The 57,671-nt window shown below is 67.6% G+C and carries 47 protein-coding genes, 1 pseudogene and 2 riboswitches (2 of these 50 running past the window's edge); of the genes and pseudogenes, 11 read left to right on the forward strand and 37 right to left on the reverse strand.

The features are described from left to right. The 13 genes in view from QQK25_RS03400 to QQK25_RS03460 are tightly spaced (at most 15 nt apart) and all read right to left on the reverse strand, a layout consistent with a single transcriptional unit that may run on beyond the window. Positions 1-967: the 5' end (the start) of a heparinase II/III family protein gene (locus QQK25_RS03400; protein ID WP_284186675.1), read on the reverse strand. Its footprint begins 1,013 nt before the window's first position; the window shows 967 of its 1,980 coding nt (coding positions 1-967); its start codon is at positions 965-967; the stop codon falls past the left edge of the window. Continuing rightward, positions 960-2,354 carry a phenylacetate--CoA ligase family protein gene (locus QQK25_RS03405; protein ID WP_284186676.1) on the reverse strand — a complete coding sequence of 465 codons (1,395 nt, stop codon included), beginning with the start codon at positions 2,352-2,354 and terminating at the stop codon, positions 960-962. Before QQK25_RS03405 ends, QQK25_RS03400 begins: the two co-directional genes overlap by 8 nt. Positions 2,355-2,362: 8 nt before the next feature. Next, the gene (locus tag QQK25_RS03410) at positions 2,363-3,451 is read right to left on the reverse strand and encodes a glycosyltransferase family 4 protein (RefSeq protein ID WP_284186677.1); all 1,089 of its coding nucleotides are present in this window, start codon (positions 3,449-3,451) and stop codon (positions 2,363-2,365) included. Beyond that, positions 3,444-4,871, reverse strand: a complete 1,428-nt coding sequence (locus QQK25_RS03415; protein ID WP_284186678.1) for a phenylacetate--CoA ligase family protein — start codon at positions 4,869-4,871, stop codon at positions 3,444-3,446. Before QQK25_RS03415 ends, QQK25_RS03410 begins: the two co-directional genes overlap by 8 nt. 4 nt (positions 4,872-4,875) lie before the next feature. After that, positions 4,876-6,312 (reverse strand): phenylacetate--CoA ligase family protein, encoded by a 1,437-nt coding sequence (locus tag QQK25_RS03420; RefSeq protein ID WP_284186679.1) that lies wholly within the window; start codon positions 6,310-6,312, stop codon positions 4,876-4,878. Between the two features lie 15 nt (positions 6,313-6,327). Then, positions 6,328-7,044 carry a WecB/TagA/CpsF family glycosyltransferase gene (locus QQK25_RS03425; protein WP_284186680.1) on the reverse strand — a complete coding sequence of 239 codons (717 nt, stop codon included), beginning with the start codon at positions 7,042-7,044 and terminating at the stop codon, positions 6,328-6,330. Positions 7,045-7,055: 11 nt separating this feature from the next. Further along, entirely contained in the window at positions 7,056-8,687 is a 1,632-nt protein-coding gene (locus QQK25_RS03430) for a glucosamine inositolphosphorylceramide transferase family protein (RefSeq protein WP_284186681.1), read from the reverse strand. Then, positions 8,684-9,919, reverse strand: coding sequence for a hypothetical protein (locus QQK25_RS03435; RefSeq protein WP_284186682.1), 1,236 nt, complete (start codon positions 9,917-9,919; stop codon positions 8,684-8,686). The genes QQK25_RS03430 and QQK25_RS03435 overlap by 4 nt, the downstream gene beginning before the upstream one ends. Next, a complete protein-coding gene (locus QQK25_RS03440) occupies positions 9,916-11,148 on the reverse strand; it encodes an O-antigen ligase family protein (protein WP_284186683.1) in 1,233 nt (410 codons plus the stop codon). The genes QQK25_RS03435 and QQK25_RS03440 overlap by 4 nt, the downstream gene beginning before the upstream one ends. Next, complete coding sequence (locus QQK25_RS03445) at positions 11,148-12,035, reverse strand: chain length determinant protein tyrosine kinase EpsG (protein ID WP_284186684.1); 888 nt, start codon at positions 12,033-12,035, stop codon at positions 11,148-11,150. Before QQK25_RS03445 ends, QQK25_RS03440 begins: the two co-directional genes overlap by 1 nt. 15 nt (positions 12,036-12,050) lie before the next feature. Then, complete coding sequence (gene epsF, locus QQK25_RS03450; protein WP_284186685.1) at positions 12,051-13,430, reverse strand: chain length determinant protein EpsF; 1,380 nt, start codon at positions 13,428-13,430, stop codon at positions 12,051-12,053. 12 nt (positions 13,431-13,442) lie between these two features. Next, entirely contained in the window at positions 13,443-14,297 is an 855-nt protein-coding gene (epsE, locus tag QQK25_RS03455; RefSeq protein WP_284186686.1) for a polysaccharide export protein EpsE, read from the reverse strand. After that, on the reverse strand, positions 14,285-15,589 hold the full coding sequence (locus tag QQK25_RS03460; RefSeq protein WP_284186687.1) for a porin family protein: 1,305 nt from the start codon (positions 15,587-15,589) through the stop codon (positions 14,285-14,287). The genes epsE and QQK25_RS03460 overlap by 13 nt, the downstream gene beginning before the upstream one ends. A gap of 284 nt (positions 15,590-15,873) precedes the next feature. Here QQK25_RS03460 and QQK25_RS03465 point away from each other — a divergent pair, with 284 nt between their 5' ends. Then, positions 15,874-17,265, forward strand: a complete 1,392-nt coding sequence (locus QQK25_RS03465) for an undecaprenyl-phosphate glucose phosphotransferase (RefSeq protein ID WP_284186688.1) — start codon at positions 15,874-15,876, stop codon at positions 17,263-17,265. Positions 17,266-17,442: 177 nt separating this feature from the next. Here QQK25_RS03465 and QQK25_RS03470 read toward each other — a convergent pair whose 3' ends face one another. After that, complete coding sequence (locus QQK25_RS03470; RefSeq protein ID WP_284186689.1) at positions 17,443-18,855, reverse strand: MBL fold metallo-hydrolase RNA specificity domain-containing protein; 1,413 nt, start codon at positions 18,853-18,855, stop codon at positions 17,443-17,445. A 184-nt stretch (positions 18,856-19,039) separates the two neighbouring features. Then, positions 19,040-19,239, forward strand: a riboswitch (cobalamin riboswitch). A gap of 146 nt (positions 19,240-19,385) precedes the next feature. Between QQK25_RS03470 and QQK25_RS03475 the strand changes: the two genes are divergently transcribed. The 6 genes from QQK25_RS03475 (at position 19,386) to QQK25_RS03500 (ending at position 30,216) form a co-directional block, all read left to right on the forward strand. Beyond that, positions 19,386-22,157 carry a ribonucleoside-diphosphate reductase subunit alpha gene (locus QQK25_RS03475; protein WP_284186690.1) on the forward strand — a complete coding sequence of 924 codons (2,772 nt, stop codon included), beginning with the start codon at positions 19,386-19,388 and terminating at the stop codon, positions 22,155-22,157. Further along, the gene (locus QQK25_RS03480; protein WP_284186691.1) at positions 22,154-23,230 is read left to right on the forward strand and encodes a ribonucleotide-diphosphate reductase subunit beta; all 1,077 of its coding nucleotides are present in this window, start codon (positions 22,154-22,156) and stop codon (positions 23,228-23,230) included. Before QQK25_RS03475 ends, QQK25_RS03480 begins: the two co-directional genes overlap by 4 nt. Before the next feature lie 55 nt (positions 23,231-23,285). Beyond that, a riboswitch (cobalamin riboswitch) is annotated at positions 23,286-23,520 on the forward strand. Between the two features lie 72 nt (positions 23,521-23,592). Next, positions 23,593-24,462, forward strand: coding sequence for an acyl-CoA thioesterase (locus QQK25_RS03485; RefSeq protein WP_284186692.1), 870 nt, complete (start codon positions 23,593-23,595; stop codon positions 24,460-24,462). Beyond that, complete coding sequence (locus tag QQK25_RS03490) at positions 24,459-24,968, forward strand: GNAT family N-acetyltransferase (protein ID WP_284186693.1); 510 nt, start codon at positions 24,459-24,461, stop codon at positions 24,966-24,968. The genes QQK25_RS03485 and QQK25_RS03490 overlap by 4 nt, the downstream gene beginning before the upstream one ends. 100 nt (positions 24,969-25,068) lie before the next feature. Further along, the gene (locus QQK25_RS03495; protein ID WP_284186694.1) at positions 25,069-26,520 is read left to right on the forward strand and encodes a PepSY domain-containing protein; all 1,452 of its coding nucleotides are present in this window, start codon (positions 25,069-25,071) and stop codon (positions 26,518-26,520) included. An 813-nt stretch (positions 26,521-27,333) separates the two neighbouring features. Further along, positions 27,334-30,216, forward strand: coding sequence for an adenosylcobalamin-dependent ribonucleoside-diphosphate reductase (locus tag QQK25_RS03500; protein ID WP_284186695.1), 2,883 nt, complete (start codon positions 27,334-27,336; stop codon positions 30,214-30,216). Between the two features lie 75 nt (positions 30,217-30,291). Here QQK25_RS03500 and QQK25_RS03505 read toward each other — a convergent pair whose 3' ends face one another. The 15 genes and pseudogenes from QQK25_RS03505 to QQK25_RS03575 form a co-directional block, all read right to left on the reverse strand. Continuing rightward, positions 30,292-30,909 carry a glutathione S-transferase family protein gene (locus QQK25_RS03505; protein ID WP_284186696.1) on the reverse strand — a complete coding sequence of 206 codons (618 nt, stop codon included), beginning with the start codon at positions 30,907-30,909 and terminating at the stop codon, positions 30,292-30,294. A gap of 149 nt (positions 30,910-31,058) precedes the next feature. Then, positions 31,059-32,135: a protein-glutamate methylesterase/protein-glutamine glutaminase gene (locus QQK25_RS03510; protein ID WP_284186697.1), complete on the reverse strand. Its 1,077-nt coding sequence runs from the start codon at positions 32,133-32,135 to the stop codon at positions 31,059-31,061. Further along, positions 32,117-32,656 carry a chemotaxis protein CheD gene (locus tag QQK25_RS03515; protein WP_284186698.1) on the reverse strand — a complete coding sequence of 180 codons (540 nt, stop codon included), beginning with the start codon at positions 32,654-32,656 and terminating at the stop codon, positions 32,117-32,119. Before QQK25_RS03515 ends, QQK25_RS03510 begins: the two co-directional genes overlap by 19 nt. A gap of 4 nt (positions 32,657-32,660) precedes the next feature. Next, positions 32,661-33,500, reverse strand: a complete 840-nt coding sequence (locus QQK25_RS03520) for a CheR family methyltransferase (protein WP_284186699.1) — start codon at positions 33,498-33,500, stop codon at positions 32,661-32,663. Positions 33,501-33,504: 4 nt separating this feature from the next. Beyond that, positions 33,505-34,068: a chemotaxis protein CheW gene (locus tag QQK25_RS03525; protein ID WP_284186700.1), complete on the reverse strand. Its 564-nt coding sequence runs from the start codon at positions 34,066-34,068 to the stop codon at positions 33,505-33,507. Positions 34,069-34,071: 3 nt separating this feature from the next. Beyond that, on the reverse strand, positions 34,072-35,676 hold the full coding sequence (locus tag QQK25_RS03530; RefSeq protein ID WP_284186701.1) for a methyl-accepting chemotaxis protein: 1,605 nt from the start codon (positions 35,674-35,676) through the stop codon (positions 34,072-34,074). Between the two features lie 28 nt (positions 35,677-35,704). Beyond that, on the reverse strand, positions 35,705-37,927 hold the full coding sequence (locus QQK25_RS03535) for a chemotaxis protein CheA (protein ID WP_284186702.1): 2,223 nt from the start codon (positions 37,925-37,927) through the stop codon (positions 35,705-35,707). Between the two features lie 18 nt (positions 37,928-37,945). Continuing rightward, complete coding sequence (locus QQK25_RS03540) at positions 37,946-38,260, reverse strand: STAS domain-containing protein (protein WP_284186703.1); 315 nt, start codon at positions 38,258-38,260, stop codon at positions 37,946-37,948. 26 nt (positions 38,261-38,286) lie between these two features. Further along, positions 38,287-38,655, reverse strand: a complete 369-nt coding sequence (locus QQK25_RS03545; RefSeq protein ID WP_284186704.1) for a response regulator — start codon at positions 38,653-38,655, stop codon at positions 38,287-38,289. Positions 38,656-38,665: 10 nt separating this feature from the next. Further along, a pseudogene (locus QQK25_RS24295) lies at positions 38,666-39,292 on the reverse strand (methyl-accepting chemotaxis protein); the annotation flags it as partial. A 590-nt stretch (positions 39,293-39,882) separates the two neighbouring features. Next, the gene (locus QQK25_RS03555; protein WP_284186706.1) at positions 39,883-40,497 is read right to left on the reverse strand and encodes an excisionase family DNA-binding protein; all 615 of its coding nucleotides are present in this window, start codon (positions 40,495-40,497) and stop codon (positions 39,883-39,885) included. A 577-nt stretch (positions 40,498-41,074) separates the two neighbouring features. Next, on the reverse strand, positions 41,075-41,704 hold the full coding sequence (locus tag QQK25_RS03560) for a helix-turn-helix domain-containing protein (RefSeq protein WP_284186707.1): 630 nt from the start codon (positions 41,702-41,704) through the stop codon (positions 41,075-41,077). 226 nt (positions 41,705-41,930) lie between these two features. Next, on the reverse strand, positions 41,931-44,528 hold the full coding sequence (gene acnB / locus QQK25_RS03565) for a bifunctional aconitate hydratase 2/2-methylisocitrate dehydratase (protein WP_284186708.1): 2,598 nt from the start codon (positions 44,526-44,528) through the stop codon (positions 41,931-41,933). A 223-nt stretch (positions 44,529-44,751) separates the two neighbouring features. After that, positions 44,752-45,126: a response regulator gene (locus QQK25_RS03570; protein WP_284186709.1), complete on the reverse strand. Its 375-nt coding sequence runs from the start codon at positions 45,124-45,126 to the stop codon at positions 44,752-44,754. Positions 45,127-45,135: 9 nt separating this feature from the next. Then, positions 45,136-47,664, reverse strand: a complete 2,529-nt coding sequence (locus QQK25_RS03575; protein ID WP_284186710.1) for a sensor histidine kinase — start codon at positions 47,662-47,664, stop codon at positions 45,136-45,138. Between the two features lie 220 nt (positions 47,665-47,884). Between QQK25_RS03575 and QQK25_RS03580 the strand changes: the two genes are divergently transcribed. Further along, positions 47,885-48,271 (forward strand): YchJ family protein, encoded by a 387-nt coding sequence (locus QQK25_RS03580; RefSeq protein ID WP_284186711.1) that lies wholly within the window; start codon positions 47,885-47,887, stop codon positions 48,269-48,271. A 23-nt stretch (positions 48,272-48,294) separates the two neighbouring features. Further along, complete coding sequence (gstA, locus tag QQK25_RS03585) at positions 48,295-48,903, forward strand: glutathione transferase GstA (protein ID WP_284186712.1); 609 nt, start codon at positions 48,295-48,297, stop codon at positions 48,901-48,903. A gap of 15 nt (positions 48,904-48,918) precedes the next feature. Here the strand turns inward: gstA and QQK25_RS03590 are convergent, their stop codons facing one another. The 7 genes from QQK25_RS03590 to QQK25_RS03620 form a co-directional block, all read right to left on the reverse strand. Continuing rightward, positions 48,919-49,137, reverse strand: a complete 219-nt coding sequence (locus tag QQK25_RS03590; RefSeq protein WP_153161073.1) for an RNA-binding S4 domain-containing protein — start codon at positions 49,135-49,137, stop codon at positions 48,919-48,921. 111 nt (positions 49,138-49,248) lie between these two features. After that, positions 49,249-49,737 carry a peptidoglycan-binding protein LysM gene (gene lysM / locus QQK25_RS03595; protein WP_284186713.1) on the reverse strand — a complete coding sequence of 163 codons (489 nt, stop codon included), beginning with the start codon at positions 49,735-49,737 and terminating at the stop codon, positions 49,249-49,251. 106 nt (positions 49,738-49,843) lie between these two features. After that, complete coding sequence (locus QQK25_RS03600; protein ID WP_284186714.1) at positions 49,844-50,176, reverse strand: YkgJ family cysteine cluster protein; 333 nt, start codon at positions 50,174-50,176, stop codon at positions 49,844-49,846. Between the two features lie 14 nt (positions 50,177-50,190). Continuing rightward, positions 50,191-52,140, reverse strand: a complete 1,950-nt coding sequence (locus QQK25_RS03605; protein WP_284186715.1) for an acyltransferase family protein — start codon at positions 52,138-52,140, stop codon at positions 50,191-50,193. Positions 52,141-52,168: 28 nt separating this feature from the next. After that, entirely contained in the window at positions 52,169-52,885 is a 717-nt protein-coding gene (locus QQK25_RS03610) for a UPF0149 family protein (RefSeq protein ID WP_284186716.1), read from the reverse strand. Continuing rightward, positions 52,882-53,577, reverse strand: coding sequence for a tRNA (guanine(46)-N(7))-methyltransferase TrmB (gene trmB / locus QQK25_RS03615; RefSeq protein ID WP_284186717.1), 696 nt, complete (start codon positions 53,575-53,577; stop codon positions 52,882-52,884). Before trmB ends, QQK25_RS03610 begins: the two co-directional genes overlap by 4 nt. A gap of 9 nt (positions 53,578-53,586) precedes the next feature. After that, positions 53,587-54,561, reverse strand: a complete 975-nt coding sequence (locus QQK25_RS03620) for a tRNA dihydrouridine synthase (protein ID WP_284186718.1) — start codon at positions 54,559-54,561, stop codon at positions 53,587-53,589. Positions 54,562-54,719: 158 nt separating this feature from the next. Here QQK25_RS03620 and QQK25_RS03625 point away from each other — a divergent pair, with 158 nt between their 5' ends. Then, positions 54,720-56,075, forward strand: coding sequence for a TAXI family TRAP transporter solute-binding subunit (locus tag QQK25_RS03625; RefSeq protein ID WP_284186719.1), 1,356 nt, complete (start codon positions 54,720-54,722; stop codon positions 56,073-56,075). A gap of 57 nt (positions 56,076-56,132) precedes the next feature. Next, positions 56,133-56,741, forward strand: coding sequence for a xanthine phosphoribosyltransferase (gene xpt, locus QQK25_RS03630; protein ID WP_284186720.1), 609 nt, complete (start codon positions 56,133-56,135; stop codon positions 56,739-56,741). Positions 56,742-56,914: 173 nt separating this feature from the next. Here the strand turns inward: xpt and QQK25_RS03635 are convergent, their stop codons facing one another. Next, a protein-coding gene (locus tag QQK25_RS03635) for a 2-keto-4-pentenoate hydratase (RefSeq protein ID WP_284186721.1) crosses the window boundary here: on the reverse strand, positions 56,915-57,671 show its 3' portion. Its footprint extends 113 nt past the window's final position; 757 of the gene's 870 nt are visible here — the last part of the coding sequence; its start codon lies off the right edge, out of view — the gene reads right to left on this strand; it ends in the stop codon at positions 56,915-56,917.

The raw sequence follows: 57,671 nt of genomic DNA on the forward strand, positions 1-57,671 counted from the left end.
CCTCCATGCGCGACCAGTAGGCGTCTGAAAAGGGCTTGCCGGTGGCCCGCGCGGCGAGCCCGGCGATCAGCAGAAAATCCCACACGAACTGCTGGTAGGCGGTGGTCTGTTCGCGATTGACGCCGTCCGGGGCATTCTGGATGAGCGCCTCGCGCTCCAGGCCGTCGCGGGAGACGCGCCGCCACTGCTTGGCCTCTTCCCAGTACGGCCAGGTGGAGCCGGCCACGAACAGCCCGGTCAGCTCGCCGATCAGGTGATTGTTGGCCGATGAATGCCGCGACAGATGCCCGCGGATGAACTCGGCGTGGCGCCAGATGCTGCTCAACCAGTCGGCCCGCAGCACCTTGCCCACCGGATGCTGGAACAGCGGCGACGACAGCCCACCGATCAGCTGCCAGGCGATCGACCAGTTGATCAGCCGGATGCCGGCCTCCAGCGCGCTCGACCAGTTCGGCCCCAGGCCATACGGGCACTGGACGAACCAGCTCTCCAGCAGCGTGCCGATCCCTTCCAGGTAGCGCATGTCGCTGGTGAGCTGCCAGGCCTGGGCCAGGCACACCAGTTCAAGGTGCCGGTTGGGCTCCCACAGGTACTTGATGTCGCCGGTCACCGAGGGATCGCGGAAGGACATGGTTTTGCCGTAGGTGAGCGGCAGCAGCGCGCCGTTGGCCGGGTTGCGGTTCCACTCCGGCGGGAAACCAAGGTTCATGGCATCGTTGGCGAAGATCCGCCAGTGGCCGGCGAGCACCTCATTGGCCCGCTGCAGGATGGCGCCAGCGGGCTCGGGCAGCTCCCGCGGCAGCCAGCGGGCGCCCAGGCGGTCGAGCCGGGCCACCGGCACTTCGGTGGGGGTCTTGCGGCGCTCCATCGCCAGGGTGGCGCTGGTGCTGGCGCGGCCCATGATCTCGGCAATGGACATGCAGCGCAGGCGGTTCCAGTACCACCCGACCTGGTTGAGACTAGACATTGACTTCCTCACTTCCACTCAGCCGGCTGACGATCTGCCGGAACTTTCCGTTGCGCGTGCGCGGGATCTCGGCCACGCGCTCGATTCTGATGATGACCTGCTGGCCAAGCCGCTCACGGGCACGCAGCAGCAGCGCGTGCTCGTCCCGCTGGCTGAATTCGGTGCCGGCGACGATGCGGATCACCACTTCGTCCAGGCGCTCCTGCACCACCTGGGCCTCGACGAGCCCGAAGAGCCCGGAGAAGATCCAGTCCAGCATCACCACGTGGCGCCCGTCGGGGGTGCGGATGGCGTCGTCCACCCGGCCCAGCACCCGCTCCACCACCCGGAAGCTGCGCCCGCAGGGGCAGGCGAAATCCGGGTCGGCCAGCACCACCCGGTCGTCCGCGCGGTAACGCAGGAAGGGCATCAGGCGGTTGCCGAAGCCGGTGGCGATGAGGTTGGAGGTGCCGTCGCCGTTGGGCTCGAACTCCACGCAGCCGTAGTCCTCCATCACGTGATGGTGGCCGTGCTCGCAGGTGCCGATGGCCGCGACCCGCTCGAAGGCGCCGTACCAGTCGAACACCTGACAGCCGAAGCGCTCGGCGATGATGCGCCGCTCCTCGGCGCGCAGTGTTTCGGACGAGGTGACGATGCCGCGCAGCGACTTGCCGCGGTAATTGCGGTCGTGCTCCTCCAGCCAGCGGGCCAGATAGCCCACCGACGACGGATACGCCTGGATCATCACCGGGTCGAACTGCTCCAGCGCCTCGATGTAGCCCGCGCCGTTGCTCGGCGTGAGGTGGTAGGAGGACAGCATCAGGGTGTTGTCGGCCCGGTTCATCCGCCACAGCTTGCCGCCGGACTGATTGGGCGGCACCACAGGATCGCCGCGCAGCCAGGCCCGCCGCTCGCCCTTGTGAAAACCCGCCCAGCGGGCCTGTCGGTCGATGAAGGCCTGCTCGAAGGCGATCGAGGTCCGGTCACGCCAGCCGGCCATCGCCTGGCCAGTGGTGCCGCTGGTCGAACCCTTGAAGCGCAGCCACGGCCCGCCCTCGGCCACCATGCGCTCGCCCTCGGCGATCACCTCGTGCTTGGTGAGCACCGGAATCTGGGCCAGATCGGCAAGGCACTGCCAGCGCGTCGGGTCGATCCCCAGCCGGCCGAACAGCTCGCGGTAATACGGCACCCGGCGCCCGGCATCGAGCGCCAGCTCGCGCATGGTCTCGAGCTGGAGGGCCTCCCATTCGGCGCGGGGCAGCCACTGGCTGGCCTCGATGCGCTCGGTGATCCGGCGCAGCGCGCGCTGGTCGGTCACCAGGCCGCGAAGGCGGGTGGTCACCGCCAGCAGGTGTTCCTGCACCTCGGGCGAGACACGACGATAAAGCTTGGAATGACTGGATAGCATCGACCCGCTCAATCCTTTCCGCCGGACGCACGGTCGAGGCATTGCCAGGCGGACTCAACCATAGCCCGCACCCGTTCGATGCCATAGCTGTCGAGCACCCGCTCGCGCCCGGCCTCACCCATCCGCCGCGCCAGCGCGGCATCGGCCAGCAGCGGCTTGAGGGCCGTCACCAGCGAGGCCACGTCGTCCGGCTCGGCCAGCGTGCCGTTGTATCCATCGGTCACCACCTGGGGAATCCCGCCCACGCGGGTTGCCACCACCGGCAGGCCGGCGGCCTGGGCTTCGAGCAGCGCCATCGGCACGCCTTCAAAACGCGACGGCAGCAGGAAAATGCCGGCGCGGGCCAGCAGACGGGCCTTGGCCTCGCCCGCCACCCAGCCAGGCAGCTCAACCCGTTCGGCCACGCCGGCGGCCACCGCAGCTGCGCGCACCCGCGCCACGTCGCCCTCGCCCGCGAGGATCACCCGCAGGTCGGGGCGCGTGCCGGCGAGCCGCGCCAGCGCATCGATCAGCACGAACACGCCCTTGGCGTCTTCCAGCCGGCCCAGGAACAGCAGGGTGTGGGGCTCGCGGGGCACGTCATCGGGCAGCTGCACCGGCAGCACCGGGTTGGGCAGCACCCGCACGTCCGGATGGCCGATGTGCTTGCGCAGCCATTCCGCCCAGCTTTCGGAGAGCACGAAGACCACTTCGGCCCCGCGCACGGTGCGGTTGATCCACGCCCGTTCGAGGGCCGATGCGCCCGCGTGGTAGCGGTCGAAGGCGCCCCCATGCAAGTGGAAGATGTACGGTTTGCCGGCCAGCCGGGCCAGCGCCAGGATCAGGCTCTTGCGCCGGAAGCTGGCGTTGGAGGCCGAGTGGGCGTGCACCGCCGCCACCCGGCCCAGGGCGAGCATCAGGCAGAAGCGCAGCAGCGCGCCAGTGAACACCACGAGCTTGGCGATGGCGCTGCCGTCGGCGTAGGTCGGCAGATGCAGCACCGGCCGGCTGCCGCCGAAGCCCGCCTCCTGCCAGATCCGCATCACCGACGCGATCCCGCCGCGGGACTGGATATCCGGCCCGAGCATCACCAGCATCGGCGCACCCTTCTCACGCATGGGTGGCCTCGCTGTCGGCGCTGATGTGCTGGACGATGGTGCGCAGCTTGCCGTTGGCGGTGCGCGCCATGGACGACACCTCCTGCAGCTCGGCATCCACCATGCCGTGGAACTTGGTCTGGAAGAACTGCTGCAGCTCGCAGCAGGTCTCGCGGGTCAGGCCGGCGCCGGCCTGCAGGCGCACGATCAGCCGGCCCGGCTCGAACTGCTCGTACTGCAGCGCGTCGATCCGCGCAAAGGCCGGCGGACGCAGACCGCCCACCGAGGTCATCGGAATCGCCCGGCCGTCGCGGCCATAGATGAAGTCGGAGTCGCGCCCTTCGATGCGTTCGAGCACTGCAAAGCCCGGCAGGTCGGGATGCTCAGGGCCGGTGGACCACTGGGCGATGTCGCCGGTGCGGTAGCGGATGAAGGGCATCACCCGGTTGTCGAAGCCGGTGACGACGATTTCGCCGGAGACGCCTCGCTCGGTGATGACGCAGCCTTCGTGGTCGATCAGCTCGACCTTGCCGTACAGCGGCCACACGAAGTAGCGCGGGTCGTCGGGCATCGAGGCGGCCATCACGGCGCGCTCCGAGTGGCCGTAGTGCAGCAGCACCGGGCACGGGAACACGCGCCGGATGGTGTCGAGCATGAAGGGCTCGACGGTCTCGGAAAAGAGCTGCACGCCCCGCACGCGACGGACGAAATCCGCATGCTCGGGGTGCTTGTCCAGCCAGTTGGCAAACAGGTACACCGCCGACGGGTAGCCCTGGATGCCGCTCACCCGGTGGCGGCGGGCGGCCGCCACGTGGCCGGGCATCAGGTCATCGATGAGGTGATTGGGGCTGATCGCCAGCATCCGCTTGATCGGGTCGTAGCTGTGGGTCACGCCCTCCTCCGCGCCGCGCACGTTGCGGCCGCGCAGGGACAGGATGGTGACGCGGCGGCGGTAGCCCAGGCGACGATTGAAGCTGTCGATGTACGCCGTCTCCTTGCAGCGGGTGAGGCCACGCTCCAGCATGAAGCGCAGGGGCTCGGACGAGGAGCCGCTGGTCTGCATCGGCAGGCCGGCGTCGGGCGGGCAGGCGGTGGAGCGGTAGGCCTGGGGATGGCGTTTCAGGTCGAGGCGCGTGGTCAACGGGAAGGCCGCCAGCCACGCCTCCACCGGCGCTCCGTCGCACAGCAGCGCGAGCACGCCAGCGTAGGCCGGCACCGTCTCGGCGGCCCAGCGCAGGGTGCGACGCAGGCGCTCGTCGGCCAGCAGCTTCAGCTTCTCGGGGCAGCGCAGCTGGGCCTCGGCGAGAAAACGCCGGTAGCCGGTGCCGTAGCGCATGGCCTTCGGCAGGCAGCCGTAAGCCAGTCCCAACGGGGTCTTGATCCACTGGGGGGCATCCAGGTACTTGCCCAGCCAGCGGTAGAGATGGTCCTCGACGCTCATGATCCTAGTTTCTTGCCAGAGTCTCCGCGGGCCGCTCGGTGAGGTGCTGGATCATCAGCCGGCGCTTGCCGCGGGCGGTGCGCTCGATGTGCGGCACCACCTGCAGCTCGGCATCCACGAGGCCCAGCAGCTTGGTCCGGAAGTAGTCGTCGATCACCGCCAGCACGGCGGGATCGAGGGGTTCGGCCGATTGCAGGCGGACGGTGATCCGCCCCGGCTCGTGTTGTTCGTACTGGGTGGCCTCCACCTTCAGGAAGGCCGGCGGACGCAGCCCGCCCAGGGACGCCACCGGAATCCGGCGGCCGTCACGGGCCACGAAGTAGTCGTTGCTCCGTCCGTCAATGCGCTCCAGCACCGGGTAGCCGGGCAGCGCCGGATGGGGCGCGCGGTCCGACCACATGGCCAGATCGCCGGTGCGGTAGCGGATGAAGGGCATCGCCTTGTTGTCGAAGCCGGTGGCCACCACCTCGCCCTGCACGCCGGGTTCGGTGATCGGCTGGCCGGCTTCATCCACCAGCTCCACGTGGCCATACAGCGGCCACACGAAGTAGCGGTGGTCGTCGGGCATCGAGCCGGCCATCACCGAGCGCTCCGAGTGGCCGTAGTGCACCAGCACCGGGCAGTCGAAGACCTTCTCGATCAGCGCCACCATGCCTTCGTCGGCGGATTCGGAGAACAGCTGCACGCCCCGCACCGCCTGGGTGAAGCGCGGCACCGGGTTGAACTCCAGCCAGCGGGCCAGCTCATAGACCGCCGACGAGTAGCCCTGGATGAAGCTCACCCCGTACTTGATGGCCGCGTCCACGTGGCCGGGCATGTAGGCGGCGTCCAGGTGGTTGGGGCTGACCCACAGCATCTGCTTGATCGGCTCGTAGCTGTGCAGCGGGCCGGTGTCGGCTGCCGCGCCGCGGATGTTGCGGCCGCGCAGGGAGAGCACCACGTCCTGCCGGGTCAGGCCGATGCGCCGGCTGAAGGCTTCGATGTAGGCGGACTCCTTCGAGCGGGTGACGCCCTTCTGCAGCGCAAACTTGAAGGGCTCGGCCACCGAGCCGCTGGTCTGCATGGGCAGGCGCTCGGCCTCGCCGCAGGCGGTGGAGAGGTACGCCTCGGGGTTGCGCTTGTAGTCGAGCTTGGTCATCAGGGGGAAGAGCGCCAGCAGCTCGGAGAGCGGCATGTCGATGAGCAGCTGGGCGGCCAGCGCGGCGTAGGCCGGCACGGTCTGGATCGCCCACATCAGCGTCTCGCGCAGGCGCGATTCGGACAGGCGCTGGATCTCGGCCGGATCGGCCAGGCTCGCCTCGTCGCGGAAACGCGCGAAATCCTTGCCGTGGCGCCAGCGGTCGGGCAGCAGGCTGTAGAGGCGCCCGAGGGGCTCCTTCACCCACTGGGGGGCGTCCATGTAGCGCTTGAGCCAGCGGTAGCCCCAGTCTTCAATCCCCATTCCCTGCCCCCCTGCTCAGCGCCGGACCCATTCGCGCGCAAACAGCGCAACGAAGGCCATGTCGTCGATGAAGTAGCGGCGGAACATCCGCCGTGGCTCCTGCAGGAAGCGGTAGAACCACTCCAGCCCGGCGTTCTGCATCCACACCGGCGCACGCTTGACGAGGCCCACGGCCACATCGAAGGTGCCGCCGACGCCCATCGCGAAGGGGATCTTCATCGCCGCCTGGTAGCGGGCGAGGAAGGCCTCTTTCTTGGGCGAGCTGATCGCCACGAACAGGATGTCGGCGCGGGCCGCGGCGATCTGCTCGACCACCTGGGCTTCCTCCTCGGGCTTCCAGTAGCCGTTGCGGTAGCCGGCGATGGTGAGGCCGGGGTAGCGGGCCGGGTACAGCCGCGCGACGCCGCTCACCACCTCTTCACGGGCACCCAACAGATAGACGCGCCAGCCTTTCTTGGCGGCCTGGGCCATCAGCGCCTCGAACAGATCGACGCCGGTGACGCGCTCTTTCAGCGGCTTGCCGAGCAGACGCGAGGCCCACACCACGGGCATGCCGTCGGCGTTGATGAGGTCGCAGTCGTTGATGATCTGACGCAATGCGGGGTCGCGGCTGGCCTTGACGATCTTGTCCACATTGACCACCACGTGCTGGTGCGGCGTGCCCGCATGGATGAAGCCCTCGACGACACCGAGGGTCTCTTCCATGTTCAGGTTGTCGACCTTGCATCCCATCAAATCAATTCTCATTGCGCTGTTTTCCCGTCGGAATTATCCCGGCCACCATCGCTGCGACCCGTGGCGGAGGGCACGGGGCGCGTGCCGCGTACCGCCGCAAAGCGTGACCGTCTTGTCAGAAAGTCGAAAACAGTGAGCCCCGGCGCGTGGCTGAGGGTGTGCACGCAGGCAATCCCCGGCTTCCAGCCCGGCTCGATCCGCTGTTCGGTGTGTTCGATGTATTCGGTGGGCGTGAGCCGCTCGATGCGCCGCAGGCTCAGCGCGTGGCCGTATTCCGGCACGCATTCCTGGGCCGGCCGCAGCAGCTTGCCGTCGCGCATGAAGAGCGGCCCGGCCGGACGGGCAAAGCGCGCGTCGGCCACCACCGGGTTGGCGGCGTGGGGTTGCCACGGGCCCAGGGGGCTGTCGGCGTAGTAGGCGTGCAGCTCGTCGTGCTTTTCGGCGCCCGGCTCGGTGACGTTGCCGAGCATCCACCAGCGGCCCTCGTGGGCGAACAGGGTGGCGTCCACCATGTCGATGCCGGTCATGATGTCGGCGACCTTCTCCCAGTGGTCGGGCAGGTTCACGCATCGGTAGAGCTCCACGCTGCGGTTGGCACCGCTCTCGGGCACCATCCACAGCTGGCCTTCCCATTCGAACAGGAAGGGGTAGGAGAGATGCCACGGGCGCACCATCACCGACACCGGCTCGGCCCAGCTGCCGTCCGTCTGCACGCGCATGGCCTTGAGGGTGCCGCGGCCTTCCTTGTAGATCACCTCTTCGATGAACACCCACCAGCCGCCACCTTCTGCCGGCCACACCATCGGGTCGGCCCAGAAGCGGTCTGCGGGCGGATGGATCAGGGTCGCGCGGGCCGGGTCGAGGCACAGCGCGTCCTCGAACACCAGCGCCAGCCCCCACTGGTCGCGGCTCAGGGCCTTCGACGCCGAGCGCGACACGGTGCGCCGTACCAGCGTGGCAAAGCGCTGGGCAGCCGGGCTACCCGGAAAGGCATCGACGCCGCCGGCCGGCACCTCGGGCAGCGGCGCGACAGCGCCCTCTGCCGTCAGCCGCACCAGCGCACGGCGCACCATGCCCATGCCCTTGGCGATGGCGCGACGGCGGTTGCGGCGGATCGAGAAGGTGCACGAAGCCCCCAGCGAGGTGTCGATCACCGCGCCGCCGGGGATGGTTTCGAGCTGGATCACCGTGCTGTCGGCGCCCTCCACCACCGGGTCGGCGCCCGCCAGCGGGGTGACCGCCGGACGGCCGGAGAGCATCAGCGCCCAGTGATGGGTCGGGCTCACGGCCATCGGCATCGGCGCGGTGCGCAGGTCGAGGAGCACGTCGCAACCGCGGGTGGCGAGCCAGGCATCGGCCGGCTCGGCGGTCGGCGCGATCCACTCGGCCACGCCGGCCGGGGTCGGCAGGTCCGCCAGACGCAGCGGCGAGGCGCCCCGGTCGAAGACCATCTCGTCGACCCGGTCGGCCCAGTCGGCCGCGGGCAGCGGCGACGCGTCGCGCAGCAGCGCAACGAGGCGCACATCGGGCAGGTCGAGGCAGTCGCCCACCAGACGGACAACCCAGCTGGGCACCGGCCCGGCCGGGAGGAAAACAGCGAGGCGCACGTTCATCGCGGCCTCCGAACGCGGCAAGTTCATGCAAAAACCTCCGGCGCGCGGCGCAACACGGCCCGGCGCAATAACAGGTTGCGCGACAGGGTCGCGCCCAGAAGAACGGCAAACAGACACAGCACCGCATCCACACCCGGCGGTGCAACGAGCATCACCAGCCCGCAGGCGGCGACGAAGATCACCAGCGAGAGCACGTTCACCCGCAGCGGCAGGCGGGTTTCCTCGACGGTCTGGAGATAATTGGCTTCCGGCAGCACCAGCTGGCCCACGTAGAAGCTGGCGAGCTGGAGCACGAAGATCGCGGTGGCGCCGGCCAGGGCAAAGTCGGGCCGCTGGCCCCACCAGGCAAGGCCGCACCAGGCCAGCACGGCCAGCACGCTGAGGGCGGTGTTCACGCGGATCAGGTCGTGGCGCAGAGTGTCGAGCGTCGCCCGCACCTCTCGATGCCCGGCCTGACGCACCACCCTGGCCAGCGCCGGCAGGGCGTTGAAGCTGAGGGCCCGCGGAAACAGCAGCAGCACGCTGGTCAGGCTGCCGATCAGCGCCACCAGCCCGCCGTAGCCCTCCCCCGCCACCCGCACGGTGAAGGGCACGAGGATCATCGACATGCCGGCGCTGACGAAATTGAGCGCCGCCTGCTCGGCCGAGGTGCGGGCGCTCCCAGCCGGCAGCGCGGCGGCCTCGTGGCCCCGGTGGCGCATCAGGTGCACCAGGCCGGCAAGGCCAAGCAGCGCGGTGGGCACCGCCAGCGCGGCATAAGGCATCCAGCGGTGACGCCCGCCATCCACCACGATGCCGGCGGTGAGCAGCACCACCAGCAGGGTTTCCAGAACCAGCAGCGGGCGATAGCGCGTCAGCGCCAGACCGTAGTGGCGGGCCACGGTGTAGGCCGTCCACCCGGCCAGCAGCAGCGCCGTCCAGCCCGGCTCGAACAGCCAGCAGTTCGACGCCAGCAGCGGCAAGGGCATGCAGGCGAGCAAGGTGAACACCACCGCGCCCCGGGCCAGCCCCAGCATCACCGGCGCCACCCGGCCCTCGCCCGCCACCGGCACCCGCGCGAGCACCAGCGCCGACCAGCCCACCGCCGAAAACAGGCCCAGCATCATGGCGATCGACAGATCGTTGGCGAAGCGCCCCAGCGCCTCGGTGCCGCACACCGCCTGCACCAGCGCAAAGTGGAGCAGGCGCTGGCCGCCGGGTGCGGCGGTCACCGCCAGCACCTCGCCACGACGCAGGAGGGCCGCCATCGACAGGCTCATCGCGCGCCCTCCCCGCTGATCCGCTGCCAGGCGGCGGTCGCGGCCACCAGCGCCAGGGGCATCAGCAGGCTGGCCTGGGGACGGAACATGATCCCGTTGCTGAAGGCCGTGGACGCCCCCAGCGCCGCCAGCAGCGGCAGCGCCACCCCCGGCGGAAAGGCCGCAGCCCACACCGCCAGGATCGCCAGCACCATGCCCAGCCCCAGCACGCCCTGCTGGTTGAGCAGGCGGATGAAGTCGTTGTGGGAATCCTTCGCGCTCCACCACCACACTTCGGACACGATCCAGTCCGAGCCCTCGCCGTGGCCGAACATCCATTCCAGCAGCGTGCTGTTGGCGAGGATGTCGATCTTCTGCAGCCACATGGAGAAGCGGCCGGAGGTCACCTCCACCATCTCGTCCCACGACGGCAGGTGGATCAACCCGAAGAGCAGCGGCACGAAGGCCAGCGTCAGCAGGCCGGCAAAGCCGACGAACATCACCACCGGCGCCATCCGCATGCGCTGCACCATCACCACGCCACCAAAGGCCACCGCCGCCACCATCGAGGTGCGCACACCCCAGCCGTAGAACACCAGCAGCAGCGAGAACAGCAGCTGCGCGATGAACAGCCGGCGGCTCAGGTGGCCGGCCTCAAAGAGGTACAGCGACAGCGCCGCGCACACCACCACCAGATACGAGCTGGTGTGCAGCGAGGCAAAGTAAACCGGCCAGAACGGCTCGCCACCCCGGTTGAGGGACGGCGGCATCACGACGAGCGCAAACACCACCATCACCCAGATCAGCGCCAGGGTGATCTGCATCAGGCGGATCACCAGCGCCGTCTCCCGCTCGTAGAGGCGCAGCAGCAGCACCGACAAGAGCGGCGGCGTGACGATCTTGAAGTACTCGAAGACCGCCGTCGAAAAGTTGAGCCCGGTCAGCGCCTCGGTCGTCAGGAAGGACGCGAGGCCAATCGGCACCGCCACGAGGATCAGCGGTGCGCGCTGGAGGATGGCGTCGGCGTAGGTGCCGATGCCGGCGAACATCACCCCCAGCAACATGGCGTCGGCCAGCCGGTTGTACATGGATTCGCCTTCCGCATCGATCACCGGCTGGGTCAGCATCACCGCCACCGCCAGCTTCAGCCACAGGGTGGCAAAGAGCGCCCAGGCAAAACCCTGCGCCACCCGCTTCTCAAAGGGGGTGGCGAGGCTGACGGGCGCCGTGGCGGAGAGGGCGAAAGCCATCAGAAGTCGAGCAGCACGCCGCCGATCACCACCACGCCGGCGTCCCGCAGGCCGGCCGAGAGCGCCGCCACCCGCTTGTGGGCCGAGGCGTGGCGACGGGCCACGATGATGGCGCTGCCGCAGGTGGCGGCGACGAGCTGGGCGTCGGCGCCCACTTCATCGGCCGGGGTATCCACCAGCGTCATCTCGAAGGTTTCCCGGGCCACCGCGATCTGCGCGCCGAAGGCCGGGCGGGCCAGCAGCTCCTGGGGGTTGGGCGGCACGATGCCGGCCTGCAGCACCGACAGGTGATCGAAGCGCGAATGGGGCTGGATCGCCCCGCCCTTGTCGCCCCGCTCGGCCAGCCGCGAGGCCAGGCCGCCGGCGGGCGGCAGGCGGAACAGGGTCTGCTGGCGCGGGTTGCGCAGGTCGCCATCGACCAGCAGCGTGCGTTCGCCCAGCTGGGAGAACACCACCGCCAGGTTGGCCGCCAGCCAGCTGCGCCCTTCACCGCGCACGGGGCCGACGATGGCGACGGTGCGCAGCAGCGGGTTGGCCATGCGCCGCAGCACCAGCTGGCTGCGCAGCTTGCGCAGGGCTTCGACGCGGGGCGAGGTGGGCTCGAAGGCGGCCACCAGCTCCGGATCGGCGCCCTGGTCGCCGGCGGAGAGCACCGGGTAGTCGAACTGCCGCGACAGGGCGGCGTGCACGTCGGCCTGGGTCACCAGCCCGAGCTCGATGGCGGCCGCGCCGAAGGGAATCCCCCGCTCCCGCTGGCGGGCCGTGACACGGGCCACCGCGTCGGCCGACAGGCGGCCGGTGGACACGAGGATCTCCCCCAGATTGGGGAAGGCGACCGGAGGTTTTTCAAAGGCAGACACGTGGGAATGACCGGAAAAGGATTTCATGTCCATGGATGCTCCTCAGGCCCGCCGCAGGGCCAGACGCAGGCGCGAGCCTTCGTTGGCGGCGTCCTGCAGGCGGGGGATCTCGGCCAAGAGCGGCGCGCCGATGGCGTCGTCCAGGTCTGCGGCGCTGCGGATGCGGCGGTCGAACAGCTCGCGCACGATGCTCACCGCCATGCCCAGCAGGGCGCCGATGACGATCGCCAGACCCAGGTTGAGCAGCAGCTTGGGGCTGGCCGCTTCGGTGGGCGGCACCGCCACCGACAGCACGGCCACGTTGCCCTGGCGCGACTTGCTCTCGAGGCTGGTCTGGGTCAGGCGGGCCATCACCAGGTCGTAGGCCTTCTGGGCGCTGTCCACCTCGCGCTGCAGCACGCCCATCTCGTCGCGCTGCTGCTTGAGCTGCAACACACGCTGCTTCTGGGCTTCGAGGCGGCTCTTGACGTCGCCTTCGCGGGCCTGGTTGATGCGGGTGTTGGTGCCCACCACCGCAGCCACGTTGCCGGATTCGGCGCGCAGGCGGGCACGCAGGGATTCCACCTCACCCTTCACGCGCTGGTACTGGGGATGGTTCTCGCCGAGGTAGCCGGAGAGCTCGGAGAGCTTCGCTTCCTGGCGGGCCAGATCCACCTTGAGGGCCTGGACCAGCGGGCTGGCGGTGACTTCGTTGGCGCTGCCGCCCTGGCGCTGGCGCGACGTGGTCTCGGTGCTCTGGGCCTGGATGGCCGTGTATTGGGTGGAGAGCTCGGTGAGGCGCGCGCTCTCCAGGTCGAGCTTCTCGTCGCCCACCAGGCCGTGGCTGCGCTGGAACTCCGACAGGCGGGCCTGGGCGGTTTCCAGGTTGGCGCGCAGGGCCTTGGTGTGTTCGTCGAACCATGCGGCCGACTGCTTGGCCGGCTCGATCTTCAGCTCCAGATCGGTCTCCACGTAGGCCTTGGCCAGCGCGTTGGCGTAGTCGGCGGCAAATTTCGGATCATCGCCGGTGAAGGTGACGGTCAGCACGTTGCTCTCGTGGGACGGGCTCACCTTGACGAACTTCTTCAGGCGGCCGGCGATCCAGCGGTCGGCATCGCCCTGCCCGCCCGAGGCCTTCTGCCACTTTTCGGCCCAGCGCGGCATCTGCGCCACCTTGAGGGCCGCCACCGCCTTGGCGCCGACGCGCTCGCTGGCCATGATGTCGGCCTGGGTGGCCAGGAAGCCCGGCGTCGAGCCGCCGCTGCCCGGATGCACCACCAGCGGATCGCCGCCGCGCGCCTCGACCACCACTTCGGACGAAGCCACGTACTGGCGCGGCAGCACGAGGCTCACCACCAGGGCCAGCAGCACCACGCCGCCCCACACCATGAAGAGTTCCCTGCGCCGGGCCCGGAGTACCGCCAGGAGTTGAGTGATGCCCATGTCGGCGTCCGATCAGAAGAGGGCCTCGCGGACGACGATCACGTCATCCGCCTGCACCAGGTCGTTGAGTTGGGGGGTGAGCACGCGCACGGCACCGTCTTCGCCACGGCGATGGATGCGCACGCCGCGCTCGGTGCCCCGCTGGCTGAGGCCACCGCCCATGGCGAGGGCCTGCAGCACGGTCATCTGGCGCTCGATGCGGTAGGCGCCGGAGCGCTGCACCTCGCCATACACGTACACCTGCGGGGCGCGATGCACGTAAAGGGTGTCGCCCGCCATCACCGGCAGGTCCTTCTCCGGCGTCCAGGTGACGAAGAGTTCGGTCACGTCGATCTCGGCGCGCACCCGGCGGCCGCTGCGCATCCCGGTGAGGATCACCTTGTCGGCGCCCTGGGGCGCCATGCCGCCGGCCAGGGCCAGGGCGTCGGTGACCTTCATCGCGGTGCTCTCGAGCGGGTAGCGACCGGGCCGGGCCACCTGGCCAAGCACCGCCACCTGGGCGCCGCGCACCTGCTGGAGCACCACCGTGACCTGGGGCTGGAGCACGAAGCCGCCCTTCTTCAGGCCGTCGGCGATGGCCTTCTCGGCGCCCGCCACGCTCAGCCCGCCCACCTGCACGTTGCCCACCAGCGGGTAGCTGATCGAGCCGGTCTCGGAGACGCGGGTCTCGAGGCTGAGATCCGGGTTCTGGAAGACCGAGATCTTCAGCCCGTCACCCGGCCCGAGGCGATATTCCTGGGCGGCCGGTTCCTGCCCGGCGGCCTCCCGCGCATGGGCCGGCACCAGGCCGGCGACGAGCGCGAGCCCGGTCACCAGCGCGCCCAGCGCCGCCTTGCCGCGCTTCCAACCTGTCGTCAAAACACCCACTGCAAGCTCCCCGCCAATGTCCAATAGTTGAAACTCTGTGCCGCCTCGGTCGAACTGCGCCGTTCCCGCGTCAGCGAGGTGATCCAGCGCGTCCGCGGCGTCAGCTGCCAGGTGCCGGCCACCGCGGCCAGCACACCCTTGTCTTCCCGCTGGGAGGCGGTGCTCACACCGAAACCGGGGTCGCCCCGGTACTGGGCGTCACGCCATTCCAGGCGGCTGTCCACCCGCAGCTTCGGCGAGTACTCCCACACCGCCCCGAAACGTAGGCCCTTCACGGCCACGTAGTTCGAGACGAAATCCTGGGCCGGCTCCACGTCGTGGCGCAGCGTGGTACTGATCAGCGTGCGCGGCGTCACCCGCCACTCGAAGCCGACGCTCCCGTTGTGGCCCGTGTAGTTGTTCTGCGGAAAGCGCTGGTAGCTGCGGCTCACCGTACCCAGCCGGGCCAGCAGGCGCGTTCCGCTTCGCAGCGGCAGCGTCGCTTCTGCGAAGAATTCGTCCTGCTCGAAGCGCGATTCGCTCAGACCAGTGACCGTCACCGGCGCGTTGGGGTACTGCCCCTGGGCACGCCGGCGGGTCACCGCCACCACCGCTCCCGACGCCGGCGCGTAGCGCAGCACAGCGTCAAAACCGGCAAAATCGATCTCGTTGCTGGGCCGCGAGCCATCCGGATATCGCCGGCTGCCCTGCCCCACCTGCGCGCCGACAAACCAGTCCGGCGCCACCTGATAAAACCCGCCGGCCGTGAACTGCCGCGTCACACCCAGGCTGCGCTGCTGCTGGCGGTAGTACGCAAAATCGTCGGTCGCCTCGCGCTGTTCAGCGGAGAGCTCACCCTTCCAGTCCGGCCCGGCTGTCCAGCGCCAGCGGCCCACGAGGCTGTTGGCGTTGTTGTCCAGAAAACCGAACTCCCGGTAACGCGACACCGCCAGCTCGTAATCGAGGGTGAACTGCTGCCCCGCGTAGTACTTCTCCAGGCCCAGGCCCAGCTTGGTGGTGCTGTTCCAGTCGCCCATCCCCTTCAGGCCGGCCGCGGTGGCCGCCGCCGCACCGGAGAGCCGGAACAGGTTGCTGTCGTAGGTGAAGGTTTCGCTAACGCTGATCCGCGAGCCGATGCCCTTGCCCAGCGGCAGGTCGATGGGGTCGCTGCCCCGGTCTTCCGCCGCCACCTTTGCCGACTCGTCGGACAGCGCCCGGCTCAGCTCCAGATACGGCGGGTCCGGCTCGTCGCTCTCGAAAAGCGGCCCCGGCCTGCGCGGTTCGCCCAGCATGGTCGAAACGTGGAGGGCCACGCCTTCGCTACCAAAAGCGGGCAGACCTGCCCCGATCAGCAGCAAAACACCCCCGACACGAACACCAAAATCACGCAAATCCGCACCCCGATTAGCAAGTTGCAGCATCTTGAGGGAGAAGCGGACGAAATCAAGCCAAATTTTACGCATTTTGCAAAAGCACCGGCGTTCTGCACAGTTTTTTGCAAACAAATTCACATATCCAATAAATTTGACATTAACAATATCGAACTTGCAGTACATTCCGCATCGACCAGACAACCATCGGGATACAACAGTCCGCCATGCAGGCCGCCATCGAACGACAGGCGCCGGGCATCAAGCCCCACCTGTCCCTGATCTCCATCTTCGAGGCCCTTCTCGACCCGATCGCCTTCTCCGGCAGCCTGCTGGGGGTGGCGAACTGGTTTGGCGTGGGCGGGCAGCCTGCCTACGCGGTGCTGGCGATCACGGTGTTCCTGCTGGCCCAGCCGATGCCGATGCACATCGACAGCGGCCTCAAGGCGCTGTACCGGGGAAGCTGGCTGAAGGGGGTCGCGCTGTTCGGCATCCTCACCCTGATCGGCCTCTTGACGGGCTTTGGCAGCGCCTACGCGCCAGAGGTACTGCTGGTGTGGTTCGTGGTCGGGCCGGCGACGGCCGCCCTCGCCCGCCATGCCGCCCACACCTTCACGCCGATGGTCATGGCCCACGCGGGCTACCGCCAGCGGGCGGTGATCGTGGGTGCCAGCCACGCCGGCCTGGCCGTGGCCGACCGTCTCGAACGCTCCCGCCGCGCCGGCAAGCGCCTGCTCGGCTTCTTTGACGACCGCCATTCGAGCCGCCACGCCCGCGCCGGCATCCACCATCTGGGCAAGATCAAGGATCTGGTGGACTACGTGCGCGACAACGACGTGGACGTGATCTACATCGCCCTGCCCATGAGCAGCCAGCCGCGCATCCTCCAGTTGCTGGACGAGCTGCGCGACACCACGGTGTCGATCTATTTCGTGCCGGATTTCTTCATGACCGACCTGATCCAGGCGCGCATGGACGACCTGGGCGGCCTGCCCGTGGTGGCGGTATGCGAATCACCGTTCACCGGCGTCAATGGCCTCTTCAAGCAGGCTTTCGATTTCATGCTGGCGGCGGCCATCCTGGTGATGATCTCGCCGCTGCTGGTGGCCATCGCCATCGCAGTGAAGGCCACTTCGCCGGGCCCGGTACTGTTCCGCCAGTACCGCTACGGCCTCGACGGGGAGCGCATCCTGGTCTACAAGTTTCGCTCCATGAGCGTCTGCGAGAACGGCGACACCATCACCCAGGCCCGGGTGGGCGACAGCCGGGTGACGCCTCTGGGCGCCTTTCTGCGGCGCACCTCGCTGGACGAGCTGCCCCAGTTCATCAACGTGCTCCAGGGCCGCATGAGCATCGTCGGCCCGCGCCCCCACGCTGTGGCCCACAACGAGACCTACCGCAAGCTCATCAAGGGCTACATGATCCGCCACAAGGTGCGCCCGGGCATCACCGGCTGGGCCCAGGTGAACGGTTGCCGGGGCGAGACCGAGACGCTGGACAAGATGAAGCGGCGCATCGACTTCGACCTGGAATACCTGCGCAACTGGTCCTTCCTGCTCGACCTGCGGATCATCCTGCGCACCGTCGGCCTGATCCGCAAAGACCCGAACGCTTACTGAGGCCGACCTGAAAATACGAAAACGCAGCCTGCCGAGGGCTGCGTTTTTTTGCTTCAGGGGGAGCGCGCGCGGTAGGTCGGACTTCAGTCCGACATCACGGGTTGAGCAGGCAGGGGTTGTTGGACTGAAGTCCGACCTACAGGGGCAGGACACTTCGTCTGCCCGCAACCGACGGACTTACAGCGTCAAGCTGTCGCCGGGCTTGGGCAGCATCACGTCCTTCCAGCCCAGCCGGTCGCGGATGGCCTGGGCGAAGGTGGCCGAGGCGCCGGCCTCGCCGTGGATCACGCAGGTGTGGCGCGGCGGGGTATGAACGCCGCCGATCCAGTCCAGCAGCCCGGCCTGATCGGCGTGGGCCGACAGCCCGCCCACCGTGTAGACGCGCGCCCGCACCGGCACCGGCTCGCCAAAGATGTGCACCAGCCGCGCCCCATCCACCAGCCGCCGGCCCAGCGTGCCGGCTGCCTGGAAGCCGGCGATCAGCACGCTGCATTCGCTGCGCGGCAGGTTCTCCCGCAGGTGATATTTGATCCTCCCGGCCTCGCACATGCCGCTGGCCGAGATGATGATCGCCCCGCTGCGCACGTCGTTGAGCGCCCGGGAGGCTTCCACGTCGGCCACGAACTCCAGCTTGAGCTTGTTCGGGTGCACCTTCAGCCACTCGAGCAGATCCCGCGTCTCGCTGTCGAGCAGCGCCGGGTGGGCCAGGGTGATGCGCGTCGCCTCGTTGGCCATGGGCGAATCCACGAACACCTTGAGGGGCTCCAGCCTTCCCTGCCGCACCAGATCGGCCAGGATGTAAATGATCTCCTGGGTGCGCCCCACCGCGAAGGACGGGATCACCAGATTGCCGTGGCAGGCCCGGGTGCGGCCGATGGCGGCGATGATCTCCTCCTCGGTCTCGGGCAGGGGGCGGTGCAGGCGGTCGCCGTAGGTGGATTCGATGAGCAGCAGGTCGGCCGACGGGATGATCTTCTCCGGGTCGTTCAGCACCGGCCGGTCGCGCATCCCGATGTCACCCGAGAACACCAGCCGGCGCGGCCGGCCCTCGCCCGCGGCGGTCACCTCCAGCCATGCCGAACCCAGGATGTGCCCCGCATCATGAAAGCGCACCGCGATGCCCGGCGCCGGCTCGATGGTCCTTCCGTAGGGCGCCGGCTGCAGCAGGCCGAGGGTGGTCTGGGCCTGGGCCACGGTGTAGAGCGGCGCCGCCACGCCCCGCTCGCTGCCGCCCCGGCGGTGCTGGTGGCGCAGCTGCCACTCGGATTCCTTCTCCTGAATGTGGGCGCTGTCGGGCAGGAGCACCGCCAGCAGGTCGATGGTGGCCGGCGTGGCGTAGATCGGGCCGCGGAAGCCCAGCACCGCCAGCCGCGGCAACAGGCCGGAGTGGTCGATGTGGGCGTGGGTCAGCAGCACGAAGTCGATGTCCCGCACGTCAAAGCCGAAATCCAGCGCCCGGAGGTTCTTGGCCCGGGCCTCGCGCCCGCCCTGGAACATCCCGCAATCGACCAGGAAGCGGACATCGCCGACTTCCACCAGGGTGCACGAGCCGGTCACCTCGCCGGCCGCGCCAAAGAAACGGACTCGCATTTGAACGCACCTCCTTGACGAATCGAGCATGAACCCGGCCAAGACGGATTGCAATGGCGCGCACTTCGCCGACCTCGCCCCATGCCGCGGACCCGCTGCCGGGGCGGACTAGATATGGGCCTCGACAACCCCCGACAGCCCTACCCGCAGTGCCCCGGCTTGACACGCCGGATACCACCCCCCTACCATCCGCCTCGTCATTGGTTCCCCGCAAGGGGATGAAAAGGGAAGCTGGTGCGAGGCCGTCGCCTCAAATCCAGCACTGCCCCCGCAACTGTAATCGGCGAGTTTCGTGCCCCCCACTGCCACTGGATGCGCTCCGGGAAGGCTGGCACGAGGCGACGACCCGAGAGTCAGGAGACCTGCCATGGCCCATTCCTTCAGTGCTTTTGGGGCGGGGTGTCCCTGAAACGAGGTGTCTTCCTGTCGCCACCGTGCGCCAGCGCGGATTGCAGGGCTTCCGCCCGTGCGTTGACGCCGGGCGCGGCTCCAGGTCCTCGATTCTCCGCCCCCCAATTCGGAGAATCGCCTTGCTCGCCACCGTTCAGACTCCATCCGCATCCGCCAGCGCGTCGGCCATCGCCGCCCTGCAGGTGATCCGCCGCAACGGCGCCGTCGTCGCCTTCAACGCTGACAAGATCGCCATCGCCATGAGCAAGGCCTTCCTGGCCGTCGAGGGCAGCGCCAGCGGCGGCTCGGCCCGGGTCCGGGAGATCGTCGCGCGGCTCACCGACACCGTGCTGCGCGCCCTCACCCGCCGCCTGCCCGATGGCGGCACGGTGTCCATCGAAGACATCCAGGATCAGGTGGAGCTGGCCCTGATGCGCTCCGGCGAACACGACGTGGCCCGGGCCTACGTGCTCTACCGCGAACGCCGCGCCGCCGAACGGGCTGCCGGCATGGCATCCGCGGGCACGCCGACCCTCCACGTGCTGGCCGACGGATGTCGCATTCCCCTCGACACCAACGCCCTGCTCCGCCACTGCGAGGCCGCCTTCGCCGGCCTGGGCAACGAGGTGTCGGCCCACGCGGTGCTCGATCTGGCCCTCCGGAACCTCTACGACGGCGTCCCGCTGGCCGACGTGGACCAGGCGCTGATCCTCGCCGCGCGCAACCTGATTGAGCGGGAGCCAGCCTACAACCGGGTCACCGCGCAACTCCTCCTCGCCAGCCTCGCCCGGGAAGTCCTCGGCCAGCCGGTGAGCCTGGCCGACCTGCCCGGCCACTACGCCGAGGCCCTGCCGGCCTTCATCCGCACCGGCATCAATGCCGAACTCCTCGACCCGCGCCTCGCCGAATTCGACCTGGGCCGCCTTGGCGCCGCCCTGGTGCCCGAGCGCGACCAGCAGTTTGGCTACCTGGGCCTGCAGACCCTCTACGACCGCTACTTCCTTCACATCGACGGGCGGCGCATCGAGCTGCCGCAGCTCTTCTTCATGCGCGTGGCGATGGGGCTCGCGGTGGGCGAGATTGACCGGGAGGCCCGCGCCATCGAGTTCTACAACCTGATCTCGTCCTTCGATTTCATGTGCTCGACGCCGACCCTGTTCAACAGCGGCACCCGCCACTCGCAGCTGTCGTCCTGCTACCTCACCACGGTATCGGACGACCTGGAAGGCATCTACCAGGCGGTCAAGGAGAACGCCCTGCTGCAGAAGTACGCCGGCGGCCTGGGCAACGACTGGACCCCGGTGCGCGCCCTGGGCAGCCGCATCAAGGGCACCAACGGCCAGAGCCAGGGGGTGATTCCCTTCCTCAAGGTGGTGAATGACACCGCGGTGGCGGTCAATCAGGGCGGCAAGCGCAAGGGCGCGGTGTGCGCCTATCTCGAAACCTGGCACCTGGACATCGAGGAGTTCCTCGACCTGCGCAAGAACACTGGCGACGAGCGCCGCCGCACCCACGACATGAACACCGCCAACTGGATTCCCGACCTGTTCATGAAGCGGGTGATGGACAACGCCGACTGGACGCTGTTCTCGCCGTCGGACGTGCCGGACCTTCACACCCGCTTCGGCGCCGATTTCGAGGCCGCCTACTGCGCCCACGAGGCCCGGGCCGACGCCGGCGAGATCCGGCTCTTCAAGCGCATCCCGGCCGTGCAGCTGTGGCGGCGGATGCTCACCATGCTCTTCGAGACCGGCCACCCGTGGATCACCTTCAAGGACGCCTGTAACCTGCGTTCGCCCCAGCAGCACGTGGGCGTGGTGCGCAGCTCCAACCTGTGCACCGAGATCACCCTCAACACCTCCGACGACGAAACCGCCGTGTGCAACCTGGGCTCGATCAACCTGCTCGCCCACCTGAAGGACGGCGCCCTCGACCAGGACAAGCTCGCCCGCAGCGTGCAGACCGCCATGCGCATGCTCGACAACGTGGTGGACATCAACTTCTACGCCACCCCCAAGGCACGCCGGGCCAACCTGCGGCATCGCCCGGTGGGCCTGGGCATCATGGGTTTTGCCGACTGCCTGTACGCCCTCGGCCTGCCCTACGCGTCCGACGCCGCGGTGGCGTTTGCCGACCAGTCGATGGAAGCCGTGTGCTATCAGGCCTACCGCGCCTCCACCGAACTCGCCCGGGAGCGCGGCCGCTACGGGAGCTTCGAGGGCAGCCTGTGGAGCCGGGGCATCCTGCCACCCGATTCCCTCGACCTGCTCGCCGCCGGTCGCGGCGGCCAACTGGAGGTGAACCGCGACAGCCACCTCGACTGGCCCGCCCTGCGCGCCCGCATCGCCCGCCACGGCATGCGCAACGCCAACTGCGTGGCCATCGCCCCCACCGCCACCATCTCCAACATCGTCGGCGTGTCGGCCAGCATCGAGCCGGCCTACCAGAACCTCTACGTCAAATCCAACCTGTCAGGCGAATTCACGGTGGTGAACGAAGCCCTGGTGCGCGACCTCAAGGCCCTCGACCTGTGGGACGAGGTGATGGTGGCCGACCTCAAGTACTTCGACGGCGCCCTCGCCCGCATCGACCGGGTGCCCGACGAGATCAAGGCCCGCTACGCCACCGCCTTCGAGATCGAGCCCGAATGGCTGATCGAAGCCGCCGCCCGCCGTCAGAAGTGGATCGACCAGGCCCAGTCCCTCAACCTCTATCTCGCCACACCCTCCGGCCGCAAGCTCGACGAGATCTACAAGCTCGCCTGGCTGCGCGGCCTCAAGACCACCTACTACCTGCGCACCCTGGGCGCCAGCCAGCTCGAAAAATCCGGTGGCCGCGACGACACCCCGCCCGCCGACGAAGCCCCCCGCTTCTGCGCCATCGACAACCCGGAATGCGAGACCTGCCAATGAGCACCGCCCGCTTCAACGACTGGGACATTCCCGCGCCGGCCCCGGTGCCCGCCATGGCCACCGACGCCCGGGCTGCCATCAACGCCGCCGACAAGCGCATCGTCGGCGGCCGGGCCGACATCAACCAGCTCGCCCCGTTCAAATACCCCTGGGCGTGGGAGTTCTTCCTCAAGGCCAACCGCAACCACTGGACGCCGCTCGAAATCTCCATGGCCCAGGACGTGCACGACTACCACCACAAGCTCACCGACGCCGAGCGCCACGTCTTCGAAAACGTGCTGGCCTACCTCACCACCTCCGACATCCTCGCCATGCGCAACATCGGGCTGGCGGTGATGGAGAAGATGAGCGCGCCCGAACTGCAGATCTACCAGGCCCGCCAGGTGTACGAGGAAGCCCTGCACACCTGGACCTACCAGCACTGCATCGAGACCATCGGCCTCGACCAGCAGGAGATCTACAACCGCTACCGGGTGGTGCCGGCCATCCACGGCAAGATCGCCCTCGCCAGCCGGCGCCTGGAACGGGTAATGCGCCCGGATTTCGACCTGCGTGACCGGGCCAACCTCCACGAGTTCGCCCTGTCCTACTTCTTCTTTGCGGCGATCTTCGAAGGCTGCTGGTTCTACAACGGCTTCACGCCCATCTTCGCCCTGCAGCGCCGGGGCCTGATGAAGGGCGCCGCCGAGCAGCTCCAGTACATCATGCGTGACGAGGTGCTCCACTGCGCCTTCGGCATCCGCGTGGTGCGCGAGCTGCTGAAGGAGGAAGGGCTCAGCCTCGACCCCGCCGTCCTGCGCACCCTGTGGGATGAAGCCGAGGCCGCCGAGGCCGACTACGCCGCCTACATCCTGGGTTCGCCCATCCTGGGCTACAACGCCGGGCAGCACATGGATCAGTTCCGCTTCATGGCCAACCGCCGCGCCCGTCAGGTGGGGCTGGCCGAACCCTTCCCCGGCGCCACCAACGTGCTGCCCTGGCTCGACGAGCAGGCCAACCTGCGCAAGGAGAAGAACTTCTTCGAAACCCGCGTCACCGAGTACCAGACGGGCGGCGCGCTAGCCTGGGATTGACCCGGCCAGCGCCTGCCCGGCGCCGCGCAGCCGGCGCCAAGCCCGATCCCGGGCGGCTGCACCCCCTGCGACAGGTGCCTGGTTCCGCCCTTCCGGCGAAACCGGGTGAAACGGGAACGGGGTACGCGGCGGCCAGTCCGCCGCCAAGCCCCGGCTGCCCCCGCAACGGTAGGCAAGTGCGGACCCTTCACGGCTGGCTTCTCCCGAAGCCGCCCGCCACTGGATACGTCCGGGAAGGCGAAGGGTCAAGACTTGCGAGCCCGGAGACCGGCCTGCCGCGCCACGCCATCTGCCCCACCGGGCAGGTGGATCTGCCATCGACCGTCCGCGGGGTAGCGGACAGTCCGACCAGGAGCCTCACCATGTCCCACACCCACACCCCGGCCACCGCGGCCCAGCCCCTTCCCACCACCGCCGACGACGACCTGCGCGATCCCCTCGACCGCCTGCTGCCAGCCCCCGCGCCGGGCGAGCTGTTCTCCCTCGTCGACGTGGTCTTCCCCGGCCAGTCGAACCACCACGGCACCCTCTTCGGTGGCGCCGCGCTGGCGATGATGGACAAGTTCGCCTTCGTCCTCGCCAGCCGCCGGCTGCGCCGCACCGTCGTCACCGCCGCCCTCAGCCAGACCCACTTCCGCTCACCAGTGCCCGCCGGCCATCTGGCCGAAGTGAGCGGGCGGATCGTCCGCACCGGGCGCCGCTCGGTGGACGTGGAAGCCCGCCTGTGCGCCGAGGACATGCTCACCGGCGAACGCACCCTCTGCCTCACCGGGCATTTTGTGATGGTGGCAGTGGGCGACGAGACGGAATCCACCGAATCCATCCCCCTCCTCGACGCCGTACCCGCCGACGTGGTGCGGGTGGTGGAGATCGTCTTTCCCGGGCAGGTCAATCACCGGGGCATCCTCCACGGTGGGCAGGCCCTCGACTGGCTGGGCAAGGCCGCGCTGGTCGCCGCCACCCGCCGGGCCCGCAAGCCGGTGGTGATGGCCTCGAGCGAGACCCTCGACTTCGTCGCCCCGGCCCGCGTGGGCGACATCGTCGAGACCCGCGCCCGGATCAGCTCGGTGGGACGCACCTCGCTCTGCGTCGAGGTGACCATGACCGCCGAGACACCCCGGCAGGCCGGGTCGCGGCTGTGCACGCGGGCATCGTTCGTCTTCGTGGCCATCGACGAAGCGGGCCGCCCCACGCCGGTCGGCGCAGCCCATCAGTCCGGGAGCGCGGGATGAACCCCCAGTCCGCCTCCCTGCGTCTGGGGGGCGACGCCCGCCTGCGGGTGCTCGCCCACCTCCTCGCCCTCAACCCGGCCGAAAGGGTCAGCCGCTTCAACGCGCCCCAGTCCGACACCAGCATCCGGGCCTATGTGGCGCGCGTCGATTTTGCCCGCGACCTCGTGCTGGCCATCGGCCCGGCGGAGCATCCACCCCTCGCCCTGGCGCATCTGGGCATCGCCGGCAACAGCGGCGAGCTGGGCTTCAGCGTGCTCGCCCCCTGGCGCGGGGCGGGTCTGGCCACCCGGCTGTTTGAAGCGGTAGTCGCCTGGGCGGAGGGCAACGGGCTGGAGCGGGTGCTGTGCATCGAAGGCCACCCGGCCGCCCGGCGGATCGTGGCCAGGCTCGGCCTGCGCAAGTTGCAGCGTTTCGAGCCACCACGGCTGACGGTGCTGGTCTCGCCTGCCGCACCCAGCCCGACCACGCTACGTACCCGGGCCAGCCCGAACCCCATCCCCTGCTGATCCACCCGGGCGCGCAGCCACGTACTGCGCGCCCGAAACAGACGCAGTCACCGCCGAATCCACCTACACTCCCCGGCCCTCACGCCCCAAGCAAGCCCTGATGAAACATCGCCTGCTCCGCCTCCTGCATCTTGCCCACCGCTGGCTCGGCATCGTCACCGGGGTGCTCATCCTCGGCTGGTTCGTCTCCGGCATCGTGATGCTCTACGTGCCCTTCCCCAAGCTGACGCCCGAAGAGCGGCTGGCGCACCTCGAACCACTGCAGCCGGACGCGATCCGCGTCAGCCCGGCCGTCGCGGCCCGCGCCTGCCCCCAGAAGCCCCGCAGCGTCCGGCTGGCGATGGCCGATGGCCGGCCGGTGTTTCACTTCGGCACCGCAGACGGCGCCTGCAGCGTGTGGGCCGACGACGGCACGCTGGTAGCCGTCACGCCCGACACCGCCACGGCCACCGCGCGGCACTTCCTGCCCGGCGCGCCAACCACCGGCGTCGAAAGCGTCGACCGCGACCAATGGACGGTCTACACCACCTACAACCCTCACCGCCCGCTGCTGCGCGTGTCCCTGGACGACGCGGCAGGCACCGATCTGTACATCTCGTCCCGCAGCGGCGAGGTGTTGCTGGACACCACCCGTTTCGAGCGGGGCTGGAACTGGATCGGCACCGTCGCCCACTGGATCTACTTCACCCCCTTGCGCGGCGACGACACCACCTTGTGGCGCCAGCTGGTGCTGTGGCTGCCGGCCGCGGCGATGCTCACGGTGGCGGCCGGGCTGATCCTCGGCTTCCAGCGCCTGCGCCTCGTGCGGCGCTACCCGCGGGGCGCGATCACGCCCTACCGGGGCTGGAAACGCTGGCATCACCTGCTGGGCGTTACCGTCGGCGGACTCGCCGCCACCTGGCTGGTGTCGGGCTGGCTGTCGAATCATCCCTTCGGCCTGCTGGCCTTCAGCAGCCTGCCGAAGGGCGCCACCCAAAAGCTGGCCGGCGTGGCGTACAGCCCGTCGGACAACCTCGCCCTGCTCCACCGCCAGCTTGCCCAGGTGCCCGACGCCCGGGAGGCCGAGTGGTATCGCTTTGGCGGCCGCAGCTATCTGGAAGTCCGCACACCGGGCGCCATCCAGCGCCTCGACGACCAGGCCCGCCCGGCCGCGCCCTTCGCGCCGGAAACCCTCGCCACCGCCATCGCGGCCATCGAGGGGCATCCGGTCGCCAGCGCCGAGATCATCCACGCGCCCGACCTGTACCACTACGGCCGACGCAATCAGGCGGTCTTCCCGGCCGCACGCATCCGCCTGGCCGATGCCGAAGACACCACCTGGTATCTCGACCCCGCCACCGGCCGTGTGCTGTCCCGCATCGATGACGCCAACCGGCTCCACCGCTGGGTCTTCAACGGCCTGCACCGGCTCGACATTCCGCCGCTCCACGCACTGCCGACGCTCCGCGAGGGCCTCGCCACGGGCCTGTGCCTCCTGGGCGCACTCCTCGCCGGGAGCGGCTGCGTGCTCGCGTGGAGACGGCTGCGCCACCGCAAGGCATCCGCCCGCTGAAAACGACAACGCCCGGACCCCCACGCGTCCGGGCCTTGCAGCGGGCTGAGTCCTGGCGGTGGATCAGCGGAGCTTGCTGGCCTTCTCGATCTGGCACGGATCTTCCTGCCCTCCTCCCGGATTGACGTGTAACCACTGATGGACGGGGCACTGTTCCTGATCCGCCCCAACCGTAGCCCCATCCGCCCGAAGACGCTCGACGCGATCGCCACCGGACCGCTCATCCCCCCTGCCACCCAAACGCCATCCGGGTGCGGGTCGAATCCACCCTGACGGGCTCCGGCCGGCGGCTGAAGATCGCGCTCGAGATCGATGGCGTGGAGGCCAATCCAATTCGGGTGGCCAAAGGCGGCGAGTGGCTCGCCAACCCTGTCTCGCCACAGCCGGCAGCCCACCCCCGGGGCCGTAGCGCAGCCCGCGCGCTCACCGGCACGCCTCACCTTGCCAGCCCTTCCACACGCGCGAGGCATGCCACACGGCCGGGCATCCCATCCGTTCCGCATCCCCCGCCCCCGAAAAACCCTCCCACGCGGAGGGCCTCCGGGGCCTTCGTGCGCCCCGCCCACGCAGGATTTCGGCATCCACGGGGCCGCATTTTCCCGACAAATCAAAGGCCTGAGCCACCTTGCCGAAGTTTTTTCCTTGATTTTCCAGCCCAAAAACACTACTACATGTAGTAGAAAAAAAAGTTTTGAAGCACTATTGATTTTTTTAAGTATTTGTTTTTAAACGTCAAAAATTTTTGCTCATTTCTTTCTCCGGGGGTAAGCTATGCGCCGACTTACATCATTACCGATCAGCCATCCAAGAGCCATGACCGCCACGACCAAAACCGCCAAAGTCCAGCCCGCCACCGCCGCCAACCTCGAACCGCAGGAGATCTCCGGCGAGGTCCTGCTGGAGAAATACGCCAAGGGCAACGAGCAGACCATCTCCGACGTGCGCCTGCGTGTCGCCCGTGCCCTGGCGGCGATGGAATCCGAAGAAAAGCGCCTGTTCTGGGAGACCAAGTTCCTGGAAGCCCAGGAGCGCGGCTTCGTGCCTGCCGGCCGCATCAACTCCGCCGCCGGCACCAACCTGGCTGCCACGCTGATCAACTGCTTCGTGCAGCCGGTGGGTGATTCGATCACCGAATCCGTCGACGGCCGCTGCGGCATCTACACCGCGCTGGCCCAGTCCGCCGAGACCATGCGTCGCGGCGGCGGCGTCGGCTACGACTTCTCCTCCATCCGTCCGAAGGGCGCGATGGTGCGCGGCACCCAGTCCAACGCCTCCGGCCCGGTCTCCTACATGCGCGTCTTCGACCGCTCCTGCGAGACCGTCGAATCCGCCGGCTCCCGCCGTGGCGCCCAGATGGGCGTGCTGCGCTGCGACCACCCGGACATCGAGGAATTCATCCACGCCAAGGATCACGGCGACCTCACCAACTTCAACGTCTCCATCGCCGTGACCGACCTGTTCATGCAGGCCGTCGAAGCCGATGGCGACGTCGAGCTCGCCCACAAGGCCGAACCGTCCAGCGACATCAAGGCCGCCGGCGGCTACCAGCGCGACGACGGGCTGTGGGTGTACCGCAAGGTGCGCGCCCGTGATCTGTGGGATCAGGTCATGCGCTCCACCTACGACCACGCCGAGCCGGGCATCCTGTTCCTTGATCGCATGAACAAGGACAACAACCTCTACTACTGCGAGACCATCGAGGCCACCAACCCGTGCGCCGAGCAGCCCCTGCCGTCCTACGGCTGCTGCTGCCTGGGCTCGATCAACCTCACGCTGTACGTGAAGGACGCCTTCTCCGAGAAGGCCAGCTTCGACTTCACCGGCTTTGGCAAGACCATCGAGACCTCCATCCGGATGCTCGACAACGTGCTCGAAGCCACCCACTGGCCGCTTGAACAGCAGCACGCCGAAGCCCAGTCCAAGCGCCGCGTCGGCCTCGGCTTCACCGGCCTCGGCAACGCGCTGGCCATGCTGCGCCTGCGCTACGACACCGACGAAGCCCGCGCGATGGCCACCCAGATCTCCGAGTTCATGCGCGACCAGGCCTACCTGGCCTCCGTCGAGCTCGCCAAGGAGCGCGGTGCCTTCCCGCTGTTCAACGCCGACATGTACCTGTCCGGCGGCAACTTCGCGTCGCGCCTGCCCAGCGAAGTGAAGGACAAGATCCGCAAGCACGGCCTGCGCAACTCGCACCTGCTGTCGATCGCCCCCACCGGCACCATCAGCCTGGCCTTCGCCGACAACGCCTCCAACGGCATCGAACCGCCGTTCTCCTACACCTACACCCGCAAGAAGCGGATGGCCGACGGCACCTTCAAGGAACACGCCGTCGAGGACTACGCCTGGCGCCTGTACCGTCACCTGGGCGGTGACGTGAACAAGCTGCCCCCGTACTTCGTGACCGCGCTCGAGATCTCCGCCAAGGCCCACAAGGACATGGTCGCGGCCGTCGCCCCGTTCATCGACACCTCCATCTCCAAGACGGTGAACGTGCCCGAGGACTACCCCTACGCCGAGTTCGAGAACCTCTACCTCGACGCCTGGAAGTCCGGCCTCAAGGGCCTCGCCACCTACCGCCCCAACAGCGTGCTGGGCTCCGTGCTGTCGGTCACCCCGAGCAGCGAGCAGAAGCAGCCGCAGGATGTCGAGATGTCCGACGACACCAACCGTCGTCTGTCCATCAAGAACCTGCCGGCCCCGGTGCTCTCGTCCCTGCGCTGGCCGGGCCGCCCGGATCTGCCGGATGGCAACGCTGCCTGGACCTACATGCTCAACACCCCGCAGGGCAACTTCGCCCTCTTCGTGGGCCACATGGACCCGGTCGAGGACAGCCCCGCCAAGGGCAGCTTCCCGTTTGAAGTGTGGGTGAATGGCGCCGACCAACCCCGCGGCCTGGGCGCCGTCGCCAAAACGCTCTCGATGGACATGCGCGCCAACGACCGTGGCTGGCTCAAGCTCAAGCTCGAAGCGCTGGCCAAGACCGTCGGCGAAAAGCCCTTCGAACTGCGCTTCCCGCCCCACGGCGAACAGAAGCTGATGCCGGGCGTCGTCTCCGCCTTCGCCCAGGTCGTGCGCTACCGCTGCGAGAAGCTCAACGCCCTCGAAGGCGATCTGCCGACCCCGGTGCTCGACAGCGTGTTCAGCCTGCAGGAGCCCAAGACCGGCACCGACGGCACCCTGTCCTGGACTGTCGACATCCAGAACCCGGCCACCGGCGAAGACTTCGTGCTCGGCCTCAAGGAAATCACCCTGCCGGACGGCGTCACCCGCCCCTACTCCATGTGGCTGTCGGGCAACTACCCGCGCGCCCTGGACGGCCTGACCCGCATCCTGTCCCTCGACATGCGCGTGATGGACCCGGCCTGGATCGGCATGAAGCTGCGCAAGCTCATCGACTACCCGGAGCCCCTGGGTGACTTCATGGCCTTCGTGCCGGGCACCCGCCGTCAGCAGAACTGGCCCTCCACCGTCGCCTACATGGCCGCGCTGGTGATCCACCGCTACGCCATGCTCGGTGTGCTCGACGAAGCCGGCTACCCGACCCGCGAGATGGGCATCCTCGAAGCCCCCCGCGACACCAACGAGCCCAAGCTGATGCAGGGCGCCCTGTGCACCGAATGCGGCAACCACTCGGTGATCCGCAAGGACGGCTGCGACTTCTGCACCGCCTGCGGCGCGGTTGGCACCTGCGGCTGATCCAGCCCTGCCCACGCAGAACGGCCCCTCTCCGGAGGGGCCGTTTTCATTGGAGCGCGGCAAACGGCGTGCTGCTCAAACCCGATAGCCTTCCTCCCGCAGCACCTGGCTCACCGCCGGGCGCGCCAGCATGCGGCGGAAGTGGGACGCGCAGTTGGGCGGTAGCGGCAGCTTCAGGCGGTCGGCCCAAAACTCGGTGTAGAACAGCGCCGCGTCGGCGATCGAGAAGGTGCCGACCAGGTATTCCCGCCCGGCGAGCAGGCCATCCATCACCGCGAAGCCGTCCGCCACGATCTGCCGCCCGCGGGCCTGCACCGCGTCGTGGTCAGCCGGGTTGGGGGTGACGTTGGCGGTGGTGAAGATCCGCGTGAAGCCCTGGCCGTGGATGGTGCCGACCGCGTGGTTCATCGCCTCCAGCACGCGCACCTCGCCCTCGGCATCAGTGGGCAGCAACCCGCGTCGCGGGTACTGACGGGCCAGCCACCAGGCGATCGCCTGAAACTCGGTGATCGCCGTGCCATCGTTACGCACCAGGGTCGGGATGGTGCCCTTCGGGTTGATCGCCAGGTAGTCGGGCTTGAGGTGGTCGCCCGCGGGCAGATTGACGATGTACACCTCGAACACCGCGCCCACCTCTTCGAGCAGGATGTGGATACCGGTGGAGCACGAACCGGGGGTCATGTAGAACTTCATGGGCGAGCCTTGCTGGTGGCGGGACAAACACCCCGTGCAAGATCGATGCCATCAGCCTGGGTCGGGCGGTGCGCGCCGGACGTCCGCGGCCTTGTCGGCAAGGCGCCGAAAAGGCCGCCGGATTGTCGTGATCCGCCCAGACGCAGGGGTCAACTACGGCGGCTGATCCGGCCAAGGATCGCCGCCGGGATGTCGGTGAGCGGCAGCACCTTGTCCACCCCGCCCAGCTTCACGGCTTCCTTGGGCATGCCATATACCACGCAGCTGGCTTCGTCCTGGGCCACCGTCCAGGCGCCGGCGTCGTGCATTTCCTTGAGGCCACGGGCGCCGTCGTCGCCCATCCCGGTCATGATGACGCCCACCGCGTTGCGACCGGCAAAGCGCGCGGCGGACCGGAACAGCACATCCACCGACGGCCGGTGCCGGCTCACCGGCGGGCCGTCGATCACGTCGACCACGTACTGCGCGCCGCTACGCTTGAGCAGCATGTGCCGCCCGCCCGGCGCAATGAGCACCCGGCCCGGCATCACCCGGTCGCCGTGGCGGGCCTCGCGGACCTCCACCTCGCACAGGCCATCAAGACGCTGGGCGAAGGCACCGGTGAACTTCTCCGGCATGTGCTGCACCACGACGATTCCCGGCGACACCCGGGGCAGCGCCCGCAGCACGGATTCCAGCGCCTGGGTGCCGCCGGTGGAGGTGCCGATGGCCACCACCGTCTCGGTGGTCTGCGCCATCGCCGAGCCCGCCGGCAGGATCGCGTCGGCTGAAAGCTTGGGTGCGACGGCGCTCGGTGCAGGGGCGCTGGGCACCAGGCGCCGCACGTTGGACCGTGCCGCGGCCTTCACCGCGCTGATGAGATCGTCGGAGCAATCGTGGAGAAACTGCTTGAGCCCCACCTTGGGCTTGGTCACCACGCACACGGCGCCGGCAGAGAGGGCCTGCAGCGCCGTCTCCGAGCCTTTCTCGGTGAGGGTCGAGCAGATCACCACCGGGGTGGGCCGATCGGCCATGATCCGGCGCAGGAAGGTGATGCCGTCCATGCGCGGCATCTCCACGTCGAGGACGATCACGTCGGGCCACTGGGCCTTCATCTTCTCGAGGGCGAACACCGGGTCCACCGCGGCGCCGATCACCTCGATGCCGACATCCTCGTCCAGGGTGGCCGAAAGAACCTGACGGACCACCGCCGAATCGTCGACGATCATCACCTTGATGGCGGGCATGGGGAGATTCCTTTTCTGGTTGTTCTTGAAGGGCCCGGCAGCACGCCGTGCCTCATGGTGACGCGGCCGCTCCACACATCGAAGATCAGGTGACGGTGGCCGTAGCCTTCCATATGGGTTGCGCTGCACAGCAGGCGGTGCCGCTCCACCAGCCGCAGGGCCGCCTCCACGTTCTGGCGGCCCACCGACTTCGATGTGGCGCCGCTCGCCACGCCCGGGAACATGTCGCCGCCGCCGAAGAGCCGCACCCGCACGCCGCTGGTGTCCAGCCCCGCCCGGTGGATCTCGTCGAGCAGCAGGCCGAAGGCCTCGTCGCCGTAGCGCCCGTCGGGCGCGCGGCCGTGGCGCTCACCGCGGGTGGGCAGCATGAAGTGGCACATGCCGCCCACCCGCATCCCGGGATGCCAGAACACCGCCGACACGCAGGAGCCGAGCACGGTGCGGATACGCGTGTGCCGGTCGCCGAAATACCATTCGCCCGGCTGCAGGAAGATCTCGACGACCCCGTCGGGCATGCGCATGGGTTCAGGCCGCCGGCTTGCGGTAGATCGACGGGCGGACGGTCTTGAGCGCATCGGAGACGCCGTTGAGGTTCTCCGAATGGCTGAGCATGAAATAGCCCCCTGGCCGCAGCAGCGGCAGGATGCGCCGAATCACCTGACGCTTGGTCTCCAGGTCGAAATAGATCATCACGTTGCGCAGGAAGATCACGTCGAACTGGCCAATGTCCGGCAAGGCGGCGTTCAGGTTGATCTGGCGAAAATTGATGCGCCCGCGCAGCTCGGGCTTCATCATGAAGGTGCCGTCCTGGCTGCCGATGCCCTTCAGGCAGTACTTCGCCAGCAGCGGCCGGGGGATGCCCGCCGCGTCGTCCATCGGGTAACGCCCTTCCCGCGCATGGGCCAGCACGCGGGTGGAGAGGTCCGAGGCGACGATCTCCCACGGGCGCCCCGCCAGCACCTCGGCCATCACCATGGCGATGGTGTAGGGTTCCTCGCCGCTGGAGCAGGCGCCGCTCCACACCCGCACCGTGCTCTGCCCCTTCAGTTCGGGCAGCGCGTGGCTGCGCAGGAAGTCGAAGTGCTTGGGCTCGCGGAAGAAGTAGGTCTCGTTGGTGGTGAGCAGGTCCACCGCGATCTGGCGCTCCGCAGCATCGGCCTGCACCCGCTTCAGGTAGCTGCCGTAGCCGTCCAGATCCAGCTGGCGCAGCCGACGGGCCAGCCGCCCGGCCACCAGCTGCTTCTTGGCGTCGGACAGGCTGATCCCGGCCAGCGAGTACATCAGCGCGCGGAACTGGCCGAACTCCCGGTCCGTCAGCTGGCCCTGCAGCCCCGTGACGTGGCGCTGGACGGCGGTCGTGGTCACGGCGTCAGCCCGCCACGCTGCTGGCAAGACGCGGCAAGGCGCCGGCATCCACCGGCTGCCCGTGCCGCGACAGCGTGTCGAGCGCCGACAGCTCGTCCGTGGACAGCACCGCCTCCACGTTGAGCAGGATCACGAAGCCGCCGCCCACCTTGCCCATGCCGCGGATGAAATCCGCCCGGATGCGCGCGCCAAAGGCCGGCGGCGGCTCGATCTCGCCGGGCGGGATCTCCAGCACCTCGCTGACGGTATCCACCACGATACCCAGCACCTGGCACTCGTCGCTGCCGCTCATCTCGATGATGACGATGCAGGTGCGCCGGGTGACCTCGGTGGGCTGGCCGCCGAAGCGCGCCTTCAGGTCGATCACCGGCACCACCGCGCCGCGCAGGTTGATGACGCCGCGAATGCTCCGCGGCATCATCGGCACGGTGGTCACCTGACCATACTCGATGATCTCCTTCACGCTGAGGGTTTCGACGGCGTACATCTCGCCGCCCAGGGTGAAGGTCAGGTACTGGCGGGGCTCGAAGGCGACCGCCGGCAGGTCTTTCCTGGCAAGCGTGGCCATCTCTCAGCCCTCGAACTGGACAAACTCGGTTTCAAAGATCGGCGCCCGGCCGGAATGACGGCGGCTCTCGGCACGGCCGGCAACCTCGGCGCGGGCGGGCCGCGCCCGATGACCGCTGGCGAGCTTGAAGTAGGCCATCGCCTTGCTCAGCTGCTCGGCCTGGGCGCTCATCTCCTCGGCAGTGGCGGCGAGCTCCTCGGAGGCCGACGCGTTCTGCTGGGTGGTCTGGGAGAGCTGGGCCATGGCCGAGTTGATCTGGCCGACACCGGAGCTCTGTTCGTCCGACGCGGAGGCGATCTCCTGGACCAGATCGGAGGTCTTGGTGATGCTCGGGATGATCCCTTCGAACAGCGTCCCGGCCCGTTCGGCCAGGGCCACGCTGCTCCTGGCGGTCTCGGAGATCTCCTGGGCCGCCACCTGGCTGCGCTCGGCCAGCTTGCGCACCTCGGCCGCCACCACCGCAAAACCCTTGCCGTGCTCGCCAGCCCGCGCCGCCTCGATGGCCGCGTTGAGGGCCAGCAGGTTGGTCTGGTAAGCGATGTCGTCGACGATGCCGATCTTGTCGGCAATGCTCTTCATGGCCTCCACGGTCGAGCGCACGGCCTCGCCGCCTTCGATCGCCTCCTTGGCCGCCTTCGCCGCCATGCTGTCGGTGAGAGTGGCGTTCTCGCTGTTCTGGGTGACGGACGCGGACATCTGCTCCATCGACGCCGAGGTCTCCTCGACGCTCGCCGCCTGCTCGCTGGACGACTGGGACAGGCTCTGGGCGGTGGCGCTCACCTCTTCCGACGCGCTGGAGAGCGAATCGGCCGAGCTGCGCACTTCGGTGATGATCGACGTGAGCCGCTCGTTCATGGTCTTCACGCTGTAGAGCAGACTGGTCGTGTCGCCGGCCTTGGTGTCGACGGTGAGCGTCATGTCGCCCTCGGCGATCTTCGACACCACCTCGGCCGCGTAGCCCGGCTCGCCGCCCAGCTGCTGCATCAGGCTGCGGGTGATCAGCGCGCCGATGAGCGATACCGCGACCAGCGTGGCCGCGCCGATCCCCATCGCCACCCAGCGGGCGCTGGCCACGCCCTGGGCAGCATCCTCGGCGGCCTTGCGGCCCAGCTCGGCGTTGTACTGGCGGTGATCCTCGAAGGCGTCCCACAGGCGGGCCATCGTGGCCTGGTTGGCCATGAGCAGGTCCCGCGCCTCTTCCATCTTGTTCAACCGCGAGAGCACATAGACCCGATCGCGAAGTTGGTCAAACGCGGCCAGCGCGGCCCGGTCGGCGGCCAGCAGGCTCTTGTCCTTCTCGTCGCTGAGGAGGCCCTCGTACTTCTTCAGCGCCTCGTCGATCTTGCGATGGTGGGCGGCGATCTTCTCTTCAAGGGCAGCCATCACCGCCGGATCGGACGCGGCGATGTGCTGCCACAGCTGGGTGCGGGCGGCGGCCATCGGCGAGAAGGCCGCATCCAGCGTGAGGATGCTCGGCACCACGTTTTCATTGGCGTAGTTGGTGGTTTCATAGACCCGGCTCATCTGGGTCAGGCCCACGATGGCAAGGAGGATGATCCCGAACGCGGCGGACAGGATCAGGGACAGCATTTTCTTGCTGACGGTCATGACGATTCTCCAAAGAGTGGCCGACGGCTCAAACCGGCGACAGGGTGGAAGACAGGTGACGGGAAACGGGTTGGCGCTCGGTCACCTGCCGAACCAGCCCGGGAACATCAAGGATCAGGGCAACTTCTCCGCTGCCCAGAATGGTGGAACCGCCGATGCAGCGGATATGACTGAAGACCTTGCCGAGGGGCTTGATGACGGTCTGGAACTCGCCGAAGAGCTGATCAACCACCAGCCCGGCGCGCTCCCCGGCGTACTGCACGACCACCACGTTCTCGCGGCGGGGCGCTTCGCCCGGGATGTCGAACAGGTCACGCAGGCGCACGAAGGGCAGCACCTCGCCGCGCAGGTTGAGGTAGCTCGCGCCCTGCTCGGGCTTGTCCCTGTCGGGCAGCTCGATGCACTCCAGCACCTGCTCCAGCGGCACCACGTAGGACGCACTGCCAGCCCCGATGAGAAAGCCGTCGATGATGGCCAGCGTCAGCGGCAGGCGCAGGCGCACCGTGGTGCCCTGCCCTTCCACGCTGTCCAGATCCACGGTGCCGCGCAGCGCCAGGATGTTGCGTTTGACCACATCCATCCCCACGCCGCGCCCCGAAAGGTTGCTGACCTGCGTCGCGGTGGAGAAGCCGGGCTCGAAGATGAGACCGAAGATCTCCTTGTCCGACAGCACCTGGCCTTCGCTCACCAGCCCGCGCTCGACCGCCTTCTGCAGGATGCGCGCCTTGTGCAGCCCACCGCCGTCATCGCTCACCTCGATGACGATGCTGCCCGACTCGTGATAGGCGTTCAGGCTAAGCCGGCCCTGCCGCGGCTTGCCGCGGGCGGCGCGCACGTCGGCCGGCTCGATGCCGTGGTCCAGGGCGTTGCGCACGATATGGGTGAGCGGATCGCCGATCTTCTCGACGACGGTCTTGTCCAGCTCGGTTTCGCCGCCGCGGATGTCGAGCTGGATGTCCTTGCCCAGCTCGGCGGCCACGTCCCGGACGACCCGGCGGAAGCGGCTGAAGGTGGCGCCGATCTGCACCATGCGCAGGTTGAGCGCCGAATCACGCACGTCCTCCACCAGCCGCGACAGCACGCCGGTGGCTTCCACCAGCTCGGGCACCTTGACCCGCCGCGCCACCAGCTGGGCGCCGGCGCCCGCGATGATGAGCTCGCCCACCAGGTTGATGAGCTGGTCGAGCTTGGCGGCGTCCACCCGGATCAGGGTCGGCTCGCCGGCCCGGGTCTTGCGGGCCTCCTGCTGGTGATCGAGAGCCGCATCCACCAGCGGTGCATCCACCAGTTGCTGCTCCACCAGCACCTCGCCGATCAGCGGGGGGAGCTCGCCGGTGATCTGGCAGGCTTCGGCCCGCGCTTCCTGGGTGCGCAGGGCCAGGGCCAGCTCGTCGGCGGTGAGCGAACCGCAGCGGACGAGCATCTCGCCCAGCAGCAGATTGTCGTCCGGCAGATCGCGGAACAGCGCCCGGTAATCGTCCAGCGGACCGTAAGGCGGGATGATCCGGACCAGGCTGTCCTCCCGCACGAAATCGAAGGCGCCATTCACCGTGGCGGCGTCGGCCTGGCTGGCAAAGCTGAGGTCGAAGCCGAGATAGCAGGTTTCGGGATCAAGGGCCGACAGGGGCGGAACTCCACCGATCACCGTCTCGAGGCTGACGATCTCGCCGAAGGTGCCCAGATAGCGCAGGATCGACAGCGGGTCCATGCCGTTACGCAGCAGGTCGGCGCCCGGCCGCATCGACACGTGCCACAGGCCGCTGGCCACGGTGTCGGCCACCGGCACCGACGGCAGCCCGGCGACGGAGGCTCCGGTGGCTTCGTCAAGCCCGGACTGCGGCGCCGCGCCCTCGCCCCGGTCGAGGACCGCCTGCAGCCGGGCCGTGAGCGCCGCGCTCCGGGCGGTGATCGCGTCGTCCGGCGCCTCACCGGCGGCCAGGCCGTCGATCAAGGCGCCCAGCTGGTCGCAGACTTCCAGGAACAGCGCCCCGAAGGCCGGCTCGAAGGCAAGCTGATGGGCGCGGATCCGATCGAGCACGCTCTCCGCCACGTGGGTGAAGGCCACGATGTGGTCCAGCGAGAACAGCCCCGCCGAGCCCTTGATGGTGTGCGCGGCGCGGAAGATCGCGTTGATGGTTTCCGGGTCGTCGGCGTTGCCCTCGACTTCCAGCAGCGCTTCCTCCATCTGCTGGAGCAGCTCGCGGCTCTCGGCGATGAAGGTCTGGAGCGGATCTTCGAAATGGTCGGTCATGGTCGGCAGCTCCGCGTGTCAGGCCTGAGCCGCCGGCTCGAGCTCGAAGAAGCGCAGCAGCCGGCAGAACTCGAAGGCCTCGAGCACCCGCTTGCTGGCAGCACGCACACGAAAGCCCCGGTCGCCGTCGGCCGCCTCCAGGCGCAGCGACACCAGCAGCTGGATGCCGGCCGCGTCGATGTCGCTGACGCCCGACAGGTCAAGCTCCACGTCGCCCGGCGCGGCCAACGCGGCCAACAGCTCGTCGCGCCACTCGCGGGCGGTGTAGATGGTCATCTCGCCAGTAATCACGACGTGGCTGCTGCCAAGGTTCTTGTGATCGGATGCGTTCATGGCGTTGTCTCCTCCGAAAGATCGGATCAGGGCAGGACCAGCTTGGCGACCGCGCCGAGCATCTGCTGCGGCTGGAAGGGCTTGACCACCCAGGCCTTGGCGCCGGCCGCCTGGCCTTCGCGCTTCTTGTCCTCGCCGGCCTCGGTGGTGAGCATGATCACCGGCGTGAAGCGGTAGGCCGGCAGCTGCTTGACGGCCTTCACGAAGCTGATGCCGTCCATGTTCGGCATGTTCACGTCGCTGATGATGAGGTGGACCTTGCGGCCGTCCAGCTTGCCCAGGGCGTCCCGCCCGTCGCAGCCTTCCAGCACGTCGTAGCCCGCTCCGCGCAGGGCGATGGCGACGACCTGACGCAGGGACGCCGAGTCATCCACGATGAGGATGGTCTTTGCCATGTGTGTTTCCTTAAAAGAATGTGATGCCTGCCGCATCCTGGGCACGGGCCGCAGCCTCGCCCCGATGCAGGGAATGTTGTTCGGGCGTGGTATAGGCGCGGCTCATCTCGATCAGCCACGCTCCCACATCGATAGGCTGCGGAGCGATGCCCGACTGCAGATTGGCGCGTACGCCGGACAGGTGGCCGGTGAGCCGCCCCATGTCGGTTTCCACGTGCCCAAGCACCTGGCTGACCCGATCCTGGAACTGCAGCGCCACGAGCACCTCACCGATCTCGCCCGCCACCATCTGCCCCTCGGCGGTCAGCGACTGGGAAGAATCGACCAGCTTCCCGGCCGCGGTACGCAGACGCTGCACCACCTGCCCGATCTGCTGGCCGGACTGGCTCACCAGCAGCTGGTCGTCCCGCGCGTTGCGCTCGGAGACCGACAGCACCTCGTGGATCGCCCGGGTCACCGAGCTCACCGTCTCGCCGATCTTCTTTCCGGTCTCGCCCGACGACGACGACAGCTTGCGCACCTCGTCCGCCACCACCGCAAAACCGCGGCCCGCCTCGCCCGCCCGCGCCGCCTCGATGGCCGCGTTGAGCGCCAGCAGGTTGGTCTGTTTGGCAACGTCGGCCACCTCGCCCGCCATCTGCTGCAGCGAGCCGGTGATGCCGGCCAGGCGCGCCACCTCTTCGAGCAGGATCTCCTTTTGGGAGAGGGCATCCCGCAGCGCCGCGACGATGTGATCGAGCTCGGTCTCGCTGATGTTGAGCAGGGAAACCAGGTCGTCGCCGCTGGCGCCGCGAGACGTGGCCAGCGCAGCCTCGACCCGTGTCGAGATACCCGCAAACCGGTTTGAAAGCGCGGTGATGGCTTCCTCCGTCTGCTGCCGGGCCAGGGCCACCTGGCCGCTCCACACCGGCAGCACCTCCTCGCACAGGGTGTCGAGCCCTTCCACCGGCGGCTGAACCGCCCGCTCAACCTCCATCACACTGGCAAGCCGGGCCTCCACCGCACCCAGCGCATGCCAGTGACGGCGCGCGTGATATCCACCCAGCAGCGCCACCACGATCCACTGAAACGCCGCCAGCGCCAGCACCTCGAGGCGCAGGCCACCCACCACGACGAAAAGCGCCGCGGTCGATCCGCCCAGGCCGATCCAGTCCCACGGCAGACCAGGCGCCGTCGTGCTCACCGCCCGCTCCCGGGCGTTGCCTTGCACCTGCATGTTCGATCGCATCACCGCCCCTCCCCTGTCCGCTCGTCATCCCTGCGCCAATTGCGCAGGAAGGCCCGCACCATGACCGTCAGCTCCGCGCCATCGAGCGGCGTCCCCACGATCACCACCTCATCCGGCAGACGCTGGCGCACGCCCACCCGGTCGGCCTCCGAGGCCACCAGCACCACCACCAGCATGGCCCGATCCTTCGCATGGACGATCAGCGCATCGATCATCCGGAAGAAATCCAGCCCGGTGACGCCAAGGTCCGTGATCACCACCCGCGGCGCCATCTCGCCCATGCGGATGAGGCCCTCGAAACCATCGCCCACGCCAATCACGACGCAGTCGGACAACACATCCTCGAGCTGCTGCTGCAGCGCCTGCCGCTCGTCGGGGTTCTCCCGTAGCAGCAGCACGCCAAAGGGCGCATGCCGCGTGATGCCGGCCCGCTGCTGCTCGTCGAGCAGCCGCCCCACCGACCCCATCAGGATCCGGCGATGCCCGCCGGGCGTCTTCCACGCCTGCAGCCGGCCCTCCTCGACCCACAGCTGCGCCGTGCGTACGCTGATCCCGAGCAGGCGGGCCGCTTCGCGGGTGGAACATGTCTGAGCGGAGAGAGCGTCTGTGGCCATAAGTCCTTACCTGTTTTACCGATATTATCAGTTTTTTTATTTTGTACATTAATTTGTTGTATTTAACGTTTTGATATGGGATCAAGGCTATCCAGACTCCTCTGAAGGAAGATCACCCATGGCTACCTATAACAATTTTTTCTTTTATATACTGATTGTTGCCTGATATTTGGCTGATAATTCGCTCTTCTTGACCTGCACAGAAGTTTCTTTATCACGCGGACCGCCACGCACTTGAATGTTGTTTTTGTTGTTTTTGTTATTAAAATTTTTTCTTTTTATCGAATATTTCCATCACTGCAGGCCGTCTGCTGCACCCATTACGGGTAACAACAGCACGCTGAAAGCACTCTCGATACCGCCAGTGAACGAAAAAACCCCCTGTCCGGCAGCCCGGACAGGGGGTTTTGGATACTTCTCAGGCTAGATAGTCGGTCGCCAGTTGCGTCAATATGTCAATCGACCAGTTGCGGCACTCCGATCGACCGGCGGATCAATGATGTAACCCCATCCCCGCCGTGTCGACACGGCAACCATCAGGCACGCGGTTCTGACAAGGCCACGGCGTCGATCGAGATCAACCTGAGGCTCCCAGACCGGGGGGCTGCATCGACACGGTGCGTTGCGGATCCCGGAGCAATCCAAGCACAAGGGCGGCCAGCTCCGAGCCATCCACCGGCGGCTCCAGCAGCACCACGTCTTCGGGCAGGCGGGCACTCACCGCAGCTCGGTCGACGCCTGCGGCCAGCAGGACGACGACCACCATTCGACGCTCCCGGACGTATCCAATCAAGGAATGGATCATCCGGAAGAAATCGAGGCCGGTGACGCCCAGATCAGTGACCAGCACATCAGGACGGATCTCGCCGATCCGGATGAGCCCTTCGAAACCACTCGCCACCGCCCAGACCTTGCAATCAGGCAGCACCGCGCTCAGCAAGGCTTGCAGCGCACGGCGTTCGCGGGCGTTCTCCTTGAGGATCAGCACACTGAAGGCGTCGGGCCCGACGATCACCCCCGCGCGACGCTGCTCCTCCAGCAGCCGCTCGACCGACTCGACCAGGATGCGGCGGTGCCCGCCCGGCGTTTTCCAGGCGCGAAGCCGCCCGTCCTCAACCCACAGCTGGGTCGTACGGACACTGACCCCGAGCAGGCGGGCAGCGTCACGGGTGGAACATGTCAGGGAGGCGGAGGCGACTGGATTCATGGGCGCGCGTTATGGTTTTCGTTATTATCACTTTTAATGTTTATACAAGCAAAGCCGCGTTTATCATTTAAAACAACAAAAACAAATATTGAGCTAATACCCCCCCATGCGCCTGCGCCGCGCGCAAGGCGCGATAGCGGTCCGAGCCCAAGAAAAAACCCCGCGCCCAGCACTGCTGGGACGCGGGGTTTGAATGCAGCAGCGCCTTGAGGCGCAGCGGCAGGTCTTACATCTCGACGGTATCCGCCACTTCAACGAAGGACGGGATCTGGTCGAAGTTCATATAGCGGTAGATGTCGGCCGCCTTGGCGTTCACCACCTTGATGTTCTCCATGTACTCGGCCACGGTCGGGATCTTGCCGAGCAGCGCGCACATCGCGGACAGTTCGGCGGAACCCAGATACACGCGGGTGTCGATGCCGAGACGGTTCGGGAAGTTACGGGTGGAGGTGGACATCGCGGTCGAGCCCTTGCGGATCTGCGCCTGGTTGCCCATGCACAGGGAGCAGCCCGGCATTTCCATACGGGCGCCGGCCTTGCCGAGGACGCTGTAGTAGCCTTCTTCGGTCAGGATCAGGGCGTCCATCTTGGTCGGCGGGGCGATCCACAGACGGGTCGGGATGTCGGACTTGCCATCCAGCACCTTGCCGGCAGCACGGAAGTGACCGATGTTGGTCATGCACGAGCCGATGAAGACTTCGTCGATCTTGTCGCCGGCGACTTCGGACAGCACCTTCACATCATCCGGGTCGTTCGGGCAGGCAACGATCGGCTCCTTGACGTCGGCCAGATCGATCTCAATCACGGCGGCGTACTGGGCGTTGGCATCGCCCTTCAGCAGCACGCCGTTGGCGATCCAGTCTTCCATGGCGTTGATGCGGCGCTTCAGGGTGCGGGCATCTTCGTAGCCTTCGGCGATCATCCACTTCATCAGGGTGATGTTCGAACGCATGTACTCGACGATCGGGTCCTTGTTCAGGGCGATCGCGCAGGCGGCGGCGGAGCGCTCGGCGGCGGCGTCGGACAGTTCGAAGGCCTGTTCGACCTTCAGATCCGGCAGACCTTCGATTTCGAGGATGCGGCCGGAGAAGACGTTCTTCTTGCCCTTCTTCTCGACGGTCAGGAGGCCAGCCTTGATGGCGTACAGCGGGATCGCGTTGACCAGGTCACGCAGGGTGATGCCCGGCTGCATCTGGCCCTTGAAGCGGACCAGCACGGATTCCGGCATGTCGAGCGGCATGACGCCGGTGGCGGCAGCGAAGGCAACCAGACCGGAACCGGCCGGGAAGGAGATGCCGATCGGGAAGCGGGTGTGGGAGTCACCACCGGTGCCGACGGTATCCGGCAGCAGCAGGCGGTTCAGCCAGGAGTGGATCACGCCGTCGCCCGGACGCAGCGCAACGCCGCCACGGGTGGAGATGAAGGACGGCAGCTCGCGGTGCATCTTGACGTCCACCAGCTTCGGGTAGGCGGCGGTGTGGCAGAAGGACTGCATCACCAGGTCGGCGGAGAAGCCGAGGCAGGCCAGATCCTTCAGCTCGTCGCGGGTCATCGGGCCAGTGGTGTCCTGGGAGCCGACGGTGGTCATCTTGGGCTCGCAGTAGGTGCCCGGCAGGATGCCCTTGCCTTCCGGCAGGCCACAGGCGCGGCCAACCATCTTCTGGGCCAGGGAGTAGCCGGTGCCGGTGTCGGCCGGGTTCTGCGGCAGGCGGAACAGGGTGGAGACCGGCAGGCCGAGGAATTCGCGGGCCTTGGTCGTCAGGCCGCGACCGATGATCAGCGGGATACGGCCGCCAGCGCGGACTTCGTCGAGGATGACGAGGGTCTTGAGCTGGGATTCGGCGATCACGGCACCGTTCTTGGTGGCGGTGACCTTGCCGGTGGCGCCGTCAACCTTCAGTTCGATCTCGTCGCCCATGTCCATCTGACCGGCGTCGATTTCGATCGGCAGCGCGCCGGCATCTTCCATGGTGTTGAAGAAGATCGGGGCGATCTTGGAGCCCAGGCACACGCCGCCAAAGCGCTTGTTCGGGACGAAGGGGATGTCTTCGCCGGTGAACCACAGCACGGAGTTGGTGGCGGACTTGCGGGAGGAACCGGTACCGACCACGTCACCGACGTAGGCGATCAGGTTGCCCTTGGCAGCCAGGGCTTCGAGCTGCTTGATCGGGCCGCGGGAGCCCGGCTCGTCAGCTTCGATACCCGGACGCGGGTTCTTCAGCATGGCCAGGGCGTGCAGCGGGATGTCGGGGCGGGACCAGGCGTCCGGCGCGGGCGACAGGTCGTCGGTGTTGGTTTCGCCGGTGACCTTGAAGACGGTGAGCTTCTGGGAAGCCGGGACTTCCGGACGGGAGGTGAACCACTCGGCGTCGGCCCAGGACTGGATCACGGCCTTGGCGTTGGCGTTGCCGGCCTTGGCCAGCTCGGCGACGTCGTGGAAGTAGTCGAAGACCAGCAGGGTCTTCTTGAGACCTTCGGCAGCGCTGGCGCCGCATTCGGCGTCGCCCAGCAGGTCGATCAGCGGCTTGACGTTGTAGCCGCCGAGCATGGTGCCCAGCAGTTCGGTGGCCTTGACCTTGGAAACCAGACCACAGGCCACTTCGCCCTTGGCGACCTTGGCCAGGAATTCGGCCTTGACCTTGGCGGCGTCATCGACGCCGGCGGGAACGCGGTAAGTCAGCAGATCTACCAGGAAAGCTTCTTCGCCGGCCGGCGGATTCTGCAGCAGTTCGACCAGAGCCTGGGTTTGCTGCTTCGACAGGGGCAGCGGCGGGATGCCGAGGGCGGCACGCTCGGCAACGTGCTGGCGGTAGGCTTCAAGCATGGGTAGATCCTTCCTAGACGATGGTTACATTACGGTGATGCTGTCTTGCGCGTTGGGCCGGGAAAACCCCGGGGCGCGTCTCCCTCACAGACCGGCCTTTGGTTTTTATAAGGCAGAGCCAAGTCTTATATATATTATATTTTAAAACTACCTCGATTGTGCGAACGCACAATCCAATTTTTCCAGCAAGTTCAACGGCTCCCGCACCATGCCGGTGCGTGCATCAGGCCTGGAGCACGCGCTCGACGGCGCCCAGCGTGATCGGCTTGATCAGCAGATCGTCAAAACCCGCATCAATGAGCCGCTGCCTCTCTTCCGGGAGCGCATGGGCAGTATAGGCGATGACGCGCAGGCCGCCGAATCGGCTGTCGGCGCGGATGCGCGCGAGCACCTCTTCACCCGACATGCCGGGCATGCTGATATCGAGGAGCACGATGCTGAAGGGCTCGGCATCCAGCTTGGCAAGCGCGTCCGGGCCATCCTCGGCCTGATCCGTGGTGTACCCGAGGCGGCTCACGAATGCGATCGCGAGGCGTCGGTTGATCACGTTGTCGTCTACAACGAGAACCCTTTTCAGGGAGGAGGACGAATCGCTCATGGAAAGTGCCTATCGGGACTGCGGGAGGGTGATCGGAAGGAACAGGGTGAATGTGGAGCCAACGCCCATGATCGACTGCACGACGAGGTCGCCGCCCAGCAGGTGCGCGAGCTCCCGCGCGAGGGCGAGACCAAGGCCGGTGCCACCGTGGTCACGGGTCAGGAATTGGTCCAACTGGCGGAATCTCTCGAAAATGACTTCCTGTGCCTCGGGCGGGATGCCCGGCCCGGTGTCGGAGACGGCGAAGGCAACCCGCTCGCCGTCCAGTGTCACGCGAAGGCCAATCCTGCCATTCTCTGTGAACTTGATCGCGTTGTTCAAGAGATTATTGAGAATCTGTCTTACCCGCTGAATGTCCATCGACAGCGACTCGGGCAGGTTGTCGGCCAGTTCGAGCTCCAGGGACAGCCCCTTGGCCTGCGCATGGGGGCGGTGGGCGCCAACAAGTTCGCGGGCAAGGCCGACCAGACCGTGGTTCGTCGACTTCAATTCGAGCCGCCCGGCCTCGATCTTCGCGAGGTCGAGCAGATCATTGACGATGTCCAGCAGGTGCTTGCCCGAGGACTGGATCGTGGTGGCGTACTCCAGATGGACCGGATCGGCCAGTTCGAGCTGCAGCAGCTCCGAATAGCCGAGGATGCCGTTGAGCGGCGTGCGCAGCTCGTGGGACATGCTGGCGAGGAAGTCCGACTTGAGCTTGTTGGCCTCCTCCGCCCGGGTCCGGGCCTCTTCCGAGCGCTTGAACGATTCCTGCACCTCGTCGGCCATGCTGTTGAACGACTGGGCCAGCTGCCCCATCTCGTCGTCGGTCTGCACCTTCAGGCGATAGGACAGCTCGCCCGCCTGGAAGCGCCCGAGGCCACCGATCATGGTGGTGATCCGGCGCGTGATGAACTGGGCCATCCAGATCGCCACGACGATCACCAGCGCCACCATCAGCAGCGTGGATAGCGTGAGCGCCCCGGCAGTCTGGGTCAGGTTCTCGGCGATGCCGTCCTGCAGCCCCTGGCGCTGGGCGAGGAGCGACTTGTCCATCTCGGCGATGCTCTGCCCGATGCGCTTGGCCGATTCGGTCGCCGCCCGGTGGAAGTCATCCACGTTGGCGCCGATGGTGACGATGCCGAAACCGCGCGGGGATTGGGCGTACTGGCCGGTGTAATACGGGATCGCCGCTGCGGTGGTCAGTTTCCAGAGGCCCGAGAAGAAGATCGTGAACGAGCCCGAGCCGCCCTTTTCGGTGAGCTGGTTCCAGCCGGCACACTGGGGCGAGAAGTTGAGATAGCGACAGTCGAGCCCCACGGTGCCAGCCTTGATCAGTGCCACCGCCGGCTTCTTCTTTAGCGACTGCTCGTCGAAGGGTTTTACCGTCTCGAGGAAGTCCCGTGACGACTTGCCCGACGCCTGCCAGGCTTCGTAAAGCGACTGGTCCAGCCACGGCGTCACCGGCTCACCGGTGGCCGGATCGTAACCGGGGATGAAGTAATCCCGCGGGTGCGAGATCGCGCGGCTGCGGTGATCCCACATGAAGGCGTAGTTGCCGACGATGGCGTCGTTGATGGGGGTGTAGCGCGAATCGGTCGGGCTGATGTGGTCGGTGAACTCGCGGATGTGGTCGTGATCGAGAGCCAGGGTCACGTAGCCGACGATCCTGCCGCCCCGCTGGACCGGCGTCGCCCACCGCACGATGCCGCGGAAGCGCTTGCCCACCGGGTTCTCGGTGCCCGCGTAGGCCGACTCTTCCGGCTTGAACTCGATGCCCGCCTTCTTGGCACTGGCCGGCAGATACGCGCCCACCACCTTGCTGCCCACGTAGGCGCCGATCACGTCCGAGACGTAGATCTCGCCCGGCTTGAGCTTCTTCAGCTCGGGCCAGTAGCGCTCGGCCTTCAGGAAGGTGTGGTGCGGATTGCTCACGTCGCGCAGTTCGCCCGGCATGAGATCGCCGGTCACCACCTTCACCCGCTCCCTGCCCTGCAGGTCGACGAAGCTCATCTCCACAAACAGCGGGCGGGGTTCCGCATGGCCGATGTATTCGGGCGGACGGGCACTGAACGACTTCGCGTTGTCGGCCAGCGCCTGACGAGGGTCGGCCGCCAGCGCCTCGTCCCATTCATCCGAAGCCGCGGGCTCCCAGCGGGCGCCATCCTCCGCCAGCTGCCACGGACCGTGGCGATGGACCGGCCGCAGCCGATAAAGCAGGAAGTTGCGGTACGCGCCTTCGGAGGGCTCGATCAGGGATGCCTGGCGGATATCCGAATCCCGATCATACAGAAAGCTGGCCACCGCCCGCGCGGTGTCGGTGGTGAGCCGCTCGATGGCGATCCGCGCCCGGTCGTCCAGGGCCTTGATCGAATCATTGGTGGCGCCCTCGCCCACCTGTTTGACCGTCGCCAGCATCGACTCGGCCATTGCGCTCGCCCTGGCGCTCACCGTATCCCCGAGCCGCTGGGCCATCCCCCAGGCCAGCAGCGCCAGCAACAGCAACGGGAGCACCTTGATGACCACGAAGATCGCGATCAGCTTGCCCCGAATACCCATTCCCCGACTTTTCAATCCCATGCCTCCACCTCGCACCGTCCGGCCGGGCAAGCGACGCCCCGACTTCCAGCAACCGGAATGCTGATTATCTGCCCAAGATCGTTGACCTTGTCTCTAACGGCACCCATGCCGGAATCTCAAGGAATGGCATCGCGATTGCTTGCAGAGCCCACCCGCCTCATTCCAGAATGCCGCCTCCTGCTCCAACCGCTGCCCACCCATGGCCCATCCCTGCCCCTGCGGCAAGCCCGCCGAATATGCCGCCTGTTGCGGCCGGCACCTCGACCACGGCGAACCGGCGCCCACCGCCGAGGCGCTGATGCGCTCCCGTTACACCGCCTTCACCCTCGGCCGGGACGACTACCTCCTTGCCACCTGGCATCCCGATTTCCGTCCGTCCGCCCTGAACCTTGCCGACGATCCGCCCACCAAGTGGCTGGGCCTCGCGGTCAAGCGCTTCGAGCAGACCGACGAGACCCATGCGGTGGTGGAATTCGTGGCCCGCTACAAGATCGGCGGCCGCGCCCACCGCCTGCACGAAACCAGTCGCTTCGTCCGCGAGGACGGCCACTGGCTGTACCTGGATGGCGACATCCACCCAAACTGAAAAAAACTCAAGGAGACACACCCATGAAGCTTTATTACTCCCCTGGCGCCTGCTCCCTCTCGCCCCACATCGTGCTGCGCGAGGCCGGTTTCGACGTCACCCTCGAAAAGGTGAACCTGCGCACCAAGGAGACCGAGACCGGCGCCAACTACGCCGCCATCAACCCCAAGGGCTACGTGCCGGCGCTGCAGCTGGATGGTGGCGAACTCCTCACCGAAGGCCCGGCCATCGTGCAGTACGTGGCCGACCTGGTGCCCGAGAAGAAGCTCGCCCCGCCCTCCGGCACCCTCGCCCGCGCCCGACTGCAGGAATGGCTGACCTTCATCGGCACCGAACTCCACAAGAGCTTCAGCCCGCTGTTCAACCCGGCCGCCAGCGACGACATGCGCGAAGCCGCCCGTGCCAACCTGGCCCGACGCTTCCCGATCGTGGCCACGGCCCTCGACGCCAAGCCCTACCTGCTGGGCGACGAGTTCTCGGTGGCCGACGCCTACCTCTTCACGGTGCTGGGCTGGGCGGGACTGGTGAACGTGGATCTCAGCCCGTGGCCGAGCCTCGGCGCCTTTGCCGAACGCATCAAGGCCCGCCCCGCCGTTCAGGCGGCGCTCAAGGCCGAAGGGCTGCTGAAGTAATCCGGTAGAAAACGATCAGCCGGCGGCGACCAGTTCGATGGTCTCGCCGGCAAAGTCGATGCGCTGCCCCGGGCGCAGCTTGGCCCGCTTGCGATTCTCGATTTCCCCATCCACGAAGACTGCACCATCGGCGACGCGCTGCTTGGCTTCGCCGCCCGAGCCGCACAGGCCCGAGGCCTTCAGCAGTTGGTCGAGCTGGATGAATTCGCCTTCGACAGGGAAACGGATGGTCATGGTGGCGGGCTCCGGGCAGATGCCGAAAGATGTGAGGAGCGGCGGATTGTGTCAGACCCGACCCAATCCGCCAATCCGGGCCGCCCGCCGGCAGCCCATCAAACGCCGGAATCAGGCCGGAATGCGCAGCACCTGGCCCGGGTAGATCTTGTCCGGGTGGCCGAGCATCGGCTTGTTGGCCTCGAAGATCTTCATGTAGGCGTTGGCGTTGCCATAGAACGCCTTGGCGATGGCCGACAGGGTGTCGCCCCGCACCACGGTGTGGAACTGGGCCGGCGGCTCGGGGTTGGTCACGGCAAGCTGGTCATCCACCTTGTCCACGCCGTCCACGTTGCCGCAGCACAGCAGCACCTTCTCCTTGGTGGCCTGATCGAGCACGGTACCGGCCACCGTCACGGTGCTGCTGGCGCCATCAAAGCTCACCGCCAGCCCGCTGGTGTCGAGACCTTGCTTGTCGATGTAGGCCACGATCGAGGCGGCGGCCTTCTGGTTGAGTTCAGCCAGCTTGTCGGCGGCACTGGGCTCGGCGGCGGCGGCTTCCACATCCTTGCGGCCGAACAGCTTCTCGCCCGCTTCACGTACGAAACTCAGCAAACCCATATGTCTCTCCTGGTGGTGGTCAAACCGACAGACTAAGCCTGCTGCGAGACAAGGGCATCAAATATATGTTTCTAACTGTCAAACCACCGTCATCAGCGGCAGGAAGTCACTCGTCGAGCGGCTTCATGCCATGACGACGCCGGGCGCGGGCACAGCCTTCGTCGCCGATGCCCAGCGCCGCGAAGGGCGCGAAATCCCGGCACGGCCCGGGACGACGGTCGTAGATCGTGCATTTGACCTCCTGGCCGATCTCGCCGGCCAGCGCGATGCAGCGCGGCGGGCCGTCGTCGGTGCCGCGCATCCGCACCAGGGTGGCCGTCACCGGCACCGTCAGGGCCACCGGCACGCAGCCGCCAGGGCAGGTTTCGAGATCCGAAACGTGGAAATCCACCCGAAAGCTCGCGCAACACGCGCCGCAGGTAAGGCAGGGATCGGCCAAGTTCTTGCTCCGTGTCACGACGGGCCCGAGGGCGCCGCCAGTTTGAAAATCTGTCCCGCCACCTTGCGGGCGCCATGCACCGACAGGTGGTCGTCGTCAAAGTAGTCGGCCTTGCCTCCGCTGGCGGCCAGACAGACCTTGCCGTCGCACAGGACGTCGGCCGGGTCCACCAGGATCACGCCCGACGGCAAGTCGGCCAGATGATCGCGCACAAAACGCTGACGGCGCATCCACCACCGCTCGGCAACGCCGACGATCCGCTCGCCGCGCTCCAGCAGGATGAGATCGCCGATGCCCTTGCGCAGCTCTGGCGCCTGCTCAACCACCACCACCCGCTTGCCGGCCGCGTGCAGGCGCGTCACCAGATCCACGTAGCTGCGCCACACCCGCTGCCGCGTCGTCTCGCCCACCGTGTCGGGCAGCGCCGGATAGACGCCTTCGTGCTCACCAAAGAGATACAGGTTCATCCGGTAGGCCACCACCACCGTATCGACGCCTCGCAACGACAGCAGATAGGCCAGCGCCGCATCGGACCAGCGCCGGCAAGGCGTGTCCAGATCGCCCAGCCCGAGCACCGGGCCGCAACCGCTGAAGCTCAGGTGCCTGAGGCTCTGCCCGTGATCCCGCAGGCCTTCGGCCAGCGCGTAGGCGAGCTCGACCGCGTGGCTGTCGCCGAACACCGCCCAGGTGGTCCGGCCGCTGAAATACATGCAGCTGCGGGACGGCGGGGTGAAATCCGGTGAATCGAGGGTGTGACAGGCATCGCGCAGGGGGCTGGGCTCGGCCGTCTTGCGCAGGGCGATCTGGCGTTCATCGAGGCGCGCGGCCTCGTAGCCGCCGGTCATCCGCCCGCCCTGCCCCACGGCGATGAAGAACAATAGGAACACGCCACTCAGCACGAACACCGCCCGGCGGGGAATCGTCCGCCGCTGGCGGAAAGGCCGCTCGACAAAACGCCAGCTGAGATAGGCCAGCCCCACCGACGCCACCGCCAACGCCGCCATCAACCCATGACTCGGCGCCCCGATGGCACGCACGCGGGCAAAGGCGAGAAGCGGCTGATGCCACAGGTAGGCGCTGTAGCTGAGCATCCCCACGCCCACGAAGAAGCGGCTGCCCAGGATCGCCCCGACGCCGGTCTGCGGCGTGGCGAAGAGGATCACCAGCGCCGTTCCCACGGTGGGCAGCAGCGCGTAGGCCCCGGGGAAGGGCGTGGTCCGGTCGAACAGGAAGACCGACGCGGCGATCGCCACCAGGCCCGCAAGGCTGGCCACCTGTCCCATCCACGCCCGCGGCGGGACGAGCGCCCCGCCCTCGCCAGCCCGGGCCGACAGCACCACCGCCGCCAGCGCACCGATGAGCAGCTCCCAGCCCCGGGTGGGCAGCAGATAGTAGGCGGCGGTCGGATCGCGCCGCAGGCCCCACTCGGCCACCACCAGGCTGGCCGCCAGCAGCACCGCCAGCAGCATCGCGATCCGCCGCCGCCCCAGGCGCCAGGCGGCCATCAGGAGGAGCGGGAAGAAAACGTAGTACTGCTCCTCCACCGCCAGGCTCCAGGTGTGGAGCAGCGGCTTGAGCTCCGCCGAGCTGTCGAAATAGCCGCTCTCGCGCCAGAACAGCACATTGGACGTGAACAGCGAGACGCCGATCAGGCTGTTGCAGAACTTCTGCATTTCCCCCGGCGCCAGCCACAACCATGCAAAAGGCAGCGTCGCCAGCATCACCACGAACAGCGCCGGCAGGATGCGCCGGGCGCGCCGCTCGTAGAAGCCGACGAGGGTGAAGGTGCCGGCCTGGAGTTCGGAAAGCAGGATGGTCGTGATCAGGTAGCCGCTGATCACGAAGAAGACATCCACGCCCACATAGCCGCCGCCGAAAAGGCCGAAGCCAGCGTGGAACAGGATCACCGGCAAGACGGCGACGGCCCGCAGGCCGTCGATCTCGCCGCGGTACTTCAGGCCCACAAAACCGGGCCCTCAGGGCTGCGGAGGCTTACTTCCCTTCGCCGCAGCATTTCTTGTACTTCTTGCCGCTGCCACAGGGGCAGGGTTCGTTGCGGCCCGGGCCGCTCCTGGCGGCGCCGGTGGCGGCGGTCACGGCCACCGGTTCCGGCGTCGGCAGGCCAAGGGCGCGCCAGTTCTGGTAGAGCCGCTGCACGGCGAGGCCCTTTTCTTCAAGCTCGGCCAGCTGGGCTTCGGCATCCGGCAGCACCGAGACTTCCTCTTCGGGCCCGAGGATGGTCTCGAGCAACGCTTCGGCGATGGTCGTGTCGCTCACCTTGTCAGGCCATTCCACCGGCCACATCTCGAAGCCCTGCTCGAAGCCGTTGGTCCATTCTTCGCCGATGGCGGGGTCGTCGTCGCCACCCTGGGCGTAGCAGAACGGCTGCCAGCCTTCGGCCTCGCCCTCCTCGTCGCCCAGCTCGTCACCGATCACCGCCAGCATGTCGTTGTAGTAGCGCAGGACGAGCTCGATGGCCTTCTGGAGCACCGCCCCGGAGCCGAAGCCCACTTCGCCCTCGTCGGCAGTCCACACCGCCGGCAGCCATTCTTCCACCTTGATCGGCAGCGGCGACGAGACGATGGCGGCCAGGTAGCCGTCCAGCATCTCCATGTTCATGCAGTCGGCGGGCACGTCGTCGGAAACCAGCAGCTCCTCGAGTTGCTCCAGTTCTTCTTCGGTCAGGGGTTCGGATTGAAATTGGGTCATGACGGGTTTTCCTCCAGTTTTGGTTGGCTATCGAGCTCCACCACACACCGGTAAAGGGTCTGGCCGGAATCCCGGTACTTGCGTTCAAAAGGCGTGAGCGGCGATGGGGCCTCGAAGGCCTCCCAGCCAACCTCGCGGCCGGTCAGCAGACCGATCGCGAGGGCGAATTCTTCCACATAAATATGCCAGTTGCTGCGGCATTCCAGCCTTCCCCCCAGCCTTGGCACAAAAGGAAACACCGGATGCGCATGCCATCGCCGGGCCAGGTGCCCGATCTTCGGCCACGGGTTGGGGTACAGGATGTAATGCCGGTCGAGCCGGAGGCCAGCGTCGGCCATCAGCCGCCAGTAATCCACCAGATCGGCCCGCACGAAGACCATGTTCTTCGGCATCAGCGCGTCGGGGTAAGGCTTCTTGCGGGACAGCCGGTCTTCCGACTGATCCACGCCGATCACCCAGTGCTCGGGAAACGCCCGGGCCAGCTGGATGGTGCTGTGCCCCACCCCGCAGCCCGCGTCGAGGATCAGCGGCGCCTTGCCGTCCCAGCCAGCGAGGCTGGCCTCGAAAGCGGCCTTGTTGTAATCGAGATAGGGTTTGCGGAAATCGGAGCGGGCATGCTTGGCAACCCGCTCGATGAGGTGCTCATGAACGCCCGGCTGGGCGCTCTCGGGAATCTTCGAATTGGCGTACATCCCGCAATTCTACGCGGCGGCCTTCAGCACCGGTACGCCATGACAGCCCAGGATGTGGGCGACCACCAGCGGATCCTTCTGGGGGCGCAGTTCGGCATAGAGGATCTCGGCCCGCGGGAAGTTGCGCCGCAGCATGCCCAGCCACTGCTTGAGCCGGCCCGGCGCATGGCGCGCCTCGACCTTGGCCAGCACGCGCCGCCAGAACTCACCGATCAGCGGCAGCAGCTCCAACCACTCGGCCTCGCGGTCCGGCTCGGTCTCACCGCCGGCGCGGATTCGCCGTGCCAGAAAGGGATCGGACACCGCGCCGCGCCCGAGCATCACATCGGCCGCGCCGCTCACCGCGCGACAGCGTCGCCAGTCGGCCTCGTTCCAAACCTCGCCGTTGGCCACCACCGGCACGTCCACCACGTCGGCGATGCGCGCCACCCATTCCCAGTGGGCCGGCGGGCGGTAACCGTCGGTCTTGGTGCGGGCATGCACGACGAGATCCTCGATGCCGCCGTCGGCCAGGGCCTGGGCGCACTCCAGCGCACGCCCGGTGTCGCCCACGCCCAACCGCATCTTGGCGGTGAAGGGAATGTGCCGCGGCACCGCGCGGCGCACCTCGCAGGCGATGGCGTGGAGCACCTCCGGCGTATCCAGCAGCGCAGCCCCGCCCCCGTGGCGATTGACCAGCGGCGCCGGGCAGCCGAAGTTCAGGTCGATCCCCGCCGGGTTCATCCGCGCCAGCTGGGCCGCGTTGTCGCCCATGCAGGCCGGATCGGAGCCCAGCAGCTGCACCCGCACCGGCGTGCCGCTGCTCGTCCGGCTGCCGGCGTGCAGCTCGGGCGACACCCGCGCAAAGGCGCGCCGGGGCAGCAGCGTGCCCGACACCCGGACGAACTCCGTCACTGCGTGGTCGTAACCCGGCACGCGGGTCAGCACCTCACGCAGCACGTCGTCCGCGAGGCCTTCCATCGGGGCAAGCAACAGCCGCGTCATCGTCGAAAACACCTTTTACATCAAAGCCGGGCGCGCAATGTACCGGAGAATCGCCGCCGGCAGAAGCCACCCGTCGGCGCGCCCTGCGCGGGTGCTCGCCGGGCCGGGGCCGGGCGCGGTAAGATTCGCCCCCACGCCGCACGACGACGACATCCATCATGGGCCGGCCCACCTCCGCCAACGGCGACACCCGCAATCTGCGCGACCTGCTGCTGCTCGCCCTGCCGGCGCTGCTGCTCGTCGCCGCCGCCTTTGCGCTGGCCTGGCAGTTCGTCAAGCCGGCGCCGCCCAAGAAGATCGTCATCACCACCGGCGTCGAAGGCGGCGCCTACCAGTATTTCGGCGAACGCTACCGGGAAAAATTTGCCCAGGAAGGCATCGAGGTCGAGCTGCGCCCCTCCAGCGGCGCGGTGGAAAACCTCCGCCGCCTGAAGACCGACGACGACGTGGACGTGGGCTTCATCCAGGGCGGCATCGCCAACGAACCCGAATCCGACGATCTCGCCACCCTCGGCAGCATGTATCTCGAGCCGGTGTGGGTGTTCTATCGGGGTGACGCCCAGTACGACCGCATCTACCAGCTCAAGGGCCGCAAGATCGCCATCGGCGTTCAGGGCAGCGGCGCCCAGCTCTTCGCCCTGCAACTACTGGCCGCCAACGGCTTTGCCACCAACGACCCGAAGCTGCTCGCCATCGGCGGCATGGACGCCGTGGACGCCCTGCGCCGCGGCGAGATCGACGCCTTCTTCGTGGTGGGCGCGCCCCAGGCGCCGGTGGTCGATGCCCTCCTCCACACCGACGGCATCAGCCTGCTCAACTTTGCCCAGGCCGACGGCTACGTGCGCCACTTCCCCCACCTCGTGAAGGTGGTGCTGCCCCGGGGCGCCATCAAGATCCACGCCGACAAACCTGCCCGCGACATCCAGCTGCTGGCCGCCACCGCCAACCTGGTGGTGCGCGCCGACATCCACCCGGCCATCGTCACCCTGCTCCTCAAGCACGCCCGCGAGATCCACAGCCCGCCCGGCCTGCTCCAGGACGCCAACGCCTTCCCCACGCCCCGCGACCACGCCCTGCCGCTGCACCCCATGGCCCAGCGCTTCTACGATTCCGGCCCGCCGCTGCTGCAGCGCTACCTGCCCTTCTGGCTGGCCGTGCTCATCGACCGCCTGCTGGTGATGGTGCTGCCCCTGTTTGCGGTGGTGATCCCCCTCACCAAGATCATCCCCGGCATCTACAACTGGCGGATGCGCTCGCGGGTGTATCGCTGGTACGGCGAGCTCAAATACCTCGAAGCCGAGATCGACGCCCTGCCCGAAGCCGCCCGCACCGCCGACGCCCTCGACGCCTTCAACCTGCGCCTCGACCGCATCGAGATGCGCGCCGCCCACCGCAAGCTGCCCCTCGCCTTCAGCAACGAGCTTTACACCCTGCGTGAACATATTGGCCTTGTCCGCCGCCGGCTGGCCCGGCTCGCGGAAAGCGTCACGACAAGCTCGCCGTCATCGTCCTAGAGTGATCGTGCCGGTAACCCCCGGCACCGGAATCACCGTCTCCCGCCGAGTCTCACCATGAGCCCCCATCTAGATCTCACCGCCCCCTACGCCCCCCTCGTCCGCCGGATCGAATCCGAAGGCAGCATCGACGGCCAGATGCTGGTCATCGACCACTTCCTCAACCACCGCATCGAGCCCGGCTTCATCTTCGAGCTGGCCCATGAGCTCGCCCGCCGGCTGTCCTTCTTCCAGCCCAACGTGATCCTCACCGCCGAGGCCAGCGGCATCGCCCCGGCGCTGATCGTCGCCCAGGCCCTGAGCGTGCCGATGGTGTACGCCAAGAAATACTCGACCGACGTGGAAGCGCCCTCCATCTGCCGCAGCATTCCGTCGCCCACCAAGGGCGTCGAGACGCGGCTGGCAATCTCCACCCGCTACATCCGCCCCGGCCAGCGGGTGGTGATCGTCGATGACTTCCTCGCCAACGGCCGCACCGCCGCCGCCCTCATCGAGATGGCCCGGGAAGCCGGCGCCGACGTGCGGGGCGCCGGCTTCGTGGTCGAAAAACGCTTCAAGCAAGGCCGCGAACACATCGAAGCCCTGCACGTGCCCGTCTCCACCCTGGCCCAGGTAGAGCGCCTGGAAAGCGGCCGGGTAGTGATGACCCAGGCGCGGGACGAATAGGCGCCGGCGCCGCCGCCTCGTCATCACACCGATCACGCCCCGTACCTGTAGGTCGGACTTCAGTCCGACAGCATGGCTTGAGCGGATGGGGTTGTCGGACTGAAGTCCGACCTACAGTCCGACCTACAGGGCGGGTGGTGCCGACGGGCCGGCGCGATGCCCCCCGGTCGCCCTCAGCGAAACCTCACCCCCACCACCGGATTCCCCGGCAGCCCTTCGTATTTCGCCGTCACCCCCATCCCCGCCTTGGGCGGAAAGAGTTTGGTGAAGGAGCCCAGCGACAGCAGGTCGCCACGCTTCAGCGGCGTGCCGGCGGCGGCCAGATCCCGGGCCAGCCAGCTGGCAGCGTTCAGGGGGTTGCCGAGGGTGGCGCTGCCCTTGCCGGTGTCAAGCACCGCACCGGTGTTGTCGGTAATCGTCACGGTCATGGTGGCGAAGGACTCGGCCAGCGCGGGCGTCGCCTTGATGGGGATGGCCTTGCCGACCACGCCGGCGCGGGCGCCCACGTTGATCATCGCCAGCATCGGGCCGCCCAGTTTCGACGGGTCGGCCACCATCAGGTCGGGCAACTCGATGAAGGGCGAGAAGCTTTTGAGTGCCTTCAGGGCCGCCAGGGGCGTGTCGGCCTTGGCCAGGGCGACTGGATCGCCCACCTCGACGATCATGTCCGCCTCGAACACCGGGCGGGTGCCAAAGCTCACCGGCAGCTCGCTGCCATCGGCCACCAGCATGGATTTGAACAGGGTGCCGCGCAGGGGCGCGTCGTGGTTGAAGCGCTTCTGCACCGCCGGGTTGGTGAGGCCGGCCTTGTAGCCCGCCACGTCGCCATAAGTCTGGGCGAGGAAGCGCACCACCTTGTCGCGGCCACACAGGCCATCGGCCATGCTCATCTCGCCGGCGGGCGTCGGCACCGGCTGGTGGGCGACGATG

Source organism: Zoogloea oryzae (genome assembly GCF_030161255.1).
Taxonomy (GTDB): domain Bacteria; phylum Pseudomonadota; class Gammaproteobacteria; order Burkholderiales; family Rhodocyclaceae; genus Zoogloea; species Zoogloea oryzae.

What these genes read in the sequence shown, in the direction of transcription:
- QQK25_RS03405 (WP_284186676.1), bottom strand. Translation starts at nt 2,354, where the DNA reads ATGCTATCCAGTCATTCCAAGCTTTATCGTCGTGTCTCGCCCGAGGTG.
- QQK25_RS03410 (WP_284186677.1), bottom strand. Translation starts at nt 3,451, where the DNA reads ATGCGTGAGAAGGGTGCGCCGATGCTGGTGATGCTCGGGCCGGATATC.
- QQK25_RS03415 (WP_284186678.1), bottom strand. Translation starts at nt 4,871, where the DNA reads ATGAGCGTCGAGGACCATCTCTACCGCTGGCTGGGCAAGTACCTGGAT.
- QQK25_RS03420 (WP_284186679.1), bottom strand. Translation starts at nt 6,312, where the DNA reads ATGGGGATTGAAGACTGGGGCTACCGCTGGCTCAAGCGCTACATGGAC.
- QQK25_RS03425 (WP_284186680.1), bottom strand. Translation starts at nt 7,044, where the DNA reads ATGGGATGCAAGGTCGACAACCTGAACATGGAAGAGACCCTCGGTGTC.
- QQK25_RS03430 (WP_284186681.1), bottom strand. Translation starts at nt 8,687, where the DNA reads ATGAACTTGCCGCGTTCGGAGGCCGCGATGAACGTGCGCCTCGCTGTT.
- QQK25_RS03435 (WP_284186682.1), bottom strand. Translation starts at nt 9,919, where the DNA reads ATGAGCCTGTCGATGGCGGCCCTCCTGCGTCGTGGCGAGGTGCTGGCG.
- QQK25_RS03440 (WP_284186683.1), bottom strand. Translation starts at nt 11,148, where the DNA reads ATGGCTTTCGCCCTCTCCGCCACGGCGCCCGTCAGCCTCGCCACCCCC.
- QQK25_RS03445 (WP_284186684.1), bottom strand. Translation starts at nt 12,035, where the DNA reads ATGAAATCCTTTTCCGGTCATTCCCACGTGTCTGCCTTTGAAAAACCT.
- epsF (WP_284186685.1), bottom strand. Translation starts at nt 13,430, where the DNA reads ATGGGCATCACTCAACTCCTGGCGGTACTCCGGGCCCGGCGCAGGGAA.
- QQK25_RS03465 (WP_284186688.1), top strand. Translation starts at nt 15,874, where the DNA reads ATGCAGGCCGCCATCGAACGACAGGCGCCGGGCATCAAGCCCCACCTG.
- QQK25_RS03470 (WP_284186689.1), bottom strand. Translation starts at nt 18,855, where the DNA reads ATGCGAGTCCGTTTCTTTGGCGCGGCCGGCGAGGTGACCGGCTCGTGC.
- QQK25_RS03480 (WP_284186691.1), top strand. Translation starts at nt 22,154, where the DNA reads ATGAGCACCGCCCGCTTCAACGACTGGGACATTCCCGCGCCGGCCCCG.
- QQK25_RS03485 (WP_284186692.1), top strand. Translation starts at nt 23,593, where the DNA reads ATGTCCCACACCCACACCCCGGCCACCGCGGCCCAGCCCCTTCCCACC.
- QQK25_RS03490 (WP_284186693.1), top strand. Translation starts at nt 24,459, where the DNA reads ATGAACCCCCAGTCCGCCTCCCTGCGTCTGGGGGGCGACGCCCGCCTG.
- QQK25_RS03495 (WP_284186694.1), top strand. Translation starts at nt 25,069, where the DNA reads ATGAAACATCGCCTGCTCCGCCTCCTGCATCTTGCCCACCGCTGGCTC.
- QQK25_RS03500 (WP_284186695.1), top strand. Translation starts at nt 27,334, where the DNA reads ATGACCGCCACGACCAAAACCGCCAAAGTCCAGCCCGCCACCGCCGCC.
- QQK25_RS03505 (WP_284186696.1), bottom strand. Translation starts at nt 30,909, where the DNA reads ATGAAGTTCTACATGACCCCCGGTTCGTGCTCCACCGGTATCCACATC.
- QQK25_RS03510 (WP_284186697.1), bottom strand. Translation starts at nt 32,135, where the DNA reads ATGCCCGCCATCAAGGTGATGATCGTCGACGATTCGGCGGTGGTCCGT.
- QQK25_RS03515 (WP_284186698.1), bottom strand. Translation starts at nt 32,656, where the DNA reads ATGCGCATGCCCGACGGGGTCGTCGAGATCTTCCTGCAGCCGGGCGAA.
- QQK25_RS03525 (WP_284186700.1), bottom strand. Translation starts at nt 34,068, where the DNA reads ATGGCCACGCTTGCCAGGAAAGACCTGCCGGCGGTCGCCTTCGAGCCC.
- QQK25_RS03530 (WP_284186701.1), bottom strand. Translation starts at nt 35,676, where the DNA reads ATGACCGTCAGCAAGAAAATGCTGTCCCTGATCCTGTCCGCCGCGTTC.
- QQK25_RS03535 (WP_284186702.1), bottom strand. Translation starts at nt 37,927, where the DNA reads ATGACCGACCATTTCGAAGATCCGCTCCAGACCTTCATCGCCGAGAGC.
- QQK25_RS03540 (WP_284186703.1), bottom strand. Translation starts at nt 38,260, where the DNA reads ATGAACGCATCCGATCACAAGAACCTTGGCAGCAGCCACGTCGTGATT.
- QQK25_RS03545 (WP_284186704.1), bottom strand. Translation starts at nt 38,655, where the DNA reads ATGGCAAAGACCATCCTCATCGTGGATGACTCGGCGTCCCTGCGTCAG.
- QQK25_RS03555 (WP_284186706.1), bottom strand. Translation starts at nt 40,497, where the DNA reads ATGGCCACAGACGCTCTCTCCGCTCAGACATGTTCCACCCGCGAAGCG.
- QQK25_RS03560 (WP_284186707.1), bottom strand. Translation starts at nt 41,704, where the DNA reads ATGAATCCAGTCGCCTCCGCCTCCCTGACATGTTCCACCCGTGACGCT.
- acnB (WP_284186708.1), bottom strand. Translation starts at nt 44,528, where the DNA reads ATGCTTGAAGCCTACCGCCAGCACGTTGCCGAGCGTGCCGCCCTCGGC.
- QQK25_RS03570 (WP_284186709.1), bottom strand. Translation starts at nt 45,126, where the DNA reads ATGAGCGATTCGTCCTCCTCCCTGAAAAGGGTTCTCGTTGTAGACGAC.
- QQK25_RS03575 (WP_284186710.1), bottom strand. Translation starts at nt 47,664, where the DNA reads ATGGGTATTCGGGGCAAGCTGATCGCGATCTTCGTGGTCATCAAGGTG.
- QQK25_RS03580 (WP_284186711.1), top strand. Translation starts at nt 47,885, where the DNA reads ATGGCCCATCCCTGCCCCTGCGGCAAGCCCGCCGAATATGCCGCCTGT.
- gstA (WP_284186712.1), top strand. Translation starts at nt 48,295, where the DNA reads ATGAAGCTTTATTACTCCCCTGGCGCCTGCTCCCTCTCGCCCCACATC.
- QQK25_RS03590 (WP_153161073.1), bottom strand. Translation starts at nt 49,137, where the DNA reads ATGACCATCCGTTTCCCTGTCGAAGGCGAATTCATCCAGCTCGACCAA.
- lysM (WP_284186713.1), bottom strand. Translation starts at nt 49,737, where the DNA reads ATGGGTTTGCTGAGTTTCGTACGTGAAGCGGGCGAGAAGCTGTTCGGC.
- QQK25_RS03610 (WP_284186716.1), bottom strand. Translation starts at nt 52,885, where the DNA reads ATGACCCAATTTCAATCCGAACCCCTGACCGAAGAAGAACTGGAGCAA.
- trmB (WP_284186717.1), bottom strand. Translation starts at nt 53,577, where the DNA reads ATGTACGCCAATTCGAAGATTCCCGAGAGCGCCCAGCCGGGCGTTCAT.
- QQK25_RS03620 (WP_284186718.1), bottom strand. Translation starts at nt 54,561, where the DNA reads ATGACGCGGCTGTTGCTTGCCCCGATGGAAGGCCTCGCGGACGACGTG.
- QQK25_RS03625 (WP_284186719.1), top strand. Translation starts at nt 54,720, where the DNA reads ATGGGCCGGCCCACCTCCGCCAACGGCGACACCCGCAATCTGCGCGAC.
- xpt (WP_284186720.1), top strand. Translation starts at nt 56,133, where the DNA reads ATGAGCCCCCATCTAGATCTCACCGCCCCCTACGCCCCCCTCGTCCGC.